This is a genomic window from Paenibacillus gyeongsangnamensis, assembly GCF_027533625.1.
Taxonomy (GTDB): Bacteria; Bacillota; Bacilli; order Paenibacillales; family NBRC-103111; genus Paenibacillus_G; species Paenibacillus_G gyeongsangnamensis.
On sequence record NZ_JAQAGZ010000018.1, the window covers coordinates 57,532 to 115,202 of the forward strand.

The window sequence follows — 57,671 nt, forward strand, 5'->3', positions numbered from 1 at the left end:
TTCTCCGCAAGCTTGATGATCGAGCGCCGGAACGTCGCTTCATCCTTGGACAGCTCACGTTCCTTGTTCACGAACGTGACGACCATCAGCTCGCCGTTCAGCCGTTTGGCGATTTGCTGTCCTCTGCGGACATAGATGGAGCCGTTCCAATGGTACTGGGCCGACACGAGAATGCGTTCGGTCGCTCCGGACGGGCCGACCAGACCGAGCTCTTCCCGGTACTTATCCAGCGATTCGTTCACGCCCTCCGCCATCAAGCGCAGCGATAGCTCACGCAGCACGGCAAGATTCCCGTGCTTGAAGAAGGTGCTGCCCCTCCTAAGCCGGACATGTCCCTCCGCAGCCCGACTCAAGAGCATCTCCGGCGTCGCATCGATCAACACGACCTCGTCCGCCGCCTCGAGCGTATTGTCCGGCACGGTCTCGCCGACCTCGACGCCGGTCAGCTTCTTGGCCAGCTCCTTCACGCCTTCGAGCTCATATACATTGACTGTCGTAATGATACTGATCCCGCGGTTCAACAGAAACCGGATGTCCTCCATCCGTGTAGGGAATTTCGCCTCCTTGCGGTTCCTGTGAGCAAGACCGTCCACCAGCACCACCTCGGGATTGCGCTCCAAGAGGGCATCCAGGTTCAAATCCTTTTTCTCCGCGCCGTCCTTCATCCAGTGAATGCTCGGTATCCGCTCCAGATCGCCCACCTGCTCTACCGTCTCGGGACGCTGCATCGTGGATACCGCGCACATGACGACATCGATGCCCTGCTCCTTCAGACTCCTTCCTTCGCGCAGCATATGATAAGTCTTGCCCGACCCGCTTACGGCCCCGATATAAATCTTCAACCGGCCGAGATGCAGCTTCGAGATCGACAGCAGCAGCTCTTCCGGCGTTTTCCGCTTAAAGCTCTCCATATCCCATCTCCCGCCCGCGGTTGTTCGAGCCCGAAGCGTCGGCTTTATAATCGATACTGGATACCCTGCCTTGAAAATGCTTAGGGTCGTCAAATTTTTGCCCGATTAACGAAGAACCGATCACTTGTCCTTTAGCGTCGGTAATCAAGCTTCCGTTCGCTCTTCCCGGCATAATCACTTGAGCAATCCCCGTGCATACGAGCGGATAAATGATGCCGCACAGCGCGATAAACACGACGCTTGCCCGAATCGCGATCCCGAGGGAAGCGCGGGCCGTTTCCACTCCTGCATTCACCGGAATGTTTTATCCGACCAGGGTCTGGATTAAAAATTTCACATCATCGCTGTTCGTATGAATAACGTAGGTCGCTCCAAGCGACTTGTAGATCAATCTCGGATGATTCGATTTCGTAATGACATAGACCGGCTGCTCCGTCCAACTCCTGCAGATCCGGATGTAGCGGCAGCATAAATTCATACTCGTTTCAAACAAATACACTTTGCCGATCGGACCGTCCGGCTGCAGCCAAGTGGACTCTTCGGTAGTATCTACCATAATGATCCGTTTTACGCCTAGCTTCTCCATATCGGCCCGCTCGGCCTTGTTGTTCACAATCGCCGCAAAGGGCAGCCCCTCTCTTATGAGCCCCCGGACGAAGGTTTCCCCCGCTTTGGTCGCAGCCGATACGAGAATGAGTTCATGCTGGTTATCCATCCTGCTTATCCTCCTATCAAAATAGAAGGCAACAAAAAAGAAGCCGGCGGTCAGAGAAGAACTCCGCTCGCGGCTTCTTAAAAGACACAGTAAAACACACGTGTCCCGAGCACGAAATCGTTGCCTCTCTTCATACGCTTACGAGGTTAGCTGCCGGATTCGGGCGTGAGAGTCGCCCTACCCGGTGCATGCAGGGCATGCACCAAGATTCACCCCATGGCGCTATGAATCGTCATAGCGTCCGTCGGTTCCCCCGTTCCTTTTCCATTCAAGGATTCAGCGAAAATAAATGATATTTGAGCCTATTTTCCATTTCTTTTCACAAAAAACCACAGAGGCCTAAGCTCTGCGGTCGATCTTTCCGATCACAAGCTTCATCATCCTCTCTCCTAAGCATGGCCGCTGCGGGTACCGGTTCCGGCGCAGGGCTTCTGCCGTTCAACGCTGACGAGGTTAGCTGACGGATTCGGGCGGTGAGAGTCGCCCTACTCGGTGCATGCGCAGCATGCATCAAGACTCACCCCAAGCGATGTCAGCGGACGGCTCTCACACCGCCGCTTCATGCTCTTGTTGGTTCCCCCGTTTTCCTTGCAGATGCAAGGAAATTAAGCGATTTTAGAACTTGGAAACTTCGTTTGATTCATGAGTTGTATCATACGCCGGGCCGCTCCCGATGTAAATCATCTCCAACAATCAAAACTCGTACTTACGGACATTGTTATCCTCTAAATCCGAAACGATCTCTCCCATACTCCATGATCCTCTCTATTTCTCCGAATTTCATGAAAATAACGAATTACGAAGCATACTGAAGCATTTACGGCGATAATAAAAATCCGTACCATATGAATCCGTTTCCATCAGCCGAAAATGTCGAAAACTTCGGAATAACCGGCGGATTCGCGTTTTACAACTCCAAGCCTCCGGCGTATGATACACTTCAATTAAACCGGATATGTCCATATCATACGCTGAATTCCCTGAGGGGAAACGGGGGAACCGACCGAAGCCGGGCTGAAGCAGCCCCGGCTTCCCGGGGTGAATCCTTCATGCATGCTCTGCATGCACTGGGTAGGGCGCTCTCAAGCCCGAATCCGACAGCTAACCTCGTAAGCGCACTGAGAGAGGAAGCACACCGGCCCGCAGCCTAATCCTGCGCAGGTTGCCCGGGAGTAGAGTTTCTCTGCTCTCCGGGCTTTTTTTGCGCTTTCTCTACTAAAAATTTGAACAAAAAGGAGAGTCATTTTCATGCAGAAATGTTCCGATCCCCTGCCCGAATTCCGTCAGGAAGCATACTTGAACCAGCGAATAGGCCACATTGAAATATTCCAAAACGATTGCGCTCTGATCGATGCTGCAGTCGGTGACAGCTGCAAGGGGTGCAGCTGCGGGATGCTTAAGATTTCAAGCCGCGGTCTCTGCGGCTGGGGTGAATATGTGCTTCCCGGTGTGGAGAAGCCGCTTGACCTCGTTCGCTGGGCTTCTGTTCTAATGCAGCTGAAGGGTCTTACCGTAGAGGCTGGCCTCCGCTACGTCGGCGGCAAGCGCGAAGCTTGGGGAAGCGTCCGGGCCGAGCTCGCCGAGTCGGCGCTGCTGGACCTTGCGCAGCGTTTGTCCGAACCGCCTGAGCTTAAGCTCAGCCCTCCGAGCCGTTCGCTGGAGCGCCCTTCCTTGATCGACCGTTCTCAGGCTTATTTTTCTTGCTGAGGGCTGGAAATGACTCGTCTTCCCTCTGCTTTTGCTTTATAATGAGGTCGATCCTTATATAAGAAACGGGAGTGGAGCTAAGGGATGTACAAGATGCTGGCGATCGATATCGACGACACGCTGATTAACGATGAGAAACAGATTACACCGGGGACGGCCCAAGCCTTGGCGGATGCCCTGGCCCATGGAGTTATCGTCACGCTGGCGACGGGCCGGATGTATGCGTCTGCGCGGCAGCTGGCTTCCCAGCTGAAGCTGAACGTACCGCTGATCACGTACCAGGGCGCCTTGGTCAAAAACGCGCTCGACGGACGCGTCCTCTATGAACGGACCGTTCCGCAATCCGCCGCGCGCAAGTTATTCGAATATTGCGAGCGTTACGGACTTCATTTGCAAACCTATCTGGACGACGTGCTATACGTGAAGGAAAGTAACGAGAAGGCGAAGGATTACGCGGCGCTGTCGAACATTCCATTCACCGTCTATCCTGCATTTCATGAGCTCGCCGACAAGGCCCCGACCAAGCTGCTGATCATCGACGAACCGGCAAAGCTGGACGATATCGCGCTGGAGCTGCGCGAGCTGCTGGGCCAGGAGGTCCATATCACCAAGTCGAAGCCGCATTTCCTTGAGATCATGCACAGAGAAGGCACGAAGGGCCATGCGCTTTCCCACTTGGCGGACCATTTCGGCGTCGAGCTGTCCCAGGTGATCGCCATCGGCGACAGCTGGAACGACCGTGAGATGCTGGAGGTTGCCGGACTTGGCGTAGCGATGGACAACGCCGTGCCGGCCTTGAAGGAAATCGCCGACTACGTCACGCGAAGCAATAACGAAGACGGCATTCAGCATGTCGTCGAGAAGTTTATTTTCCAAACCGTATAGCTGCGGCTTGAACCCCAAGAGACCGCAGGAAGCCTGAACGTTCGGGCTTTCTGCGGTTTTTTAGTTGATAAGAATTTATAAGTTTTCGTAACTTATAGCTTCGCATCAACCTTGGTAAACGCGCTGGTCCTTGTAAGACAAGGACGGCGTAGCCGGCTATCCTGGTTGGATATGCCGGCCTATTCGACATGCGCCTGTTCCCCTTGCGACAATTTCCCGGGAAATTCCATTCGTCCGCGGTTGTTCGGGACTTTTGGAGACAAGTTGATTAAATTGCCGAATGATAGGTTAATAGTAAGCAGTCGGGCAGTACACTATCATACACCCAAAGGAGTTGAATCGTATGTCGTTCTTATGGTCTTTAATCATAGGTGGTATTATCGGTTGGCTGGCTGGCATAATTATGGGAAGAGATATTCCCGGCGGTATCATCGGGAACATCATCGCAGGCTTTGTCGGCGCATGGCTGGGCGGGCTGCTGCTTGGGAACTGGGGTCCGGAGACCGGCGGATTCTACTTCATACCGGCGCTCATCGGCGCAGTCTTGCTGATCTTCATCGTCAGTCTGATTCTCCGCTCGACGGGACGCCGTAACGCGTAACCCCGAAGAAACTGGGCTCATAACTTGATTCCTTCGCAAAAAAAAGGATCGTCAGAGGAAGCTCGACGATCCTTTTTGCATGATCGGTGGCAGGGATAACAGCCGCTGCTACGTTTGGGCTTATCGGCACGGTTCCAACTAGGGGCGCACAGATGCAAAATGCCGCATGAACGCCTATTTCTCACTCTTCCCCATACCGCTTGCCTCCACGCCGGTAGCTGTTTTAATGCCGGGTAAAAATGTAAATGATCAGAGCGATAAGTCCGGCGGAAATGGCGACAATATACTGCATCGACAGACCGAGCCAGTAGGTCTTCGTTTTTTTGTCGTATTCGGGATTGCCTTCTGTATTCTTCTTGGAATATCCTATAACCATCGTCGCTCCCGCCGCGAACAGCATGATCAGCAAAAATAGCGTATAGTATACATATAAACTCATATCCATTCACTTCCCCTTCCTAATTGTAAGAAGCTGTGTCAAATCAATCGTACGTCACCATTGTAGGAGGTGAGGCTCGCCTTGTTAACATCCACTTCGAAGGCGGAAGGCTCATCCACTCGGGCGGCAGCCCGCCCAAGCTTAAGGGAGATAGACTTATGAAATGGACACCGGTCAAAGGCGCCGGCCGGGCGCCGGTCTATAAACAAATCGCCGCGTATATCGAATCGCAAATCGCGGACGGCGCGTACCCCGAAGGCAGCGTTCTTCCTTCCGAGCGGGAGCTGGCCAAGGAGCTTGGCGTGAACCGCAGCACCGTCGTCGCGGCGTACGACGAGCTGAAATCGTACGGCCTTGTCAGCCGCGTCCGCGGCAGCGGAACGATCGTGGGCTTCCGGGACACCGAGGAGGCGCGCCCAGCGCCGTCTTGGGAGTCATTTCTCCGCGGTGGGGTGCTCGCTCCCAACAACCGGACCTTTCAGACCATCCTAACGGAAGTGCGCTCCAGTCAGGAGCATATCAATTTTGCCATGGGAGAGCTGCACCCGGAGCTCTCTCCCAAGGAATGGATCGGAAGCCTTCTCGCTTCGGGAACCTTGGGGTACGATCTGGGCTATGAGCCTACGCTGGGAAACGAGGAGCTCCGGGAAAGCATCTGCGCGCATCTCGGGCGCTTCCGCGACATCCGTTCGACGCCTTCCTCGATTCTGGTCACCTCCGGTGCCCAGCAGGCGCTCCATCTGATTGTCCAATGCTTGCTAAAACCGGGCGATGCAGTCGCCATCGAGGATCCTTCATACGCTTACTCGCTGCCGTTGTTTCATTCCTCCGGGCTGCGAACGATCCTGCTTCCCTCCGGTCCCTCCGGCGTGGATCCGGAGGAGGTCGCCCAAGCCTATTTGCGGTACGGTATTAAGATGGTCTTTCTGAATCCGAATTATCAGAATCCGACGGGCTCCCTGATGAACGTCGACAACCGCCGCAGCCTGCTCGATTTGTCGAGCCGGTACGGCTTCGCCATTGTCGAAGACGACCCCTACAGCCTGATCGGCTTTGGCGACAAGCCTGCCGTCACGTTAAAGTCGATGGATGCGGCGGGGTCCGTGCTGTACATCAGCTCGCTGTCCAAGATCGTCGCTTCGGGCCTACGAATCGGTTGGATCTCCGGGCCCCGCGCGATTGTCGAACGGCTGGCCGATGCGAAGCAGCAGCTTGATTTTGGCCAATCGACTTTGCCGCAGCAGCTGGCTGCCCGGATTCTATCCTCTGACGCGCTGCAAGATCACCTGGACCGGCTGCGCATCTCCCTGCAGTTCCGCCGGGATGTGCTGGCGGATGCGCTGCGCGGACAGTTCAAGGACCGGGTGGAGCTTCGGCTGCCGGAAGGCGGAATTCATCTGTGGTGCGGACTGGAGGAGGAGAAAAACAGCCAGCGTCTTTTTGTCGAATCGCTGCGCCGCGGCGTTATTTACACCCCCGGCAGCCTGCTCGGGACAAGCCACCGGCATGTGCGGCTTACGTTCAGCCGTCCCGATCTCCACAGCATAGAAGAAGGCGTAAGACGGTTCTATGAGGCGTACATGGCCACGTAACCCCGCCGGCTCTATTGCCCGGCTGCCGTAGTCCCTGCGGTCCCGCCCGAGGACGGCTTGCCGGACCAATAAGCGAGGCCCATGGCTGCCAGCATCAGGAGTCCCGTCACCCAGAAGACGCTGTGGACGGAGAAGACGCCGCTGATCGCGCCCCCGACGAGCGGCCCCAGCATGCCGCCGAGCTGGTTCGCCGTCTGGTTGAGTCCGAAGGCCCGCCCCCGGAAATCGCTTGCGGTGGAACGGACGACAAGCCCGTTCAGCGCCGGGAATACCGCGCAGAAGAAAGCGCCGTAAACAAACCGGACGATGGAGAAGCCCCAAATGCTGTGGAACGGAATTTGCGCCAGATTGCCCAGACCGCCGACCAGCAGCCCGATAAGCAGCACCTTGTGGAAGCCGATGCGGTCCGCGAGCTTGCCCCACCGGGGCGCGAACAAAATCGCAGAGATGCCGACAAGCGAGAACACGACCCCGGCAAGCAGGGACGCATCCTTGACGGAGCCGCCGAGCTGGACGATATAGAGCGGCAGAACCGGCTCGATGGTCATCACGGAGAACTGCGTGAGCAGCGAGAGGCACAAGATCATCCGGAAAGGCCCGTTCGCCGCCGCGTCCTTCCATGAGCCGAAGATGGACGGGCGTTCCTTGGCCGGCACGAATTTTTCTTCCTTCACCCACAGCAGCACCAGCAGCGTTGAGAACAGCACGAATACTCCCGCACTTGCAAAAGCTACCCGATTGTCGAACACGTTTGCAATAACACCGCCGAGCAGCGGCCCCACAATGCTTCCCGTCGCCGTCGAGGTCGACATCATGGACAGGGCGTAGCCCACCTTCTGCTCCGGCGTATTCGTGCCTACGAGGGCGATCGAGCCTGGGATGAAGCCGGACAGCAGTCCCTGGAGCAGCCGAAGCGCCAGCAGCTCGTACGGATTGGTGACGAGCGACGTCAGCAGGTAAATGACCACGAGTACGAAGCCGGCCCGAACGATCATCGGCTTCCGGCCGTACTTGTCCCCCATGGCTCCCCAGAACGGCGAAGAGATCGCCCCCGCCAGAAAGGCTGAGCTGAACAAAAGTCCGGACCACAGCTCGGTATGCGTTGTTACGCCGATATGGATAAGAAACAGCGGCAAGAAAGGCACCACCATCGAGAAGCTGGCTGAGGTGACGAAGCATCCGACCCATAACAGCCATAAATTGCGTTTCCACGTTTCCATCCGTTGTTCCACTCCCCTACGGTATCCTGCCTAATTCGCAGAAGCGCCGAATACGGCTTACCGTTTCCTAAATGCGCATTTCCTTGCACACGTTTTCACTTTACATTTAACGTAATGGTAGCACTGACGTACGGTTCTGTAAACCTGTAAAACGACCCGTTCCGTCCTCGCCTCTTCCCGTCCTCCCGCTTCCCGTGTATAGTTAGGAAGAATGCTCGTCCAGTATCATTTATTTATCCGGGAGGTACCTGCACCATGTCCGTCTTAGAAAGCTTACAAAAGCGCCGAGCCGTCCGAAATTACTTGCCCCGGGAGGTAGAAACCGAGAAGATCAAAGCCCTGCTCGAAGCCGCCGTCCTGGCGCCGAACGACCGGCTTCGGGAGCCCTGGCATTTCTATGTCGTTCGAGGCGAAGCGAAGAAACGATACGAAGATTTGGCGAAGCAATACCTTGAAGAGCGCTTCCCTACAAAGCCCCATCTCGTTGCCGAATCGATTAAGGTGCTCGAAAATACGCCGCTCGCGATCGTAGTAACGTCCGACCTCGTACCGGGCGATGCGGAGGCTTCGGAGGATAACGAGTATGCCACCGCTTGCGCTATCCATTCGATGTGGCTGGCCGCTTCCGATCTCGGGCTCGGCCTGGTCTGGCGGACAAGGGGAGTCGGCCTTGCCCGTGACCCGCGCATGTTCGAGTTCATCGGCTCTCCCGAGAACCGAAGAATCATCGGCACCTTATTCGTAGGCTATCCGGCCGCCGAAACTCCGGTCACCCCGCGCACTTCAGCTTCCGAGAAGACAACCTGGCTCTAGATTCCAGGATTCTGTAACGTTCAAAAAAAGGGACCCGCGGCAACGGGCCGCGAGTCCAAAGGTTTTATATTAAAAAGGGGGTCAAGGATTAGTATAGGCTAATTTCGTTAAAGTCAGATGAAAAACAGATTTCATTTCTGTTACAAATTGTACGAACCTTGTCGAATCCATTCCTAAACCGCTCTTATACCGTTCCGTGTTCCGTTTTGCACCGGCTGTCCTTTTTCAGAGGGGCAGGCCGGTTTTTGATGTTTCCGGCTACCGATCGTTTTGGTTCATGCTTTTTACTTTCCGGATTAGAAGGAATACCAAGTGCCGGGTGTGATCGAGATGTATCGATTGGAGCAGGTACATTGGAGGATCGGACGCAGGAAGCGCAGGCCAACTATACATATGATTTCGCCGTCGAAGCGGATGAAAAGGCATTGGCTTGTCTCCGGGAGCTGCTGGATGCCCACAAGGGGGATGAGCAGAAGTCCTTCGTCCGGACAACGATTCAATATAATTCCGCGGATCACGATGAAGCCATGGATGCATACAATGACGGAATGCTGAAGCTATACTCTTATATCTACGAGCTAAGTGTGCCAGAAACCCGCAGTTAAATGGATGATTCTGAGCAATCTGCGTCATCCGGATTATAATCATCCCGGCTATCAACGAAGTTAATGCTTCATCGTTAAAATCAGTAATGAGATTAATTGTTAATAGGCAGTAGGGAACATCCATATTGAAGTCGGCAATTTCCGGGGTCACATACGCGAAGAGGAGATTGGCATTTTGTTGGCACGAGTGATCGCTAGTGACTAGAGGCGCGCTCCCTCGGGGCTCTGCCTTTGCCGCGCGGGGTTGTTGTGAGCCTGGGTTCAGTAGTAGTGAGCTTAGGTTCATTATAGGTTCTTATATAAGCGTTCGGATGCGTGTAATGAACTCCGGTTCTCTACAAATGAACCAGTGATCGCTATAAGTGCCCTGACGTTCATTACGGGGCTTTACATCGGCTGCGGCACGGTTATAGTGACCCTAGGTTCCTTAGTAGTGAATTTAGGTTTATTACAAATTGCCATCCACGGAACGGGTTGCTCGTGGCCTAGCCCCTACCCCACCTGCGTATAAGAATAGAGCCGCCCCGCAAAGATCATGGGACATGGCCTCTTTTTTTATAGGAAAAACCGGAGTGCATCTACATATATTTGTACTGTTTATATGCTCATATACCGGTGAAGCTTGTTTTCACACCGATATGAAGAGGAGAGGTACAATATGGCATATCCGTTTTATGATCATTCTCAGAGAGGCCTGTTTCCCGGCATTCCAGGGGGGATCCCCGGCGGAATGCCCGGCGGAATGCCCGGCGGAATGCCCGGCGGAATGCCCGGCGGAATGCCCGGCGAAATGCCCGGCGGAATGCCTGGCGGAATGCCTGGCGGAATGCCTGGCGGAATGCCCGGCGGAATGCCCGGCGGAATGCCCGGCGGAATGCCCGGCGGAATGCCCGGCGGAATGCCCGGCGGAATGCCTGGCGGATTGCCTGGCGGAATGCCTGGCGGAATGCCCGGCGGAATGCCCGGCGGAATGCCCGGCGGAATGCCTGGCGGAATGCCTGGCGGAATGCCTGGCGGAATGCCTGGCGGAATGCCTGGCGGAATGCCTGGCGGAATGCCTGGCGGAATGCCCGGCGGAATGCCTGGCGGAATGCCTGGCGGAATGCCTGGCGGAATGCCTGGCGGAATGCCCGGCGGAATGCCTGGCGGAATGCCTGGCGGAATGCCTGGCGGAATGCCCGGCGGAATGCCTGGCGGAATGCCCGGCGGAATGCCTGGCGGAATGCCCGGCGGAATGCCTGGCGGAATGCCTGGCGGAATGCCCGGCGGAATGCCTGGCGGAATGCCTGGCGGAATGCCTGGCGGAATGCCTGGCGGAATGCCTGGCGGAATGCCTGGCGGAATGCCTGGCGGAATGCCTGGCTTTCCAGGAGGGTTCCCCGGTGAAACAGGCGGGATGCCAGGCACTTCAGGAGGGTTCCCAGGCGGACCAGGCATGCCTCCAGGGGGGACCGGCGGGTCCGGCAGGCCTCCTGAAGGGCCCGGGAGCTTCCCCGATGGGACCAGCGAGTCTCCTGAAGGACCAAGGGCCTTCCCCGGTGGACCCGGCGGTTTCCCCGGTGGACCTGGCGGCTTCCCGGGCGGACCCGGCGGTTTCCCAGGCGGACCCGGCGGTTTCCCAGGCGGACCCGGCGGTTTCCCAGGCGGACCCGGCGGTTTCCCCGGCGGACCCGGCGGGCCCCCAGGAGGCCCAGGCGGGCCGGGAGGAGCGGCAGGCGCCCCATCATCCCCGCCCCCGTCCTTCACGCCTGCGAAGACGCCCCAGCTGAAAGCGGTCGATCCTGGCAGCATCCGGGGATGCTTGTTCCGTTACGTTTATATTTGGCAGACGAACGGCGAAGCATACTGGATGTATCTCACCCATGTGGGGCGAACCTCGATTGCCGGCTTCCGTTGGTATGGTACCGGTCCGTTCGGTTTCTGGATTTATTTCGGGCTCGACCTCCGGCGCATCGATTCGTTCGTCTGCTACTAAGCAAAAGAAGAAAGCTCCGGATGCGGCAATCCGGAGCTTTCTTTCTATCTTTTGCGGCTATGCTCTTCCGACACGGGAATAGCTTTTGAAATAAAGGGCCCCCGCCAGCAGCACCGTCACAACGCAAAGCAGCAGCAAGTTGCTGTACATCCAGGCTGAAGCGTCGCTCACCCAGGGATTCACCTTGAAGCTGAACAGCTTCTGATCGAGCACGCGAGCTACAATGGCGGTTCCGACGGCCCCGGAGATGAAGCCGACCAGGTTGAACAAGCCCATGCCTACGCCGGTCTCGTGAAGCTCCAGCGTCTGCGATACACTGTTCGCAATCGCCGTCTGAACGAACGAGAACCCGATATACGTAAGCACCATCGCGGCAGCGATCATCCAAGAAGAGAATCCGATCCATGTCGAGACAAGCAGCAGGCTGATGACGAGCAGGCCAATGCCCAGCAGCACGACGAAGCGATTCCCCCGGCGGTCCGCCAGATTCCCTCCGATCGGACCGAACAGGACGGCACTGATGGCGCCGGGAAATAGCACCCAACCGATGCTCTTGGTATCCAGCCCCATCACCCCGCTCAGCATGAGCGGAACGACGAACATGATACCCATAACGGTGCAGAACAGGATGAAGCCGACGATCAGACCGCTGCGGAACAGGCGGTTGCCGAACAGCGACGGCTCGATGAACGGCTGCTCCGTTCTGCGGATGTGCACGACGAACCAAGCGATCAAAGCGGCGCCCGTAACGAGGAAATACCACCTGGGTTCCGTGAAGAACAGGATCAAGCCCGCGGTGCCGAGCCCGATGAGGAATGCGCCGGGCACGTCGACTTTTCCTTGTCGCATGCCTTCCTCTGGCAGGACGCGGCGGAAGAACGGGATCGAGATCAGCGTAAACAGCGGAATAAGGAACAGGTACGTCCAATGATACGTTGCCGAGATGAAGCCGCCCACGACCGGTCCCACGCCAACGGCAAAGGCTACAGTTGAGTTCAAAATGCCGAACACTTTGCCACGGTCCTCCACGGAGAAGTAGCGCGCGATGACGACCATGATCAAGGCCGGAATCGCCGAAGCGCCGGCCCCTTGAACGGCGCGGCATACGATGACGAGCGGGTACGAAGCTTGGCAAAGGAAGCCGAGAATCGAACCGGCATTGTAAATGACAATTCCGATCACAATGAGCCGCTTCAAGCTGTAAATGTCCGACAGCTTCCCGTAAATGACGGACCCGATCCCGAAGAAAATAATAAAAGTCGTCAGCACCCAGCTCACGCCCGAAGGCGATAAACCATACTGTGCGGCAATGCCAGGCGTCGATACGTTAAATACGGTCTCGTTAAGCACACCGAAAAAAATCAGAAACATAATCCATGGCGCCGTCTTCCGGACATCCAGGGATGCGGCAGCAGGCGCCGCGGCTCCTGTTGAAGCGTCAAGCATAGTTCAAGCTCCCTTCTCACTTCTCCGAATTTCTTTTTCTCGCTAAGCTGTACCATCGTACCACACGAGAGTGCTCCCGGCAGGGGAAAGCATCCTTATAACCATTCCCTCCCAACGTCCATTAGACTACCACGAAACCCCGACAGCTATTGTCATAGTCAATATACAGAAAAAAACAGCCCTTTCCTGATGCGGAAAAGGACTGCCGTATAATTCGGTCCGGGCTTAGAGCGCCCGGGCCGTGAATAGAAAGCTCCAAGAGGCTTCGCCGGGAACGCGGCCGGCACGCAATCGAAGCCGGTGCACCGTAAGCGGGTGCGAGCCGTGGTCCAGGCTTTCAATGACCTCGGCTTCAGCCGAGAAGGTATCCGCATCATACGTCAGCTTCACTTCGCCTGTTTGCCCGCGCCACGTAACGCTGCCGGGTGACAGAATCGGCCGCTGCAGACTGATGAAGAACTCCTCGACCCCGTTCACCGCTTCCGCAAAGGTAAAGCTGTCGTTCACCCGAAGATGAGCCTCCTCCCGTTCGGCCTGACCGCTCCACTCGAAGGTCCGGATATAAGAGCGCAGCCCCGAATTCTTCGGGTACGCGCCGGTCAAATCCAGGCTGTAGACAAGCCTTGAATCCGGAGCGACCTCCTGCTTCAGCACGGCGGCTTCATGCTCCCGGTCCGCGGCTTGGGGCAGACCGTTGATCAGCGGCACCGAGTGTCCCTCGGATGCGTTATGCAAATACGTATATCTTCCTTCCCGGAAATAATCCCGCGTATACACCCCCGCGCCCAGATCGGACAGCAGCGTTTCACCGGCCGCATGCAGGATGAAGTGACCCAGGTCGTTATGATTGTGAGGCTCGTCGTTATGCCCGCCCTTCGCGGCGAACGCGAACAAGCCCCCGGCCAGGCGGTGCTTGTCTATTATCCACGCGGTGTCCGGGAATGTAAAAGTCCCCTCGGCCGCAGGCTGATGCAGCAGCGAAGCATCGGTCCACAGCAAATTCCGCACCGTATGCGGAAACCGGTAGCAATGATCCGCATGCAGGGACGGCACCGCGGTCATTTCCGGAACCGGCTGCCCGAGCCGGCGATGCAGTCTGCTGACCAGCCCGGTATTCGGAACGTAGGTTTCGCTGCAGTCGGAGAAATTCACATAGAGCGGCGCCGTCAAAGCGACGGCAGCCGGGAACGATGCGATCCGGCGGATTTTGTCCCCCTGCAGCAGATTCAGCTTGCCATTCGTAAATTCGTACAGCATCTCCGCAAAATAGACGTAATACCCGAAGCCGTAATTCCAGTAACCGACGCCCTCGGCGCAGCAGCCGTCGTCCTCGTAGCCTTCGAGGAAGCTGCCCATCGCCCGGATCACCCGGTCCGTCATGCCGGCCAGACGCTCGCGGTCATCGACCAGCAGCAGCGCCGCCATCCCGACCGCGCCGCCGCAGACGGCCGACCAGTTGTTCGTGGAGGATTCCCATGGGAACGTATTAGGGGTATCGAACATCGGGCGAAAAATACGGCGTTCGATCTCCTCCCTCACCCGGTGAACGACCCAGGGGTTAAGCCGGCCTTCCAGCAGATAGAGCGTCTCCGCCAGCGCATGCGCGGTTTCGGAGGCGAACAGATCCACCACCTCAGGCATCGTAACGCGGGAAGAAGCGACGCCCTCCAAGGTATAAGGCAGATGAGCCGGAAGGGCCCAGGAATATTCATTGCACAGCATCCATATCTCATTCTGAAGCGCATCCAGATCCTTCTGTTCCGGATGGAGCCAAGCCTCCAGAGCCAACGCCAGAAGCCTACCTCTTCGTTCAAAATACGGCTTCTCATATTCTATCCGCGTGCCTTGAGCCGCAAACAGGTGAAAGTCGGTGAAGCTCAGCTCAGGAGCGGGCTCGCGCCTGGCCCGTTCCGCTTCCGCTTGAATTTCCGACAATAGGGCGCGAAAGTGCGGCGCTTCGGCAATCGATGCGCGCAGCACATCCGTTTCATGAATGCCCAGCAGCTGCCTTCGGTGATCCTTCGCTTTCAGAATCGACGAACGAACGCGGTTAAAGGTGATCATGACGATAGGTCGCCTCCCGATATATTCAACTATAATTGAAACGTTTAAATAACCTTTATATAAACTTCTACATGAATCGCCCGATTCCTGTTTGCATAACAAAAAATCTCCGTGCATCACGGAGATTTCATTCCTTTGCCATGAGGGGAGATGCGGTTGATCCCATCAATCTTCCACGGCGCATCGGGGCCCGCTCTTCTCATCAGGAAGGTGAATACCTGCTTTTCCGGCCTCATACCCGACCGGTGCAGCGTCAGCTCCACAGGAACATCCGCGGACAACAGACCGTCCCAGGACGCCGGCTTTCTTTTATCTTTCGAGGCGGCTATGCGAATCGCTTTGATTTCCTTCATCTCGCCGAGAAAAGCAACCAGCTGCGGATGATCCATCCTGGCGAAGCCGTGCTTCAGCAGCTCCGGGTCGTGCTGGTTGACAGCCACAAGGAAGCTTTCGATGATGTCCCCCGGGGAAGCGGCGGCAAAGGTCTCATCCCAGCGTCCGGCCGCTTTGCGAATCATCCATTGATGGTCGGGATCGGTGTTCCCCGAGCCATGGGTCGTGCTGCCGTGAAAATGGATGCAAAAATGGCCGGAGAAGCCGTTATCCGGTATACCGTCCCCGCCGTGCGGCATGCCGTGCATCGAGCCGGCGAACCGGTGTCCCTCGTATTCCACCAGAACGGCGCGGCGCCGCCAGCTCCATTCCCCTCCATAGATCTCCTTCATGACTTCCGTATCCGCCTTCGTGAGCGGCTGCATGTCGGCGTGCTTGCTGCCTGCCCGCCGCTGCACTCGGAAGCTGAGCCCGGTCTCCAGATCCTTCACCGTACTGACGGACTTCAGCGGCAGCTTCCGCTTGACATCGCTCCAAGGCGTCATTTCTCCATAATGCTGCTTACGGGCCTGAAGCCTCAGGCGGTGCAGTTCCCCTTGAACCTCCGGGGGCAAATCCAACGCGGCCCCTTCGCCATTCCTCAAGCCGCCCTGACTGTCCACCGAAAATTCGGTCTCGGCGGTATCCTTTCGTTTCAGAATGAGAAACGTATCGGTTAAGGGCATCGATACATCTTGACGGGACGGGCGATTCTTCCGCTGGATCGCCTTCAGCAGTTCAGCGGAGTCGACCGGCAGCTCCGTCCGGTAACCCGAATCGGAGGAAGCCTTCACGACCAGCACCGCTGCGGGTTCTGCCGCCCCTAAAGCGTCATAGGAGCCCAAGGTCAGCAGGCAAAGGATTCCCGTCAGCCCTAACGCCACGATCCTTCTCATGATGAAGCTCCTCCTCCTCCGTACATGGAATCGGTCCTTGCTTAGGGTACGGTAAGCGTATGGGACGCATGCATGGCAATAAAAGGCTGCCTTCGTATTGAACATATTATCCCGCAACCCGGATCATCCTAAAGGATACAACTGCCATGCAGGAGGTTAAAATAATGCTCAGACCGACGCTATGTACTCTGGTCTTGGCTTGCAGCCTGTTCCTGACGAACGGCACAGGAGCTGCGCAAGCGGGCTGGCCCCGCTTGCCCGAGCATGAAGACACTTGGACTTCCCCGGGTAAAGGCAGAGCCTATTACGAAGCCCGGGGCGAAATCGTATGGGAGGTAGCCACCGAGGAGAAAGTCATCGCCCTTACTTTTGACGACGGTCCCGATCCGGAGGATACGCCGCAAATTCTGGACCTTCTTCGCCAATACGGCGCAAAGGCTACCTTCTTCGCGGTAGGCAACAAAGTGGAACGGTTCCCGGATCTGCTCCGCCGGGAAGTGGCGGAGGGACATGAAATCGCGAACCATACTTACAGTCACAAATATTTCGGCAAGAAGGTCTCTTCCGAACAAATCCGCAGCGAAATCCAGCGGGCCGAAAAGGTCATCTATGCGGCTTCCGGGAGAACGTGCCACTTGTTCCGCCCGCCCGGAGGATTTTATAACGAACGGCTTGTGCAAACCGTGACCGATGACGGCTATACCGTCGTCCTGTGGTCTTGGCATCAGGACACGCAGGATTGGAATACCCCGGGAGTCCGCCGCATCGTGAACAAGGTGGTGAAGAATGCTCGAAACGGGGACATCGTATTGTTCCATGACTATGTGGAAGGCAAGTCGCAAACCGTGGAGGCGCTGAAAGAAATATTGCCGGAGCTAAAGAAGCGGGGGTTCCAATTCGTCACAGTCTCCGAGCTGCTCGCTTACGGCAGACCGGTACGGAAATAGCGGCCGCGGACGACCACCGGATATTTTCCGATTGATGATCCAAACCCATCTCTTCCCCCCACATAAGATAAATAAACCGGATTTATCTTTGGGGAGGAATGCAGACATGAATTATTTGGATATGATTACGAAGCTCGGTGTCGGAAGCGCCCATCCCGGGGGCTTTGAGGCGACGCTGGAGCAGCTGCGCCGTTTCCCGCTGCCGCAGGGCTGCCGGGTACTGGAGGTAGGCTGCGGCACAGGGAGGACCGCCTGTCATTTGGCCGGGCTCGGTTATGACATTACAGGCATGGACCTGCGGCCCGAAATGCTGGCCAAGGCGCGCCGGCGGGCGGAGAAGGAAGAGCTTACGGTAAATTTCGTCCAAGGGGACATCACGTCGATGCCTTTTGCCGACGAGTCGTTCGACGTAGTCTTGGCCGAATCCGTAACCAACTTCGCTTCGATCGCGGCCGCGTTGTCCGAATACAGCCGCGTGCTTGCCCCTGGAGGTGTACTATACGATAGGGAGGTTATGCAGCTGAAGCCGATCCCGGAGCCCTCGTACGGAGCGCTGATGTCCTTCTTCGGCTTCGGAGGGCTGCTGACCGCCGACGGCTGGCAGGAGCAGCTTCAAGCCAATGGCTTTAGTGAAGTGCAGATCTGGAACCCGTCGGAGTTCGGAAGCAATTTGACGGAGGATCAAACCCTTCACCCCGACGAGCTGCAGATGATCGACCGGAATGCATTTCTTGATCCGCTTGTTTGGCAGACGACGATCGAGCACGACGACCTGATTCAATCCAACCGCGGTATGCTGGGGTATGCGCTCTTCATCGGCAAAAAATAAGAGAACCTCCTTAATGTCGTCCTCGCAGCTTGCGGTTCAATTATGGATCTCATAAAAATCGATTCCGGCCAATGCAAACCAAGGCAGCGGATTCCGCATAAGCTGTATCATCCTCTATAGATGGGCGTGATCGACTTATGCGTGTGTCTGCTTATGAAGCGGCTACAAAATTTGTGGACCAATTCTTTCCCTCCTGCGAGGGTGCGATTCTGGCCGGAAGCGTCGTGATCGGCCGGGCGACAGCCTCGTCGGACCTCGACCTCATCGTCTTCGACGAGAGCGCCGGCATGCCCTCCAGACGCACCTTCCGGGAGTATGGCTGGGTTGTGGAAGCTTTCGTGCTGACCCGGGACACTTACCGGCATTTCTTCGACCAAGGAGTGGATTCCGCCATCCCTTCCCTGCAGCGGATGTGCGCGAACGGCTTATTGCTGCGCGGGCAGGGCGTCATTGAAGATATCGTGGAGGAAGCACGGGAAGAGCTGCTCGCCGGTCCGCCCACCTGGTCGGCGGAGGACATCGACAAAGCGAGATATGAGATTACCGAAGCTTTGGATGATTTGGAGGGCAGTTCGGACCGCGGCGAAAGACACTTCATCGTACACAAGCTGCAGAAAGTACTGTGCGAGTTTATACTGCGCGTGAACGGGCATTGGCTTGGGGACGGCAAGTGGGTCTATCGCGGACTCGCCGCATGGAACGCCTCCTGGGCGAAGCGGCTGACGGATGCCTTGGACAGTTACTACGGCCGGGACGATCCGGATGCACTGCGTCTCCTCGCGTTGGAATCGCTTGCTCCTTACGGCGGATTGCTTATGGAAGGCTATGCCGAGGGCTTCGAGCCGGCCGGCAGGACCGGCGGCGCCGCGGAGGATGAAACCGACAGTGCATTTGAAGACCTGTTAAACCGTCTCCTTACCGATCGGGAGTAAAATCTCGATCACCGTTCCAACGCCGACCTCGCTGGAAATCTTCACCTTGCCATTGTGGTCCTCGATAATTTTATAGCTGACCATCATCCCAAGCCCGTTGCCTTCTTCCTTTGTCGTAAAAAACGGCTGACCGATGCGGGCCAGCTTCTCGGGCGGGATGCCGCAGCCTTGGTCGGCGATGACCACCTTAACCGCGTCGTGGGCGTGCCGTCTTACTTCTACGGACAGCCGGCCGCCCTGAGTCATCGCTTCGATGCCGTTTTTCATAAAATTAATGAACACCTGCTTCAACCGGTTCATGTCGCATTCGATCGCAGGCAGGTTCGGCTCGCAGTCGAAGACGATCTCGATATTGTTCATGATGGCCTGTGAATCGATCAGCGTCGTCACGTTCTCCAGCAGCGTCTTGAGATCCTCCGGCTTGTACTGCGCTGCCGTAGGCTTCGCCAGGACAAGCAGCTCGTTTAAGATTTGCTCGATGCGTTCAATCTCCGAGGTGACAATGTCCCAATAGCTTCGCTTATTTCCGCTTACCGTTTGCAGCAGCTTTATAAATCCCTTGATCGCCGTCAGCGGATTTCGGATTTCATGGGCGATGCCCGCAGCCATCTGCCCGACCATGGTCAGCTTCTCCGAATGCTGGAGCAGCTCACGGGTCTTCTGGGATTCGCTTACGTCCCGGAACAGCACATAGATGGAGGGTTCCCCCTCGTAGCTCATCAAGAGGGAATGAACCTCCACGTCCAGCGGTTCGCCGGAGGCGGTCATGAACTGCTGCCTGCGAACAGGGACTTTCTCCCCTTGCCGCAGAAGCTGGATGCGATCCTCTACATCCCGCTTATAGGCAGGGACAATGATATCGTAAATGCTGCGGTTCAGCAGCTCCTCCTTGTTCTTGACGCCCAGCAGCCGGCACCCCGTTTCATTCAAATACCGGATGCGCTCGTTGGAATGCACGAGGATGCCGTCCGGCAAATCCTCGATCAGCCTGCGGTACTTCCATTCGCTGAACTGCAGCGCTTTCTCCGCCTGCTTGCGCCGGGTAATGTCCCGTGCTACCGAAAGCACATGTTGAACGCGGCCGTCTTCGTCCCGCAGCAGCTTCGCACTGCTCTCGAACCAGACGATCGACCCGTCCTTGTGCAGAATCCGGTAAGTATGCATCGATTCATCGGTTCCGGGGGCCGCATAATGCGACCAAATCTTCTCTATATCTTCTTTCATGAGAAGGGAGAAGTAATTCCGGCCAACCAGCTCTTCCGTCTGATATCCGGTCAGCTTCGTAATGGCCGGGGAGATATATTCCACGATGCCGTCCGGACGGGAAAGCACAATGACGTCTTGGGCATTCACCGATATCAGCTCGCAAAGCCTCTTGCTCTCCTGAAGCTCCTGAAGCAGCCTTTTCTGAGTCGTAACATCTTTGCAGACGCCGTACAAGTAGGTAACCCGGCCTTCCACGACAACGGGGATGTAAGTCAGGCTGATGTCCAGCGTTTCTCCCTGCCGGTTATAGCATTGCATGTCAAAATGCTGTGTACGGCCCTTGGCTGCTTCGAGAAAATAATCCTTGGCCTTCTCCAGCTCGTGCGGAGTGGACAGAACCGTGTAATCGGGCCAGAACTCCCGAAGGTCGTCCCGGGTATACCCGAACAGCTGCTCGAAGGCGGGATTCACTTCAATATAAAAACCATCCAAGTCAATGGAGAAGATGGCATCCGAATGGTATTCAAATAAAGACTGGTAACGCAGCTCGCTCTCCATCAGCATGGATTCGACTTTACCGGACTGAAGCTCGTCCGCCGATTCCGTCCGCTTGCCGTACGCGAACTCGATTTCTTCCGTGGGAGTCAGGTGGAGCACAAATATCCTTTGCTGCTCCGCCGCAAAGGCACTCACATTCAAACGAACGCTCTCTCCGCCCCGAGTCCGGAAAGATAGCGCTTTACCTTGTACAAAGAAGGAGGATAAATCCATGCGTGAGCTCCAGGAGCCCCGGTCCAGCAGCTCGTCAAACCGGATGCCTTGAAGCTCCTCTTCTTGATAACCGAGCATGCGGCACAGCACAGGGTTAGCCATCAGGACATGGTAATCCGCCGACAGGACAGCCATGGCTATGGGCGCAAGGCGAAACGTTTGGAGAAATAGGGAATCTGCTACAAGACATGAGCTACTCATATGTGCCTCCATGACGACGAAACCGGATGATTGACTAGACGTTACAATGGTGTTTCTCACATCAAATGTTAGCGTTCTCATTTAATTACTTTCATTATATCACCTGCCGGTGAGTAATCGTCAATTACAAAAAAAACAAAAAGAGCCAAAATCGGCTCCTTTGTTTATTTTCTAAAACTAATTTTAACGTTTCGACGGATCGTACGGCTCCCCCAGCGCAGATGGCGCTACGGCGCGGCCTACGGCGCCTGCCAGCACCAGGATGGTCAGAATGTACGGCAGCATGTACAGAAATTCCATCGGAATGTTCTTGGAGAAATCGAACAGCTGCACGAAGTTGCGGATTGCCTGGGCAAGTCCGAAGAATACTGCCGCGCCCAAGGCTCCGAACGGATGCCATTTGCCGAAGATCATGGCCGCCAGGGCGATGAAGCCCTGGCCCGAGATCGTATTATGCGAGAAGTTGCTCGTCGTGGTAAGCGTAATCGTCGCACCGCCAAGACCGGCCATGGCGCCGCTGATCAGCACGCCGATGTACCGGTACCTCGCCACCCGGATGCCCATCGTATCGGCCGCGCCGGGATGCTCGCCTACCGACCTCAGCCGAAGTCCGAAAGGCGTGTGGAACAGAACGTAATACGTGACAACGACGAGAATGAGCGCCAGATAAGTCGTCGGATAAGCTTTGAACAAGGCCTCCCCGAGAAAAGGGATCGACGACAGCACCGGAATCGAAACCTTGGAAAAGACGGCGTTAAGCGTCTCGGTTTGTCCCGCTCCGTCGAATAACAGCTTGACGAGATAGACAGTCAGCCCCGCCGCCAGGAAGTTGATAACGACTCCGCTGACCACTTGATCGGCCTTGAACGTCACGGTGGCAACCGCGTGGATCAGCGAGAACAACACCCCGAAGATCACAGCCGCAACCAGCCCGATCCAGGGGGCGCTCCCGCTCATGCCGGCTTGCTCCGCCGCATGCGCGGCAACGGCGGACGCGAAGGCTCCGGAGATCATAAGCCCTTCGAGACCGATATTGACGACGCCCGACCGTTCGGAGAAGATACCGCCCATGGCGGCGAAGATCAGGGCGGTGGAGAAGACCAGCGTCGTGTTGACGAGCTCTCCCATGATTTGCAGCACATTCATCTAAGCCGCCTCCCCTTTCTTGCGTTTGCCGTATATCGGACGCAGCACCCAGCGGACAATGCCGTGAGCCGCTATGAAGAAGATGACCGAACCGATGACGACGCGAATGATTTCCGGCGGGACGTCCGCTCCGAAGCTCATCCCCGCGGAGCCGTAGGTCAGCGAGCCGAAGAGAATCGCAGCCAGCACAACGCCTAGCGGGTTATTGCCTCCGAGCAGGGCTACGGCGATGCCGTCGAAGCCGTAGCCCGGATGGGACGCGGCGACGACCTGGTAATGAAATACTCCGAGAACCTCGAACGTTCCGGCGAGGCCGGCGAAGATGCCGCCGATGAACATCGCCTTCACGATGCTGCGGCTCACATTCATCCCGGCATACTGAGCCGCATTCGGATTCAGACCGACGGCACGCAGCTCGAAGCCCTGCTTCGTCCGCCACAAGAGGATATAGAACACAACGGCCGCGATCAGCGCCAGCAGCGTGCCCCAATGCATGCGGGCATTGCCCATCAGCTCGGACAGCCAGCCGATCGACAGGGATGCGGAGTCATGAATCGGATAAGAGCGCTGCTGGCCCGGCTGGAGCAGGAATGCGTTTAAGATATAATTCGATAAGAACAGTGCGATCCAGTTCAGCATGATGGTCGTAATGACTTCGTTCACGCCCCGCTTCGCCTTCAAGTAGCCTGCAATCGCTCCCCAAAGGCCGCCCAGCACGGCGCCGACCACGATGGCGAGCGGCGCATGAATAAACCAAGGCAGCTGCAGCTTGACGCCGATCAGCGTGGCTCCGGTCATCCCCATGATGAACTGGCCTTCCGCGCCAATGTTGAACAGCCCTGTCCGGAATGCGAAGGCAACCGACAGACCGGTCAGAATGAGCGGCGTAATTTCGCGAATCGTTTCGCCGAAATCATAAGGGTTCCCGAACACCTTGCTGACCAGCGAACCGTAAGCCGTTACGGGATTATAACCGCCCGCCAGCATCACGACGGCTCCGAAGAGCAGACCCATGACGATAGCGGCCAGCGGCATCAACGCGGATTCCTTGGTGAATATTTTAATGAGCTTGTCCATGCCCCGCTCCTCCTTTCCCTTGGCCCGCCATGTACAGACCCAGCTCTTCTTCATTCGTCGTTTCCGGCTCGACCTCGCCCACGATCCGGCCTTCATAAATGACGGCAATCCGGTCGGACACGCTGCGGATCTCGTCCAGCTCGAATGAGATGAGCAGCACGGCCTTGCCTTGATCCCGGGCTTCGACGAGCTTCTTGTGAACGAATTCGATGGCGCCCACGTCCAGCCCTCGCGTCGGCTGCGCCGCGATCAAGAGATCCGGGTTCTTATCAAGCTCCCGGGCGATAATGGCCTTCTGCTGATTTCCTCCGGAAAGCGACCTGGCGCTGTTATGGATGCTCGGCGTCCGGACGTCGAATTCGCGGATCAGCTTCTCCGCGTGGGCGTCGATAGCCGCCTCGTTCAAGAACGGACCTCGGCTGAAACGCTTGTCGTAATACGTTTCGAGCACCATATTCTCGCTCATCGTGAAGTCAAGCACCAGCCCGTGCTTATGCCGATCCTCCGGAATGTGGGACAAGCCGGCCTCCGAGATTTCCCTTGGCGAGAAGTTCGTGATCGGTTTCCCTTTCAACACCACCTCGCCCGCATCGACCTTGCGAAGCCCCGTAAGCGCTTCAATCAGCTCGCTCTGGCCATTGCCGTCGACACCGGCAATACCCAGAATCTCGCCTTCCCGCACCTCGAACGAGATCCCGTCCAGCGTAGACGCTCCCCGGCTGCCGACGGCGCGTACGCCTTGAACCGAAAGCACCGCTTTCCCCGGTGTCGCTTTCTCCTTCGCGACCTCGAACGATATGCTCCGGCCCACCATCTTCTCGGCCAGCTGCTGGGGATTCGTCTCGGCCACGGCAACGGTATCGATCGCCCGTCCCCGGCGTATAATCGTGCATGTATCGGCGATCGCCATAATTTCTTTCAGCTTGTGCGTGATCAGAATAATCGACTTTCCTTCAGCCGCCAGCCGCTTCATGATCTCGATCAGCTCCACAATTTCCTGGGGTGTCAGAACGGCAGTCGGCTCGTCAAAAATAAGGATGTCCGCGCCGCGGTACAGCGTCTTCAAAATTTCCACCCGCTGCTGCATGCCGACCGAGATGTCTTCGATCCGCGCGCGCGGGTCCACTTTCAGCCCGTACTGCTCCGACAGCCGGCCTACCTTCGCCTGAGCCGCCTTCAGATCGATGGACGCTCCCTTGCGGGGCTCGCTGCCGAGGATAATGTTCTCCGTCACCGTGAACGGCTGAACCAGCTTGAAATGCTGGTGTACCATGCCGATGCCGTGCTCGATCGCCTGCGTCGGACTGCCGATCGAAACCGGCCTCCCTTGAATGAGAATCTCCCCCTCATCCGGCTGATACAGGCCGAACAGGATATTCATCAGCGTCGATTTGCCTGCCCCGTTCTCTCCCAGCAGCGCGTGAATCTCGCCCTTCTTCAGCTGGAAGCTGATCGCATCGTTCGCCACGATTCCCGGGAAACGCTTGGTAATGCCCCTCAGCTCCACAACGGTTTCTGCCGTACGCATCGTCTTCACCTCTATCGTTCTATTCTTCAGCTCGAAATCAAACGACAAGGCCGGTGAGTCACCAGCCTTGTCGGGTCCCGCTTCCTATGTTCGAACTTATGCTACAGTCGATTCTTACTTCTCCGGCACCTTGATCTCGCCTTTGATGATCTTCTGCTTGTATTCTTCCACCTTCTGCAGCACTTCCGGCTTCACGTTCTTCTTGGACGTGTCCGGCAGGCCTACGCCGTTATCCTTCAGACCGAGAACGACGTTCTTGCCGCCTTGGAATTTACCGTCGATCAGGTCATTGGATACGCGAACGACCGCTTGGTCGACGCGCTTCAGCATGGAAGTGAGCGTAACGTCGTCGCCGAATTCCAGCGATTGGTCCTTATCCACGCCGATGACCCATACTTTCTTGCCGGATTTCAGACGGTCCTTCGCTTCGTTGAACACGCCGTTGCCCGTTGCGCCCGCGGCATGGAAAATAATGTCCGCGCCGTCGTTGAAAATCGTGGCCGCCGCCGCTTTGCCGAGGTCCGGCTTGTCGAACGCGCCGGTATAGTTGATGGTGACCTTCGCGTTCGGATTGACCGCCGCTACGCCGGCTTTGAAGCCTGCCTCGAAGCGCTTGATCACCGGAATGTCGATGCCGCCGACAAAGCCGATTTTGTTCGTAGTCGTCGTCAGACCCGCCACCACGCCGGTCAGGAAGGCGCCTTCATTCTCCGCAAACGTGACGGACTCTACGTTAGGAGCTTCCACCACGTTGTCGATAATGGCCATCTGAGCCTTCGGATTCTGGGTTGCTACGGTTTTTACCGCATCGCCCATAAGGAAGCCGATCCCCCAAGTCAGGTTATAGCCGTCTTTTACAAATTGGTTAAGATTTGGTACGTAGTCCGCGTCGCTCTTGCTTTGCAGGTTTTTGATCTGGGCGCCGGTTTCGTTCTTCAACTGGTTAAGGCCTTCCCAAGCGCTTTGGTTAAACGACTTGTCGTTTACGCCGCCGATATCGGTAACCATTGCGATCTTGAACTTCTCGCCCTTCTTGCTGGAGCCGCCTCCGGTTGCGCTGTTCTCTGCCGGCTTGGAGCCGCCTGCCGCGCTGCTGTTGTCGGCCGGTTTGCTGCCGCAGCCGGAAAGCACCAGCGATGCGGCCAGCATAAGGCCGGCTGTCGTTTTGATCCAATGTTTCATGAATCTTCTCCCCTTTTTGTGTGAACTTTCAGTACATGTCGTGTAACTCTTAAGTTATGTATTTTAGCAGATTTATTATACTGTTTTTTTTGACCGCAGTCTAGTTAAAAATCAATCAAAACGCCCTATGTTTCAGGGATCGGCAGCAAAAAGGCGCAAGGACAGAAAATCCTTGCGCCTGAGGCGTTTATTTGATAACCAGAACCGGAATTTTGGCATGCTGCACGACATTATGGCTGACGCTTCCCAGCATCAGCTCTCCCCATCCGCTCAGCCCCCGGCTTCCGATAACAATCAGATCGGAACCCGTTTCCTCGGCGTGCTCCAGGATGAGCTTGGCCGCCGGCCCCTGCAGGGTCGTCACCTTGGCCCCGGGGAGTCCCGCGGTCTTGAGCTTCGCTTTTTCGACCAGCGCATTGGAGCGTTCGTACTCCTCCTCGCTTACCTCAGGCGGCGCTGTAACGAACGCTTCACCCACGACAATCGTAGGGAGTTGAAATACATGAAGCACTTCCAGCTTCGTGTCCGGATTCAGACGGGCCAGCTGAACGGCGGAATCGAGCGCTTTCTCGGAGGCCTTCGAGCCGTCGTATGCAACAAGCACGTTAGTATAAGGCATAACCATTCACCTCTTCTTTTAAGATATAGGCTGTGAACCATGTAGGATCATTATGCCCGGAAACGGCGGGAAAAGCTGTGAATTGAATCACGCTCCCTGTGTGCTATATAATGATAATATGAAATCTTACGCATTGCCAGGAGGGATGCTCCATGCTCCATATGGGCTCAATCAATATGCAAACTGCCACGACCTTCGGCACCCTGATGATGGCGCTGCTCGCCATCTTCGTACGCTCGAAGGCCAGCAATAAACCGGCCACCGCGGCCAAAATCATCATGCCGCCCGTCGGCATGAGCACCGGATTTCTCATGTTCGCCGTTCCGGCCACGCACATTCCCCCGGGATGGGGCTTGACCGCATTTCTGGCAGGGGCGTTACTATTCTCTTACCCATTAATCCGCAGTTCCAAACTGGAAGTATCCGGCGGCGAGATTTATGTCCAGAAATCGAAGCAGTTCATCTTCGTGCTGCTCGGTCTGCTGGCGATTCGCCTGGCGCTGCACAGCTATATCGAACAATTCGTATCGATTCCGCAAACTGGCGCACTGTTCTTTCTCTTAGCCTTCGGCATGCTCCTGCCCTGGAGGATCGCCATGTTCGTGCGTTTCCGCAAGCTGCAGTCCGAGCTTCTTCGGACCCCGTAGACTACAAACGCCGTCTCCTCCGGGAGACGGCGCTCTTCCAATAAAAACAGCGGTGCACCCGGAAAACCGGACACCGCTGTTTTTTGCTTACAGCTTAATGATTCTGCCGGTCGCCTGGGACTCGAACGCCGCCAGAATGACCTTAAGCGAGCGAAGCCCTTCCTCACCGGAGATGCTCGGAGGCGTTCCGTTCACGATCGACTCGACGAAGGCGTCGATTACACCGCTCGGCACCTGTTTTTCGTTCGTCGCCATGGCGCCCACCTTGTATGTCTCAACGGTTCCGTTGCGAAGCTCGACGATCACCTCGTCGCCTCTGTTCGTGCCAATCTTCATAACCCCGTTCTCGCACCACAGCACCGTGCTGTTATCGCCGCTTTTGTACTGGGTCCAGCTGGCAACGAGCGTACCGACCGCGCCGCTCTTCATGCGGAGAATGCACGTCGCATTATCGTCGACGTCCGTGCCCTCCTTATGGATCGTCCCGATGAAGCCGGCAACTTCGGATACTTCGTCATTCAGTAAATGACGGATAAAGTCGGATTTATGTACGCCGAGATCTCCCATGGCGCCCATGATCGCTTCTTCCTTGCGGAAAAACCAGCTGCCGCGCCCGTCGACGCTCCAGCCCTCCGGACCCGAATGGCCGAACGAGGTACGGAAGGTGAGCACCTTGCCCAGCTTGCCGGAATCCAGCAGCTCCTTCGCCTTCACATGCGGAGGCATCAGCCGCTGGTTATGTCCGACCATCAGGAACACGCCGTTCTTGCGGGCCGCCTCGATCATTTGCTCTCCTTCTTCTGCCGTAACCGCCATCGGCTTCTCGACCAGCACGTGCGCGCCGGCGTTCGCGGCCGCTATTGTTACAGACGCATGCAGATAGTTCGGCGTGCAGACGCTGACGGCATCCACTTTCTCTTGCTTCAGCAGCTCCTCATAGCTTGCATAAGCTTTGCCGCCGTAGGTGTCCGCCATCTTCTCCGCGCGCTCCGTCACCGGATCGGCAAAGGCAACGAGTTCCACGTTCGGATTGGCGGCATATTCCGGAATATGTCTGCGCTGCGCGATAGCTCCGCAGCCTACTACAGCTACTTTGATTTTGCTCATTGGTAGGCTCCCCTTTTACTGGGCATATTAAAATTGGTTAAGATAATTCCGCTTCAGCCAGCCTAGGCTGTTCGTTACGCTCTCGAGCGGCGGGTTCTGACAATGGTCCTGCTCGACGATAAGCCATTCCACGCCCGCTTCCGAGGAGGCCTGAAGGACGCCCGGCAGATTCACCGAGCCCTGGCCCAGCTCCAGCGTCTGCATGCCGCCTTCCGCACTCTTGCTGAAATCCTTCAGATGGAGCAGAGGCAAGCGCCCGGCATATTTCGGAATGTAAGCGAGCGGATCCTGACCCGCGAACTGCACCCAGCATACGTCCATCTCCACTTGAACGGCTTCCGGCGTCGTCGCGGCATACAGCGCATCGAAGACGAAAGCGTCGTCCACCCGGTCCTCGAATTCAAAGGCATGATTGTGGTAGCCGAAGATCAGCCCCTGCTTGCGGGCTTCGGCGCCTACCTCCTCCAGGTAAGCGAACAAGCGCTTCCAATCCTCGGCGCTGCTGCGGTCCTCCGCCGCCACATAAGGGCACATCATATATTTCGCGCCGATCGTTTTCAAATAATCGATTTCCTTCTGCAAATCCGCGCGCAGCGCCGCAAGTCCCACGTGACTGCCGATCGCCTGCAGATTAAGCTCCTGAAGCAGCGCTTTCATTTCATCCGCCGGAATGCCTCCGTAGCCGGCGAACTCTACGCCTTCATAGCCCAGCTCCGCCACCTTGCGCAGCGTGCCTATGAAATCTTGTGCCGTTTCATTCCGAAGCGTGTACATTTGCAGTCCGATGCCCATTCTTCTCATTAGAGCGCACCTCGTTTAATCATATTGTTTGTACTGCTCGATTTGATTTCATCATACACGAAAATAAGCTAAAATGAACATAAACGATATACGCATTATATGAACTATTTGGCTACTTTTCTTGGACGGAGGGAACGTATGAGGGAAGCGGAACTGCTCAGCTGCGGATATTCCTATCACACGCAGCGCTTCTATAACAGCCACCGGAACGGACTTACGACGTACTTGTTCCGGCTACAGACGGAAGGCACCTGTGAGGCGCTGTGCCGCGGCACCCATTATCGTCTGCAAAGCGGGGACCTGCTTCTCTTGAAACCGGGGGACGAATATGAGCTCCGGATCGGAGATACGGATGAGGAAGGCAGAATATCGAGCGGAGACTATTTCCTGTTCTGCGAGGGAACCTGGCTCGACGAGTGGTGGAACCGCCGGAGCCGTACGGCCGTGAACCGGATCGGCACCGACGATAAGCTGCTCGGCCTGTGGCGGCAGCTGCTGCTGGAGAAGCGCCGCGGACCCAAGGAGGAGAGCACCGAGCTCATCGGCTACTTGCTGAGAGGGCTCTGCTTGTACCTGGACCGGGCCATCTCCGAGACGGCTCCGGCCGACCGCTCCGCCTTCACGGCGCTGCGGCTGAAGCGGTTCATTGAGGAACACGCCACGGTGACCTTCAAGCTGGAGGAGGCAGCCGAGCACGTCGGTCTCAGCCTGTCCCGGGCCGTTCACCTGTTCAAGGCCTGCTACGGCAAAACCATGATTCAATACGCCCTGGAAATCCGGCTCAACACGGCCGTGGAGCGCATCAAGTACAGCTCCATGACGCTCGACCAGATCGCGGAAACGTGCGGCTTTGCGAGCTACTCTTACTTTCACCGGGTGTTCCGCGCGAGATACGGCACCTCTCCTGCGCGCTTCCGCGCCGCGGAAACCGGAGCAGAGCAGCACGGAGCACCCTAATGCATTGAATTTCGGGCACCAGGATAAACGGCTACGCCGTCCTTGTCTTACAAGGACCAGCGCGTTTACCAAGGTTGATGCGAAGCTATAAGTTACGAATACTTATAAATTCTTATCAACTAAAAAAAGTCTCTCTAGTCTAGTAGAGAGACAACGCAAGCGAATCCGTTTCGTTGTACGAGTGCAGAATGGCTTCGCACCCGACGACTTCTATGCTAATGAGCGACTGCAAGCACTTCTGAACCGCCCGGCGCCCGGTTTGCACCTTCTTGTCCAACGCGTTCTTGAGCAGCGTCAGCGTCTTCTTATTCAAATTTTCGGCAAATACGGGGATTTGCTTATTTTGAAAGGTCACGAATACTTTCATCCTGCACACCGTCCCTATGAAATGATCATTTTGAAAATAGTATAAATTACGATGATTAAAACAAGCTTAAAAAAATATTACAATTTAAGGACAGTTTCGGACGCGGCCGTTTCGGGCCCCGTACCCGGGCTTTCCGTTCAAGATTTGTACACATTCGGCACCGTGATGCGAAAATGCGACCCGATGCCGACCTCGCTTTCCAACTCGATCGTCCCGTCATGCGCCTCCGCCAGCGCTTTGGCGATGCTGAGACCGAGGCCTACGCCTCCGCTGAAGCGCGATCTGGATTTGTCCGCCCGGTACAGCCGGTTGAATACGTAGGGCAAATCCTGCGGCCCGATGCCGATCCCGGTATCATGACAATAGATGATGGTCGTCTCCGGCCGCCAATCGACGCCAAGGGTAATCATTCCACCCGGATTCGTATATTTTACCGCGTTGGAGACGATGTTGGAGACGACCTGCACCATCTTGTCCCGGTCGACCTCCGCGTAGCAGGGCACATTCGGATTCATGAAGCGCAGCTTGATGTCCTTCGACTTGGCCATGGGCAGAAAATTCCGGTACACCTGCTCCGCCAGGTTGATCATATTTACCCGCTTGATATGGACGGTGAATCGCGCCGCCTCGGCTTCGGACAGTTTTTCCATATCGGTCATGAGCCGGCTCAGCCGGATCAGCTCGTCATAGATTTGCTGCAGCCATTGAATATCCACCTCGTAAATGCCATCGATCATGGCTTCCAGCTGCGACAGCATGGAGGTCATCGGCGTCCTGAGCTCATGCGTCAAATCCTCCATCAAATGATGGCGCCAGTCCTCCTGCTTCTTCAGCTCGGCCGACAGGTCGTTCAGCGTCACCGCCAGCTGCCGCACCTCTTCCGGGCCGCGGATCGGCACGCGCACATCCCGGTCCCCTGCGCGGATCTGTCCGGCCGTCTCCTTCAGCCGGTTCCAATTCTCGGACAGCTGCCGCGAGATGAAGTAGCTGACCGCGATCGACAGCAGCGCCGCGATGCCGAAGAGCAGCGCCGAGCGTCGATCCATCATGCTCTGGTACGCCAAGAAGCTCGGGTCAAGCTTGTCCATCTGCTTGAAATAAGCCACCTGCAGTAAGCCCCGGTTCGTGCCTTTGGCCACGACGGGGTATTCCTGGATCGCAGCCACCTTCGGATTCTCAATGCGGGAGAACATGTCGAACCATATCGTCTGCCGGTCGCTGCCGTAGCGGATCAATACGCCGTACAGCGTCGCGCGGCGGTTCAGCCAAGCCTTCTGTTCGTCCGTAAACGGCCCCGTCAGCAGCTCCTCGTTCCGGATGTCGTCAATCATCTTAAACGCATTGACCTTGACCTGATCCTCTTGATAACGTTCGAACACATCCTGCCAATTGTAGCTGTACCCGTAGGCGATAATCGTCAGGATGACCAGAAAGCAGCCCTGCAGCGTGATGAACAAGATCACATTCGTTCTGCGAAAATAAGCCCACATGCCCGTCTATTCCTTCTGATCCGCTGCCGCGGCGAATTTATACCCCGCCCCCACCATCGTGAGAATATACAGCGGTTCCTTCGTGTCTTCCTCGATTTTCTTACGCAGGTTCTTCACGTGCGTATCGATGGAGCGGCTGTCGCCGTGAAAGCGGTATCCAAGAACCTGATGGGAAAGATCGGTCCTGCTGAATATTTTGCCCGGCTTATCGGCGAACACCGTCATCAGCTTGAACTCCGTACTCGTGAGATTCGCATGCTGACCGCGCACGAGCAGCGTCTTGCCCTCCAGGTCCAGCACCAGCCGCCCCCGGTCGAACGTCAGCACGGACGGCTTCTGCGGCTCCGGCACATAAGCCTTCATCCGTCGGAGGAGCGCATGGATACGCGCGATGACCTCCTTCACCCGGAACGGCTTCGCAATATAGTCGTCCGCGCCCAGCTTGAGCCCTGCGATCGTATCGTTCTCCCGCGATTTGGCCGTCAGCATCACGATCGGCACGATCGACGACTCGCGGATGCGCCGGCACACTTCCTCGCCATGAAGCCCCTCCAGCATCAAATCGAGCAAGACGAGGCCGTACTCCCGCTGGCTGAACCAATCGAGCGCTTCCTGCCCGTTGGCGGTATAATCGACCTCCCAGCCCTCGTTACGCAAATAAGCGATCAGCACTTCACGAATCTTGGGCTCGTCCTCTACCACTAACACACGCATGCCTGCCACCCCCGGGCTATTTCCTTCTGTGAGTTCCGCCTGCAAGTAATGCCCATATAATTCCATGATACTTGATAAGGAAGCGATTGCTCAAGTGCTGATTTTGGGAAAATGCGAAGGAATCGCTCCAAGACGGCTTGGGAGGCAGCAAAAAAAAGAAGAGGCCGCGCTGCGGCCTCAGAATGTTGAGAAAGTCGTTTTTGACAAGAATAGAGATACATATGGAGGCAGGGTATCTACCCTAAAGGGGATACCCCGCCTACTTCCTTTTGCATTTTATTAAGGAGCCAGCAGCTTGATTCCAGCTAGAATAATGCCGATCAGGAAGCCGCACACCGCGCCGTTCACGCGAATCCACTGCAGGTCGGCGCCGATCTTGTCCTCGAGCATCTCGATCAGCGTCTCGTTGTCGAACTTGTCCACATTCTCTCGGATCAAGGTCCCAATCTTGTGGTGATGCGTCTCGATCAGCTGCGCGGCCTGGTCCTGAACGAATGCCTCCGCGCGTTCGGTAAAGCCTTCTTGCGAACGGGCTTTCTGCAGAAGCTCCCTCAGAAGCGGAATCGCTGTATGCTCCGCGAAGCCCTCCGCGTGGACGGCTTCCGTCAGCCGCCCCCGAAGGCGATCCAGGAACCCTGCAATGATGGCCGCCAGGTCGTACCGCCCGCCCAGCGAACGCAGCCACTCCATTGCCTGCTCCTCTACGTCCGGCCGGTCCGGCAGGCTTTGCAGCTGTCGCCGCACCTCGCGAAGCAGGGACATCCGGTTGTGTTCTAATGGCATCCTCAGCGATTCCAGAGACGATAGAATAAAACGCTGAATCATCGAACCGAGCCGATCCTCCGTCATGAATCCGGCGAAGGCGTTCAGCGCAAAGCTCATAAAGCCGCTCGTCTGCAGCTCCCCGATCGCCCTCGACGCCATCGCGCCCATCGTCTGCACCGTGCTTTCCCGAAGCACCCACCGCTCGGCGACGTCAAGTGCGTAATCGAACGCCTTCTCCTCCATGCCCCGCTCCAGCACGGCGTCGATCAGCACCGTCAACGCCTTGCGCACATCCGCCGCATCCAGCTGCTTCAGCAGCTCCTTCTCCAGCAGGACGGCGGCCTTGTCCCACGGAACGGCCGCAATCGCATAGTCAGCCAGCCCAACAATCGTCAGCTTCGCTTGCTCCGAGCCGAGCTGCCGCTCCGTCGCATCCAGCAGCAGCGGAACGATATGCATGCCCGCCAGCTTGTTCTTAAGGCTCTCCTTGCTGAGCAAATCCTGCTCAACCGATGAAACGAGCGCTTGCGTCACCCGCTCCCGGTTTTTCGGCAGCAGCGCCGTATGAGGTATCGGTATCCCCAAGGGATGCCGGAATAAGGCCGTTACCGCAAACCAGTCGGCCAGTCCCCCGACGAGACCCGCCTCGAAACCATTCTGTAGAAACCGTACCCAAGGCTCGCCGGACCATGGCAGGGTGGCTGCGAAGCCTGCGGCCATGACGCCGAGCGATAAAGCGGCTGTCGATTTGGTGTTTTTTCCGCTCACCTGGGAACCCCCCTTTCGTTACCATCACGGTTAGAACAAGAAAAAAGTCAGGATACACCTTATCTTATCCAGACTCTTCTATCATGACCAATTTCTCATTATAATTCAATAACCGTTTTTGGAAAGGGCTATGCTCCCGGCTTGACCCCTCAGGGGCCTTCTACGAAGAAAGATGCTTGTCCCGGTATTCCTGCGGCGTGAGCCCGGTGTGCTTCTTGAACACATGGATAAAAGAATGCGCCCGCTGGTACCCGATCCGCGCGGCGATTTCGTAAATTTTCTCCTGGCTGTTTAGGAGCAGCTGCGCCGCCTTGTCCATCCGGACCCGGTAAACGTAATCGCTCAAATTCTCGCCGGTTTCGAGCTTGTAAATCTTCGATACGTACACCGGATGCAGATAGACGTGGCTCGCGATCGCCTGCAGCGACACGTCCTCGGCCAGATGCTGCTCCACGAACTGGTGCACCTGCTGGATGATCCGCTTGCGGGAATCCTGCGCCTCCTCCTCGCTGCTTCGCTGCAGACGGCCGAGCAGGTCGGCCGTCCATTCCTGCAGCTGCTGGAACGAGCGGTACGGCGTGCCCTGCAGCAGCTTTTCGTAGCCGCCGCCCGCCAGCTCCGACAGCCGGCGGCCGTTCTTGTGCGCGAGCTGCGCCGCGGCGGACGAGACTGTGAAGAACACCTCGAGCAGGTGTTCCTCGGACTCGGTCCCGACGCACCGCAGCTCCTCGAAGATGCGGGCAGTCCGCTCCCCGAGCGCGGACCACTGCCCGGCCTCCAGGAGCTGCGCCAGCGTCGGCAGCTCGTACAGGCTTGCGATAGGCGGCACGCATGTCAGAGGCTCCGCTTCGCCGTGCACGGTCAGCAGCAGCTCCGGCTCGCTGCCGATCCGCTGCCGCAGCGCCGTCAGCGTGCTGTCGTACACCGGCAGCAGCTCGTCCGGGAACGTGCCCCAGCGGCTGAGCAGGATGGTGACCGTGCCCTTCAAATACGTGCGAATCGCCTGCTGCAGCTGCGCCGCCATCCGCTCCAGCTGGCGCAGCGCCTCCGGCTCGCCGCCTTCCCCATGCGAATCGGCCGCCTTCATCACGAACACCAGATAGCCGTGCGCGTCGCGCCCCGGCCACAGCTCGAACTGCGGCGCGAACAGCTCTTCAGCCATGTTCGCGATCGCGTACTCGAGCAGCGCCAGGCTGTGCGCGTCGTAGCTCGGGAACGGGTCCTCCATGCGCACGAGGAGGAGCGTGAACGGCTCGCCGAGCAGCGCCGGGAGCTCGAGCATGCGCAGCCGGTTCGCCAGCCCTTCCCGGGCGTAGCGCCGGCCCTGCAGCAGCTCCGTGAGCAGGGTGCCCCGCAGCTGCGGGAGGTTCTCCCGCAGCATGCGAAGCGCCCGCTCCTGCGAGAGCACCTGAGCCCACTCCGCCTGGAGCCTCTGCAGCACGCGTTCCACCGCAGCCAGCAGCTCCTCGTCCTTCACCGGCTTCAGCAAATAATCGGCCGTGCCGCGCACCATCGCTTCCTTGGCATACTCGAACTCGGCGAAGCCCGACAGCAGGATGCACCGGGTCTTCGGCCAAGCCGCCTGCAGCCGCTCCGCCAGCTCCAATCCCGTCATGCCCGGCATCCGGATATCGCTGAGCACGATATCCACCGGATGCTCGGCGAGCAGCTCCAGCGCCTCGTAGGCCGACTGCGCCGTATGCACGCGCCCGATGCCGATCGACGCCCACGGCACGAGATTTGCCAGCCGCTGCACCACATGCGATTCATCGTCTACGATCAGCAGCTCCGCCATCCGAATCGTCTCCTCCCGCTGTCTTCTTCTTGTCCGGTGCAGACACCGCTTCGTCTTCCGGCCGAGTCCTTGCGCCGGAGCCGTTGTCTGCCCTGACCTGCGCTTCCGATCTTCCCTCGGCCTCCGCCTTTCCCGCGATTTCCGCTTCTCCCGAGGCTTCCTCCTCCGGTTCCGCCTTGAGATCGGCCTCCGCCTTTTCCGCTGCTTCCGTTTCTCCCGCTTCCGCAAGCGCCTTGCGCTCCTTGCCCTCCTCCGGGTTCCACTCCAGCATCACGCGAAGGCCGCCGAGCTCGGAAGGCTCCAGCGTCAGCCCGGCGGTTCCGCCGAACGCGTACTGCAGCCGCTGGTGCACGTTCCAGACGCCGCAGCCCATGCCGCGGTCCATCGGCAGCCGCAGCTTGCCGCGCAGCTCCTGCAGGGCCCCGGAGGCAAGCCCCGCGCCGTTGTCCTCCACCGTCAGCCGGCATATTCCGCCGTCCATGCTCCCGCGAATACGGATTACGCCGTCGCCGGGGATATGCTCGATCCCATGGACGATCGCGTTCTCCACCAGCGGCTGCAGCAAGAGCCGCGGCAGCGTCAGCTCCTGCATCGCCTCAGGCACTTCAATATCGTAGTACAGCCGCTGCAGACGCAAATTGTGGATGGCGAGGTAGCTTTCGACGAGCTGAAGCTCCTCCCGGAGCGGCACATACTGCTCTTCCATCCGGGTCGTATACCGGTAATATTCCGCCAGATTCTGCGCCATCGCCACGACGGACTCCTGATCGCCGAGCTTGGCCGTATTGATGATGAAGAATAGGCTGTTATACAGAAAATGCGGATTGATCTGCGCCTGCAGCTGCTTCAGAGTCGCTTCGCGGCGGCGGATTTTCTCCTCGTAGACGTCCTCGACCAGCTCCTGAATTTGCTCCGCCATGCCGTTGAACCGGGCGAACAGAAAGTCGAATTCGTTGTCGGCGCGGGCGTGAATCCGGGCGGACAAGTCCCCTTTGCGCATCTGCTGCACACCCTGGAGCAGCTTCCGGATCGGGTACTGCACATGGCGGTACAGCAGGAAAGCCATCGCGAGTCCGAGCAGCAGCAGCAGTCCGAAGCTGACGTAGAAGAGCACGCTCGACGTCGTAATCGGCTTCAGAATAGCGTCTACCGGCAAATAATCGACCAAATACCAGCCCAGCTGGTCGGATTGGACGAAATTGACCGAATATTGCCGTCCGCCGAGAACGACGACCCGGTGTCCGATCGGAGGCAGCGGCTCCGGCCCCAGAACGCCGAGCAGCTGATGAATCCGCACACTGTCGGACGATCCGTTCATAATCGGCTCCGTCCCCGCTTGATACAGGAAGGGATCGCCCTTGCCCCCGGCCTTCACCTGGTCCAGCATCGTCACGATATTATCCACCGGAAAAGCGACCTGCAGCATCGCATTCACCTGCTCCGGCGTTTTGGCGTTGGCAGGTTCGGCATATTGCCGCACGAAGTGATCGGCCTCGGCCGAGCCGACGAAAATTTTCTCGTAGCTCCACCGTTGTAACGGCAGGTGGTTTTTGACATAGTCTGCGTCATACGTTTTGAAAATATTGGTCGAGATGACCTTCTTTTCCTGCGGTAGAAAGACGGACAGCTCATTGGTCCATGGGCTCGATACGCTCTGCAGGCTGATCTTCTCCGAAATCCGCGACTGCTCCTTCAGCGTATCAAAAACAAAGCCGCCCCTATGCTCGATAAACGCTCGAACATAAGGGTCGAAGCCGAGTATGACCGGGAACAGCGAGAGCTGCTCCACGGTGGAATCGAATTGCCTTAAGAAGAAGGACAGCTGGCTCAGGCTCGAGCTCTGGATTTCATCCTTCACTACGTTCACGCTGACTTTATTGGAATAGCCGTATAGTATCAGGGTCGGCACCAGCAGCAGTATAATCGCCGCCACGGCTTTGCGAAACAAGGTCGTCCGCGCCATCGATTTCCCATCCCTTCGCGTGATGCGCCCTGCCGTACGGACCGGATTAACCCTTCACCGCACCCGCAGCAAGTCCGCTGACGATGTATCGCTGGGCGAGCAGCGCGATGATCAGCACCGGCAGCGTAATGATGCAGGCGGCGGCCATCAGTGCGCCCCAGTTGATTTCGGAGTAGGACATGAAGTTGAATACGGCGATCGGCAGCGTCTTTGTTTTGTCTCCTGCCAGTATAATGGAAAACATGAAGTTGTTCCAAGAAAAAATGAACGATAAGAGCGACGACGTGATGACGCCGGGACCCGAGATCGGCAGAATGATCCGCAGGAACACCTGCGATTTCGTGCAGCCGTCGATCAGGCCGGCTTCCTCGATCTCGGTCGGCAGCCCCTCGAAGAACGAGATCATGACCCAGATGATGAACGGCAGACCGACCAGCATATGGCTCAGAATAAGCGAAGCGTACGTGTCGATGAGGCCCATTTTGCTGAAAATGATAAACCACGGAATGAGGAACGTAATCCCCGGAATGATCCGCGCTACCAGAATGACGAGGCCAAGTCCCTGCAGCTTATAGCGGGCGATCGCGTACGCCGCCGGCAGGCCGAGAAGGAGCGAGCCCAAGGTCGAGCCGACCGCCACGATGAAGCTGTTGATGATGAACTTCATGAAGGCATACTGGTTGAACACATTGACGTAGTTTTTGCCCGTTGGCGCGAAGAACAGGAAGTTCTTGGTCGACATGATCTGCGCCTGCGTCTTGAAGGAGGCGAGCAGCATCCACAGGAACGGGAAGGCGAAGGAGAAGAGCACGATGACGGTTAACACGGAATACAGGACGTTCAGCCGCCGTTGTTTCTTTTTCACCGATATGGCCGTCATGCCGACACCTCCAGTCGTTTGCGCACCCAGATCAGAAGCAGCGTAAGGCCCATGACGAGTGCGAAGAAAATGACGAGCAGCGACGAAGCCATGCCTAATTTAAAGTATTGGAAGCCCTGTACGTATCCATACAGATTGAGCGTCTCGGAGGCAAGGTTCGGTCCCCCCTGCGTCGTCGAATAGATGATGTCGAACGTCTTCAGCACGTCGATCAGGCGCAGCATGACCGCTACGATGATCGTCGGGCGCAAGAGAGGCAGCGTGATGTAAGCGAACTTCTGCCAGCCCGTTGCGCCGTCTACGTCGGCGGCCTCGTACGGATCGGAGGGCAGCGTGGACAAGCCCGCCATGACGATCAGCGCGATCATCGGCGTCCACTCCCATACGTCGATCAGCACGAGCGACGGAATGACCTGCGTCGGCGAAGCCAGCCACAGCTGGGCCGGGAGGCCGAGTGATTTCAGCAGCAGGTTGGCCACCCCGATGGACGGCTCATAGATGAGGAGCCAAACGAGGCCCATCGCGACGGGCGTAGCGACCATGGGAAGCAGGAATAGCGTTTTGACGAGGTTTTTGCCCATGAATTCACGGTTCAGAAGAACGGCGATCGCAACGCCGAGCACCGTTTGCAGCACGATCGCAAACAGCGTGAACTGGAACGTCGAGGATACGGCGTGCCAGAAGCGCTCGTCCTTGAACAATGCCAGATAATTCGTAAGCCCTACCCATTTCGGCGGCGTGGTCGCCGACATGCTCCACTCATAGAAACTGATTCTCACCGTATACGCAATGGGAAACACCATCATGAGCAGAACGAACAGCAGGGCGGGCAAGGTGTAAATCCATTTGAGGTTGCGGTCGAACCAGTTGGTCGGCATCCTTTTCCATCCCCTTTCGGTTTGCTTTAAATATCGGTAAGGCCGTCCGGGAAGAGAAAAGTGCCCCCTCGGTTTCGCACAAGGCTTGCCGCGAAGACACTTTCCTGTTCGTTCCCTTTAGCGCCGTTTTATTTCGATTTGTCTTTATCGATGATCGCCTGCAGCTCTTTGTTCGCCTGCTCGGCGGCCGCTTTAATATCTTCGCCTGTCATCGCCTTCAGTACGATGGCGCCTACCGCGTCGCGGGCTTCGCCTACGCTGATGACGGTCGGACGGTCATGGTCGACGCCGCCCTTGGACGATTCCTTGATGACCGGTACGAGGTCGGCCGGGAAGCCGGTCGTGCCTTCCGGTTTATCCCATACGGACATCCGGGCGCCCGGGTTTCCTTTTTGCTGCGTCTGAAGCACGATTTCTTTGCTTGTCGCCCACTTAATGAACTCCCAAGCCGCGTCTTTGTTCGCGGACTTCGAATTCATCGCAAGACCCCAGGAAGTGATGTTGTACGGCTTGGAGCCGGCGGAACCGCTAGGGAATACCGCGAAGCCCACTTTGTCGGCGATCGTCGATTTCGACGGATCGGTCGCATTCTGATAGATCGAGTTCGCATCGGTGTAGAACGCTACTTTGCCTTGAGCGAAGATGCCGATCGCCTGCGGCCAGGACATGTTGAGCACGCCCGGAGGGCCGTAGTTTTTGAGCAGATCGGCGTAGGTCGAGAACGCCTTGATCGCTTCCGGCGTGTTGACCGTCGCTTTGCCGTCCTTCATGAAGTCCGCGCCTTCCGAGTAGAGGAACGACGAGACCTGCGTGATGAGCGGTGAACGCTGACCGCGGGCCACGAAGCCGTACATTTCGTTCTTCGGATCATGCAGCTTCTTGACGGCGGCGACGAGTTCGTCCATTGTTTTCGGAACGGCGATGCCGGCTTTTTGCAGCAGATCCTTGCGGTAATAAAGAATTTCCTGCTCCGTGATGATCGGAACGCCGGCCAGCTTCTTGTCTACGGTTGTAGAGCTGACCGCCGCCTTGGTGAAATCGCCGAAATCATAGCTCGGGTCCTTCGATACGTAGTCGTCGAGCGGTTGAACCCAGCCGTTCTTGTAAAAGAGCTGGCCCTCCTGCAGCGGGCGGTACATGAACACGTCCGGGGTCGTCGATCCGGTCGTAAACTGGACGGTCAGCTTCTGTGTCAGCTGGTCCTCGAAGAAGCTCTGCACTTCCACCTTCATGCCCGTCTGCTCTTCAAACTTCGGCAGCAGCGGCTTGATCGCTTCGCCCCACGGATGGTTGGCGGTCACGAGCGTTAACGTCTTGCCTTGAAACGGTTTGGCGGCTGGAGCGCCTTGTCCCTGCGCGCCTCCGGACGGTGCATTGTTTCCGCCGCCGCAGGCTGCCAGCATGCCGGTTGCCATCACAGTCGTAAGCCCTACGCCGAGTAAGCGCTTTACGGATGTTTTCATCTTCGTTATCCTCCCTTAAGCTGTTGGCCGAGCTGCCTTCGTTCGGCCTGCCCCCTGTTTTGCGTTGTTTTTGTTGATAGACTAAGCTTAAGCGATCTTAGCGTTCGAAGAAATAACGGAGATTAAACATCGATAACGCGAAATGAATGAAAACGTACCTCGTACATAAACATGAGTATTCACGCTATTTCAGGTACGGTGGGGAGGTTAGCGAAAGCGATGCGGGAGGAACGGAAGCGGAAGGATGGGCAGGCGGCTGAAGGTTCTCCGCCGGAAGGGGAAGCCCGGAGCAGGACTGCGGGGATGGAGAAACAAAGTTCAGGAGGGACGGGTCGGACGGATGAGACGGCGGCGAATGGACGAGGCTTTCCCCGTGCTGCTCCGCTGCTGCTTCAAGCGCGTGAAGCGATGGAACGACTCGTTCGCGAGCTGCTGGAGCGGCAGGCGGGTGACGGATCGTGGCGGTATTGCTTTGAGATGGGGTCGATGACGGACGCCTTCATGATCATCGCAAGCCGGGCGCTTGGGTTTGAAGACGATGCGTTGATCGGGCGGCTTTGCCAGCGGATCCTGCGGAAGCAAAGCCCCGGAGGCGGCTGGAAGCTGTTCGCGGATGATGAAGCGGAGGGAAATTTGGACGCTTCCGCCGAAGCTTACTGCGCTTTAAGCCTGTCCGGCTGCGTTCCTGCGAGCAGTGAAGCAATGCAACGGGCCGAGCGGTTTATCCGGAAGAAGGGCGGGCTGAGACAGGTAAGAAGCCTGCTGACCAAGCTGATGCTCGCTGTGGTCGGCGCTTCCCGCTGGCCGGAGGCGGCGCCCGTGCCGATCGAGCTGCTTCTGCTGCCTCCTTCCTTCCCGCTCAGCTTGTATGACTTCTCCGGGTTTGGCCGCGTTCATTTGGTTCCGGCACTGATCTTGGCGGACCGCCGGTTTGTTGTGCCGCTGCCCGGCCTGCCGGACTGGTCGCCCGTTCAGAGCGCGGAAGGGGTCCGGTCCGTTTCCGATCCTTGGAGCGAACTTCAGCTTAGCCGGCACCGGTCCCTCCTTCAGCTACTGCAGCAGCATGGGCCGAAGCTGGCGGAAACTCAGGAGCAGCTGCACGCGAAGGCGGTGCAAGCTGCGGAAAGGTTCATGCTGGAGCGCATCGAGCCCGACGGGATGCTGTACAGCTATGCAAGCGCAACGTTTCTTATGATCTTCGCGCTGCTGGCTCTCGGCTATGACAAGCAGGATGCCGTACTGCGAAACGCATGGGAAGGCATGCGCCGGTGGGCCTGCTACGGGGACGGCGAGGCCCACATCCAGAACTCGGGCTGCACCGTCTGGGATACGGCGCTGATCGCGCATGCCTTGCAGGAGGCGGGTGTGGCAAGCGATCATCCTGCCATCCGGCAAGCCTCCTCGTACTTGCTGTCCCGGCAGCATACCCGGTTCGGGGACTGGAAGCTGCACGCCCCGTCCGGCACACAGCCGGGGGGCTGGGGCTTCTCCGACGGAAACACCCGCTTCCCGGATGTGGACGATACGACCGCGGCGCTGCGGGCGCTGAAGCCTTCGGCGGCGGGGCAAGATGCCTGGAACCGGGGGCTGCAGTGGGTGGTCGCGATGCAAAACGCCGATGGGGGCTGGCCCGCGTTTGAGCGGGCTACGGACCTTGAGCTTTTGTCCTGGCTGCCTATCGACGGCGCGGAATTCGCTGCCGTCGACCCTTCCTCGGCCGATCTTACGGGCCGGGCTTTACAGTTCCTTGGGACCTTTGCCGGCCTACGCCGCAATCTTTCTATCATACGCCGCGGCACGGAGTGGCTCTTGCAGCATCAGGAGCCGGACGGCTCCTGGTACGGACGCTGGGGCATCTGCTACCTGTACGGAACGTGGGCGGCACTGACAGGTTTAGCCGCAGCCGGACTGCCGCCGGAGCACGAGGCGATCGCCAAAGCCGCCGATTGGCTGCGCAAGACGCAAAACGCCGACGGCAGCTGGGGTGAATCGTGCCGCAGCGACCGTCAGCGCCGGTATGTTCCTCTTGGCTCGGGCACGCTGTCCCAAACGGCTTGGGCCGTCGATGCCCTGATCTCGGTAAGCGTGAAGTCTTCACCCGAGCTGGAGCGTGGCGTCCGCTGGCTGTCCGAAGCCCGCCTCCGGCCGCCGCACTGGACGGACAGCTATCCTACGGGCTCCGGATTGCCGGGTACCTTTTACATTCGTTATCACAGCTATAACACGATTTGGCCGCTTCTTGCATTGGCCCATTATATCCGTAAATTCGGGTAGATGCGGAGGGCGGTCGGACTTATTCGCTAGGGCTTGTTCGGCTCCCGCTCCATCTGCTTGTATACCTTCAGCAGCTTCGCGACGGGGATGCCGTCGATCGTCATCCCCTCCGAACGGCAGTGGCGCAGCGCCACCCCGCTCGTCGATCGTCATCCCCTCCGAACGGCAGTGGCGCAGCGCCACCCCGCTTAAGTCGCAATCCGCGAACACGGCGCCCGGAAACGCGCAATTCAAGAACCTGAGCGGCTTCGGCCGCTGCCCCTCGCGGTAATCCGGATGCCAGTCCGGAGGCATTGTTGATCTCCTGGTACCCTCCCTAAAACGAAAAAACCGGACCGAAGTCCGGTTTCCTCTGCCGTACGACAACCGCGTTCATGCGGCTCCGAATGCTGCTACTCCACCAATCCCGTGCGCTCTACGCCTTCCACGAACCAACGCTGCGCGAAGGTGTAGACGACCAGCACCGGCATGATGATGAGGAACGAAGCCGCCATCTTGATCGGCTCCGCAAAGATGCTCGGGCCGGATTGCTCCGCCTCCGCGGACATCGCCGCCGCCAATCGGGATAACGAAATGGAGAGCGGCACCTCCTTAGCTCCGAACATGTACATCGACGGGTAATAGAAATCGTTCCAGTTCCACACGAACGAGAACAGGAAAACGACGATGATCGCCGAGGTCGAAATCGGCAGCATCACGCGGAAAAATACGCGGAACACGCTGGCGCCGTCAATCTTGGCCGCTTCCTCCAGCTCCTTCGGCAGCGTCGAGAAGAACTGTCGGAAGATGATGACGAACAGTGCGCCCTTCAGTCCGTGGCCGAAGATGCCGGGAATGATCATCGGCAGGTACGTGTTGATCCAGCCCAGCTGCTTGAACAGTAGGATCGACGGAAGAATCGTCACCTGCGGCGGCATCACGAAGGTAAAGATCAAGCAAACGAACCAAAACTTCTTCAAAGGAAAATCCAGCCTTGCAAACGCATAGCCCGCAATCGCGCAGGAGACGACCTGCAGCACCGCCACCGATAGGGATACCGTCATGCTGATCGTAAACCCGCTAGGGTACTTCAGCAGCCGGAACGCTTCCTGCAGATGTCCCCAGAACAGGGAACGCGGCACCCAAATGACGGCCGGGTCCAGCAAATTGCCGGCATCCTTGACCATGGTTGTAGCCATATAAATGATCGGCTTGATGTAAATAAACGCGGTATCGACGAGAATCAGATACATGAACAGCCGGAAGATCAGCCCTTTATCCGCTTCCTTCCCTAGCAGCACATTCCGGGTGGACAGCAAGAGCTTGCGGGAATTGAGTCCCGAAGCGGACAAGCGCCGGTTCCGGATAATATCGATCATTCGCTCCATGCGTACTTCCTCCTTTCTATCGGCCTCCGCCGGAAGCCTTGGCAAATCGGCTGAAGATCAGAATCGCTATTCCCATGAATATGAGAACGATGACAAAGTAGATCCACGCCAAAGCGCTTGAAAGCCCGTAGTTGGATGTATTGACCTTGCTGATGATCGGATTCGACGGATAGGTGAACAAGTCCACTACCGTATAGATCAGGTTAAGGAAGATGAATGGCGCGAGGCCCGGCAGCGTGATCTTCCAGAAGGTCTCCCAAGGGTCCGCCCCGTCGATGCGCGCCGCTTCGTATACCGAAGCGGAGATCGTCTGGCGTCCCGCCAGGAAGATCAGAATCTGTACGCCGGAATACCACAGCACGATGACGAAGGAGTTGATGATCGCCATGATCGGCTTGGACCAAGTGGTCGGCAAATACGTATTCAAGAAAGAGCCCACATCGAAATCTTGAATGAAAGCGAGGGTGCCTTCTCCCTGGGTTATAAACTCCTGAATGATTTGACCGGACGAGAAAATGACAGGCAAGAAGAAAATGACCCGGAAAAAGCCCCGCCCCAGAAATTTCTGGTTCAGCAAAATCGCCACCAGGAGCGAGAACACGACGATGACCGGAATCATCATGAGCGCCTGTTTCAGGAACGGGAGCAAATCGTTGTAAAGCAATCCCCCGTCCGCCAACAAAATTTCACGGTAATATTGGAAGCCGACCGGCGTGTATTCGATCCCGCTGGCCGTAATTTTGACCCGTTGGAAGCTCATATAGAACGAGTAGCCCAGAGGGAAAGCGATGAACGCCAGGAAACCGAACACCCAAGGGGCGATGAACAGAGACCCTTCGAGCTGCCGAAGGGCGACGGCGTTCAATCGGAATTTGCGATTCATGGTGTCTTCCCTCCCGTCACGACGATGAAATCTTGCCCCGGCACTTTCAGGTTGCCGTTCGTATAAGTTTCCGCATTATAGTTGATGACGATCCGTTTGCCGCCCTCATACACGACTTCCTTCACATTCGGCGCGAGCGTACGGTGACCGACGATCGCCTTGTTCTGCACGTCGCCGAGCGCCTGATTGAACCGCTGGTACTCTTCGACGGCTTTCGCTTCCCAATCCCGGTAGTTCATGCTGTAATACCAGATGCCGTAGGCTCCCTTCATCGCACCGGACGGAGCGTTCGTGAATACGAAGGACGGATACGCGCCGTATTCGATCGCTCTCAGGAATTCGGACTGATATTGATCCCGCAGATTGGCCCAGTTGGACGTATACGTGATCAGGCCGTGAAGCGCGATTTGCGTGAAAGGAATACTTTCGTCTACGAACAAATCGTAGGAGAAATCCTCGGGCAAACGGTGCAGATGGGTTACATTGGACAGCGTGTAGAAGTTCGGTCTCTCTATGCTGACGCCTCCCAGCGTATCCAGCGTTTCTTTGAGCATCGCGTTCTGGGTCTTCATCTCTTCGGTCCGGCTCGCCTTGTAACGGTCATTGAAATCGGTATCGAGGTAGCGGCCGACACCGTCCTCGAAATAAATGCCGTCCACGCCGAGCCCTTTATACTGCTTCAAATCATTGCTGAGCACGGAAGCCGCGAATTTCGTACTCATCAGCGTGATCGTATCGCGGTTATTGAAGTTCTCGAATGTCAGCAGGCGGCCCGCCAGATTGCGCATGCCGTCGTATCGGGGGCTGAAGCCGTTGCCTTGCGTATTGTTCAGCGTATAGTTGGCCGTCAGGAATACCGGTATTTTGAGCGAATGAGCGAACTGGATGAACTGCTTCATCCCGTCGCCTCCCCCAATCCGCGAATCGACCGGGAATACTTGGCCGTAAGAGCTGTAGCCGTCCTTTTGCCAGCCGGAATACTGAATGGACATATTCTCAATCCCCAGGCCGTACAGCCGCTTGACCATTTCCATGGCCTCGGAGGTCGTAGTCCCTTTCAAATATGCGTCCCAAAGCAGCCCTTGCTTGCGGTCCGCGCCGACGATATCGAGGTAGAAGGGAACCTTCGGACTGTCTGCTTTGACCGGTTTTAGCCCCTTCTCTTTCATCAAATAATCGCGGTATTTCAAGGCCATGCCTACGTAATCGTTCTTCCCCTGCTCGAGCGGATAATAGCGCATCGCACGCTGGGGCACCTTAAACATCTCTTTACTGTAGGTGTAAAAGCCCGCATTGCCCTTCTGGCTCGTATTCTGGAAAAATTTGATCCGGTACTGCCACTCCGAAGTGATCCAGTTCGAACCGCCGAAAGCGCCGGAAGGCGATGCGAAAAGCTTGGAGTATTCTTCGCCGCCGGTCATGACCGCAACGAACGCCGAGCTGCCGGATTTCATGCCGAATACAGGCATGGTGACCTTCTGACGCTGCGTTCTTTCGTTAAAATAAGAAATATCGCTGCCGTACAGATTTTCCCGGTATACCGACTTGTCGTTGCTGCGGTTCACCTTGAAGTGGATAAGCGCTCCCGATCCGTCGGGAAGCACGATATATCCGTCTTGGCCCGAGGACGGCTCCGCGCCGAACATCGGATAAAGCTTCAAGTTCAGGAGGCTGAACTTCCCTTCCTTGATCCCGTCGTCGATAATTTTAGTTTCTACATATTCGGCGGCCAGCTTGACTTCAACCGGAATTTTGAACTGCGTTCCGCCGAAGCTGAACGTAACCTTGAACCCGTCCTGCGTTTTCTGAAAGCCCTCCAGCGTGCCTTTATCCTCAAGCCAGCTGATGATCTTCGGCTGCGACTTGAAATTCGCCATGTCGATGTATTCGATCATGATCGGCGAACGCAGGTTGTTCCTCCACGTGCCGGTGATCGTTTCCTTCGGCCAATAGTCCGGGTCCGGAAAGGAGCGGTATACCTGTCCGCTGCGTTTGTCCTCCAGCTTGAAGTGAGCCGTCGTGCTGTCGACCAGGAGCCTTAGACTCGCATTCTCGGCAGCCAAAGTGAACTTGCCGTCATCCGGCAGCTCGTTCCTCGCGTTCGCCGGCGGTGCCGCGGCTTGCTGCGGCGCGGGCTGGGCATCAGCCGGCGCAGCCGGCTGCTGACCTGCCGCAGGCTGCTGCGCGGTCTGACCCGCCGCCGGCTGCTGCTGCCCTGCGGCTGGCTGCGGCGCGGCTTGGCCTGCCGCCGGAGCGTTGTTATCGGCCGCACGGAGCAGCGGAACCGCTTGGAAGGTGAGTAGCGATGCGCAGAGCACGGAAGCTGCAGTGATGACGGTCAGCTTCGTTTTTTTGCTTATGCGGCTCATCGGATCGTCACCTCCTGGTAAATGGAATAGAAGAAGTCTTTCAATTCGTTGCTCAACCCGAAGGTGATGAAGATCAGTACGCCGAGCATCGTCATGGTAAGCAGGGATAAGAAGATATTCATGGCGGATTCCCCGACGCTGTAGTTTTGCATCGCCTGCACCTTCCAGAAAATCAGAGCGGCCACCCATACCATGAGGCCCGTGCTCAGGAAGTTATAGATCGACTGCTCGCTGAGTGTCATCACATTGGAAATCAGCGTGAGCGGCAGACCTACGATGACGAACGGGAACAGCGCATACGTGCTGCCGTAAACGACATCGCGGAACCGCCCTTCCCCGCGGTAAATCGTACTGATCAAATAGTTGGAAATGACCCATCCGACCCAGACGACCAGGAACTGCACGATCACCGTGAACAGATTCAGGTCAAGCACAACGGACGGATTAAAGGTAAAGCTGGTACCTGCCCGCATGACAGCGAAGGAGGCGATAGCCAGTACGAGCATGATCAAGCTGCTCCATAAGCTGCCCTTGCCTTCATAGCGGATGGCGGTAAAGCCGTCGATCGGATGCTTCAAAATATAAAACGCATGCTTAAGCTGCACGACCATCGGAATTTTCGAGCGCTCCCGCTCGCGCCAGCGTCTCCGCCATTCCGTCTTCTTCGTCAGCCGGTTCAACAGGTACAGCCCAATGCCGCCGATCAGAACGATGTTCATCAGCGTGCCGAAATGTTGCTGGAACCAGCGCAGCCGGATTTGCCAGTAAGCGTCGGAGTAGCCCTGGGCGAAGCCCGCTTCAAGGAACAGCTTCTCGGCGCGTTCATAATCGCCCTTCTTGTAAGCCGCCTTGGCAAGCCCGAGAACCGCCGGAGTATAGAAGGAGTTCAAGCGGAGCACCTCCTCCCACGGCTTCTCGCTCTCCTCGTACTTGCCTTCCTGCGTCAGCTGGTTCGCCTTATGCACCATGGCGCCGAATTCCGACAGCCGGAACATCTGAACCGCGTTGTTCTCTTCGTCCAGAATGAACAGCTCGTTCTTCGAATTCGCAGCAATCGCGGATGGGGTCTTCACCACACCCAGCTTCGACGTCGACGCCGCCACGTCGCCTCCCCAGTAGAAGAGCAGATTGCCGCTCGCGTCATACTGGTTCACATATTTCAGCGTGGCGTCCACAGCCGTAATATTGCCGTCGCCGTCGACCGTCAAATCGTTCAGTTGAGGCTTGGCGTTCTTATCTTTCGGAGGGAACCGGATCTCGCCGTAGTTTTTGGTTTCGACCTTATCGGTGTATTCGTCTTTGGCTGCGAGCAGGTCCTTGCCCGCCATATTCAGTTTCTTGATCTGCCCCTTAGGAATATCCTTAGTCACCGTATAGATCAGGCCGTTCTTATCGATCGTCACGCTCGCTACCGAGCCCGGAAGCTTGCTGATTTCCCGCAAATACATTTCCCGCGTATACAGCACGCGCTTGATCGCATCCATGACGGAAAAGTCCGTCTTGTTGGCGCCGAAGAAGCTCTGGAAGTTCCCTTCCGGATCCAGCTGCAGCAGCCCCTGATAGCCGCCGAGCGTGGCGATGTAGAGGAAACCCCGCTTGTCGACCACAAGTTTAATCGGATCGTACTTGAACGATTCCGGGAGGAACTTCGAGTCCGGACGCTTGAACTCCTTGATCAGCTTGCCGTTCTTGTCGAGCCGGACAACGCGCTTGTTGCCGGTATCAGCTACATAAATGTCGCCTTTGCCGTCGATGAACAGCCCTTCCGGTTTCTTGAGCGGGCTTTCCTTGACGTCCATGATCCGGATCAAATTGCCCGCCGGGTCAAGCTGCACGATCCGGTTGTTGCCGGTATCGGCGATGAAAATTTCATCCTTGTCGTTGATGAACAAGTCCTTCGGTTGGACGAGCGGCGAGAACACCTGCTTCGACGGGTCCTTCGGATCGGGAATGTAAATCTCCCTTCCGAGCACATCAACCGGATTGTAAGCGGACTGGGTCCAAACGAGGCGTCCGTAGTTATCCTTATAATTCGTATCATATGGCACGAAAGCCCATGCGCCGGCCGGAGCCAAAGCTAGCAACAGTACGAAGGTGGCCAGCGCGAGGAGGAACGGCTTGTGCAGTTTCTTTGAGCGCAACGGTTCTTCCTCCCCTCTTATTTAATCCCGGAGTGAGCCATGGTGGCGATCACTTTACCCTGGAAGAATAAGAATATGATCAGATTGGGCACGAACATGACCATCGCCGCAGCCGCAGCCGCCCCTTGACGGGCTACGCTGTTGGCCAGGTTGTTCGTAAGCGTCGACAGAAAGAACGGGAAATTCTTCATTTGGTCGTCCTGCATGAACAGCGTCGACGTTTCGGTATTCCCCCAGGAATGCTGGAAGGTAAGGATGGCTACGGTAGCCACTGCGGGCAAGCAGATCGGAATGACGATGCGCAGGAAAATAAGTAGCTCGCCCGCTCCGTCGATCCGCGCCGCCTCCAGCAGCTCGTTCGGCAGTTGGTCGATGAACTGCTTGAGCAGGAATACCCCGACCGGCATGGCCACGAGCGGCAGAATATGGCCGAAATACGTATTCATGATGCCGAGATGGCTGACTACGAGGTAACGCGGAATCTGGACGGCCTCGGGGGCGAACATCAGCGTAAGAATGATCGTTGCAAATACGATTTTATGTCCCGGAAACCGGTGCTTGGAAATCGGATAAGCGCACAGTGCGCTTACGATGGTTACGCAAACGACGGCGCCTCCGGAGATGATAAAGCTGTTGAACAAGTACCGCGTAACCGGAACCGTGGACGTCGAAGCGACGAGGAACAGCTCCGTGAAGTTCTGCAGCGACGGCTCCCGGACGAAGAAGTTCGGCGGATACACGAACAGCTCGCTGTAGGGCTTCAGCGCATGGTTGAAAATATAAACGAGCGGCAGCAGCATGAAGGCCGATAGGATGACGAGCAGAACGAGCAGAAACTTCTGAAAGCCGTCCATTTGCTTCAGCTTGGATTTCTTCTTCCATGGAAGCCATCGTTTCATTGAAGCCATCTGACTCTGCATCATTCATCCTCCTTCGAGCCGAACAAGCCCCAGCAAAATTTGTTGGATAAATACATGAGCAGCAGCAGGAATACGGAAATCGCCGCCGCATACCCCATCTCGAACCGGATAAAGCCGTAGTCGTCGATATGGTTGATGATGAGGTGTCCGGAATACTGCGGCGTCGGGTTCTGGCCCGAGAGCTCCACCCCGATCGCCCCCGCCTTAAAGGTGGATACGATTGCCATGACCGCGCCGAACAGCATCTGCGGCTTCATCGAAGGAATGGTAATGTACCAAATCTCCTGAAGCCGGCTCTTCATGCCGTCGATTCGTCCGGCTTCATACAGCTCCGGATTCACGTTCAGAATACCTGCCAGCATCGCGAGGAAGCCGACGCCCATGCTCGACCACAGCGTGACGGCAATCATGGAATTCATCAGGTAAGCCTTGTCCGTGACCCACAGCTTCGGCTCGTCGATGAAGCCCAGCTGAAGCAGTATACTGTTCAGGTAACCGATCCGGTCCCCGGTAAGGAGAGGGAGCCATACGATCGACATCGCGATCCCCATCGTAAGCGACGGGGTGTACATGGCGAGCGCGAACCATTTGCGGGCCGAAGCCGGCAGCTGGGTGATGAGCCAGGCGAGCAGGAAGGCGGCGATGTAGCCGCCCGGCCCGACGATAATGGCGAATTTGAACGTATTCGGCAGTGCGTATTTCAAGAACGTCAAATCCTGCGAGATCAGGTACTGAAAGTTGGTCCAGCCGATGAACCGAGGCGGCTCGATCGCATTGAAGTAGGTGAAGCTGAGTCCGACCGCGGCGAGCACCGGGATGACGATAAAGGCCAGAAAGCAGAGCATGAACGGCGCAATAAACAGGTAAGAAATCCGGTAAGCCCAAATGTCGGACAGGAGTTGCCTCAGCTTCTCCGATAAGGACGGCTTGACTGTGGCGGTATCCCGCTGCGCCAAACTTCCTGCGGTATTCGCTTGATTACTTAACATACGGCTTCACTCCTTCCCACGGCTTGTTCACGACCGGCAAATCCATCGTCTTGATCGAATTTCCGTCCGCATCGACGAAGCCGAATTCCTGCTGCTTGCGCCGCAGCTCGCGGTTGATCTCCATCTGGGCCAGCTCCAGCGAATTGCGGTAATTCATGCCGTCCACAACGGTCCGGTTCCACGCATTGCTTATTTCCCGCGGAACGAAATAGCCGCCCGGCAGGTTCGGCATGTCTTTATACCAGGCCCACTGCTGCAGAATGACGTTCGCATCCTCGCGCTTCCACGGCAGCTTGGTGAAGGCCTCCAGATTGGACGTGTTCCAGCGGAACGAAATGCCGTTGAACGCTTCGAGATCCGAGCCGTAGCGCTCCTGCACGTCGGCGGAATTCCACCACTTCAGGAATTGCCAGGCTTCCTGCTGCTTCTTCGACGCTTTGAAAATAACGCCGCTCGACTGGCCCCCGCCCGCCCACCTGGCGACGGTGCCGTCCGGCTGCTTCGTCCCCGGAATCGGAGCGATGCCCCAGCGTCCGTTCAGCTCGGGAGCCGCGGCGGACAGCTGGATGTACATGTTGTAATCGGAAATGCCGATCGGCATTTCCCCCTTGCGGAAGTGCTGGTAGAAGCTCGGCACTTCCCGTTCCAGCGCATAAATGTTGAACATATCGGTCCATTGGCGGAACGCCTTGAAGCTTTCCGGTGAATCCAGCATCGTCTTGGAGCCTTCTTTGTTAAAGAAATCCGCTTGGTTCTGATAGAAAAACATCATGTATTCCTTCGGATTCACATAGAAGTTCATATAATTCTGCTGCAGCGTCGGCAGCATATCGTACACGTCCTGCCAAGTATCCGGAAGGCTGAGTCCCATGCGGCTTAAAATATCTTTCCGGTAAAACAATACCTGGAACGATTGCGTTTCCGGGATAGCGTAGTATCCCTTGTTATAATAGAAAGGAAGCCAGGAGCCCGGGCTGTACCGGTTGTAGATATCCTTGAAGTCCGGGAATTTCGACAAGTCCAGTACGGAGTTCCGGATTGCATAGTCAACCGGCAAATCCTGCGATAAGCCGAGCGCGACATCAGGCTGGATGCCTGCCGCATTGGACAAAACGAGCAGCTGCGTATTGGGGAGCAGATTGACCTTGACCTTGATCCCGGTTTCCGGCGTAAACTGCGCATCCGCCAGCTCCTGCAGCTGGGTCACATAGTCGCGTCCGCGGTGCACCCATACATTAAGCTCCGTATCCTTCATCTTGCCAAGGCTATCCTTGGTCCGGAAGGTGTAAAAGAAATTCATGATCATGCCTTTGACCTTGGCTGGGAACGAAGCCGTCATATCCGGAAACTTCTTCTCCACCGGCGCTACATAAATCTCATCCAGCTGCAGCGGCTGCTGAATCAGTTGTTCGATAAATCCGCTGACCTTGGTCTGTATGGACGCGATCTGGTCGCCATGATACGGAATATCATCTACCTTGCTAAGCAGCTTCTGAATGTCCTGAGCCGACGAAATGAACCCTTGACTGATATTGTCGGTCCGTCCGTTGGCCTTCTCCGTCTGCTCCGCCAGCTTCATCAACACGGCGGCTGCATCGTTTAGACGCTTCGGCAGGTCAGGCAAATCCTGCTGTATCTTCCAGGTACGGTTCTTGTCATCGACGCCGCCCGTAAGCGACTTCAGGTCCTGGACCACCGTTTCGAGCAAATCGGTCAGCTGCTCGATGCCGAGAATCATCGGCTTGTATGGCGCATGCGTGACGGTCATCGTTAGCGAGTGCTTGCCCTTCTCCAAATAAAACTCGTAAGGCTTGCCCGACGGGTCGGCCACTTCAATGCCGGCCCACGCCGTGTCATATCCGAAGCGGTACGTAAGCAGTTCCTGGAACGGCACTTTGCCGTCAATGCGGATCGTCCGATAGGATGCCTTCTGCGAAATGAAGTTTTGCAGCGCCCGCATGCCCAGCTTATATTTGCCGCTCTCCGGCACCTCGAAGTTCCAAGTCAGCGCCTGATTCTGGTTCCACCACTTCTTGCCGCCGATCGTATTGAAAGTAATGTACCCATTCGCCTGCGGTACGGTGCGTTGGTCGGAATCCGACACCATCTGGATGGCGGAATCGCTCTTGATCGCCGGCTCTTCCGCCTGAATCGTAAGCGAACCGGCCTGTACCGGCTTGGATGCCGGATAAGTCCCCGCCACCTCGCTGTAAGGCTTCAGCTTCTGCGGCGCCTGGAGCCGGATCGATTCGATCGCCACGGGCTCGTACCCTTCCAGGCGCAGCGTATGCGTCCCCTTCGTAAGAAACCACTGCAGCGGCTCCGCATAAGCGCCGCCCGAATCGAAGAGCGGCTGGACCGTCCAGGACGTAATCTCCTCCGATTTCGGCCGGATATCGTCGCCGTCCTGGTCCTTCTTGATCGGACGGGCATCCCGCCATTGCCGGTACAGCGTAATGGAAGAGGACTCGCGGAACGGCCGCTTGCCGTCCAGCATCATGTTCCAAACGATCGGCCGGCGAAGCCCCTTGCCTGTCACCGGCCGGTACGATACCTGCATTTCGTACAATCCGTCCGCAGGCACGTCCACTTTGTACTCAACGTAGCCGTTCGAGCTTCCGTTCCAAACCAGAACATTGTCCTTCCCTTCATAGCTGCCCGGGCGAATATCGGCGCCGCTCGACACGGCAGCGGGATTCGCTCCGGCTATCGTAATCGGGGCTTCCGCAGGCTTCGCCCCTTTATCCAGCCAGCCCTTCAGCACATCCGCGTAGTAGGGCTCCGTATCCGCCGCCTGGATCAGCTTGCGGTTGGATGAAGGCGACGAGCCTGGCGCCGGCGCTGACGCTGCCTTCTGCGGCTGCGCTGCCGGCGCGGATGCGGCATCTTTCTTCGTATCGTCCGCCGCCGAGGCCGAGTTCAAGCCTCCGGGCGGAACCAGACAAGCCGTTCCCAGCAAGCCGGCCATCAACAAAGACAGTAAGCGCTTCCAAGGTTTATGGGTGTTAACGGACAACAAAAGGTTCACTCCTTCCTTCCGGTTCTTTTCGCTTAATCCATAAACCGTTCGCCGGTTTCGCTATGGAAGAACAGCGCTTTGGACATATCGATCGCGACTTTGATTTTGTCTTCTTCGGCATAATGATAACGGGGATTCACGCGGGCCACCAGCATCCGTTCCTGACCGATATCCAAATGCAGGAACCGGTCTGCGCCCATCAGCTCGCTGATTTTGAACACACCCGGCACGACGGCGTTCGGGAACGCCTGGAACACGATCTCTTCCAGACTGACGTTCTCCGGACGGATTCCCAGCGTTACCGTGCGGTTCACCTGCTTGTTCTTCACTAGGCAATGGGCTTTGCCCTCAGGGATCTCGATGGCGAAGCGCGGGGTATGGAATTCCAGCTTGCCCGGCACGTTCTCCAGAATTCGCCCGTCGATGAAATTCATCGGAGGAGAGCCGATAAAGCTGGCCACGAACGTATTGTTCGGCTGCGTATAGATCGTCTCCGGCGTATCGACCTGCTGGATAATGCCATCCTTCATGACCACGATCCGGTCGCCCATCGTCATCGCCTCGATCTGATCGTGCGTTACATAGATCATGGTGACGCCCAGCTTCTTATGCAGTCCGATAATTTCCGTCCGCATCTGTACGCGCAGCTTCGCGTCAAGGTTGGAGAGCGGTTCGTCCATCAGGAACACCTGAGGATTGCGCACGATGGCACGTCCGAGCGCGACGCGCTGGCGCTGGCCGCCGGACAGCTGGCGCGGCTTGCGGTCCAGGTACTGCTCGATCTCAAGCACCCGGGCCGCCCGTTTCACGGCGAGATCGATCTCATGCTTCGGCAGCTTGCGAAGTCGGAGTCCGAAGGCGATATTCTCATAGACGCTCATGTTCGGGTACAGCGCGTAGTTCTGGAACACCATCGCGATATCGCGGTCCTTCGGTGGCAATTCGTTCACCAGCGTATCGCCGATATAGATCTCGCCTTCCGAAATATCCTCAAGCCCGGCAATCATCCGCAAGGTCGTCGATTTGCCGCAGCCGGACGGTCCGACGAAGACAAGAAACTCCTTGTCTTTAATTTCCAGATGGAAATCCTTAACGACCGGATGTTTATCCTTACCGTATCGTTTATATAGGTGATTGATCAATATTTTGGCCATGTAATCGCCTCCACGCGCAATATACACTATCTTAAGGGTAGTCTAGCGGAATTCTTGTGAAGATAGTGTGAAGGTTTTTCCATAGCATAATAGTCCATGTTAATTGATCGAATCGTTCATTTCGCCTCCGGCAACTTTGTGTTAATTTGGTAAAAGTTTCATTACAAAAGATACTGTCCTGGTTTTCCTGAAGGAGGGAATTGGATTTGGAAATTCAAGCTGCACCCCCCGTCGCTTCCGGGATGAAAACAGCTTCGAAGGCGGATAAGAAGCAGCTGTTCAAACGCTATCTCGCATTCTTGAAGCCCTACCGGATGACGCTGCTGGGCATTCTTGCGCTCGGCATATTGCAGTTCGCAACCCCCATGACCACCCCCTGGATGACAAAAATACTCATCGACGAGGTGCTGCCGGGCAAAGAGAGCTATTGGACGCTCGGAAAAGTCACGACCGTGCTGGGGGCCGTGTACTTGTTCGGCATATGGATTAATTTTGCACGGGGGTCGATTACGTTCCGGCTCGGGAACCGGATGGTGTACGACATCCGCCAGCAGCTGTACCGGCACATGCAGCAGCTGTCCCAGCGCTTCTACGATAACCGTCAGGTGGGCAGCATCGTCACCCGGATCATCAATGACGTGAACGGCGCCCAAAATCTCGTGAACGGCGGCATGATCGGCCTTTTCTTCGACATGTTCCTCGTGCTGTTCGCCGGCTTTATGCTGTTCAAGCTGCACTGGCAGCTCGCCGTGCTGTCTCTGTGGATGCTGCCGCTGTACTATCTGGTCTTCACCAACATGAATGTGCGCATCCGGCTCACATGGCGGACGGTGCACCGCCAGATGGAGCGGATTCAAGGCGTGCTGGTGGAGCGGATCGGCGGCATGAAGGTCGTGCAGTCGTTCAATCAAGAGGATCAGGAGATGAAACGGTTTGAGAAGCAGGCCAAGCATCACATCGGCTTTGCGAACCGGGCCAACCTGCTTTCCAATTCGCTCGGGCGCATCAGCCAAACGTTCACCCAGGCCGGCACGCTGCTGATCTGGTTCGCCGGAGGACTGCTCGTGTTGAAGGGCCATTTAAAAATCGGGGAGCTGGTAGCTTTCCAGGCCTACCTCGGCCAGCTCTACGGTCCCATTCAACGCTTCGCCGAAGCGAACGTGACGATCCAGAACTCGCTCAGCAACATCGAGCGGATTTTCGAGGTATTCGACATTGAGCCCGAGGTGACGATCAAGGAGAACGCCGTACGGATCGCCGCCTGCCACGGCTCCATCGTGT

Annotated in this window: 49 protein-coding genes and 3 riboswitches (2 of these 52 only partly in view); of the genes, 15 read left to right on the top strand and 34 right to left on the bottom strand. The window is 57.0% G+C overall.

Annotation, left to right across the window (positions count from 1 at the left end; all coding sequences use genetic code 11):
- The 3 genes in view from O9H85_RS24725 to O9H85_RS24735 are tightly spaced (at most 9 nt apart) and all read right to left on the bottom strand, a layout consistent with a single transcriptional unit that may run on beyond the window.
- On the bottom strand, positions 1-911 hold the start of the coding sequence (locus tag O9H85_RS24725) for a universal stress protein (RefSeq protein ID WP_269884085.1). Its footprint begins 1,441 nt before the window's first position; the window shows 911 of its 2,352 coding nt (coding positions 1-911); its start codon is at positions 909-911; the stop codon falls past the left edge of the window.
- Positions 898-1,206, bottom strand: coding sequence for a potassium-transporting ATPase subunit C (locus O9H85_RS24730; RefSeq protein ID WP_409348194.1), 309 nt, complete (start codon positions 1,204-1,206; stop codon positions 898-900). The genes O9H85_RS24725 and O9H85_RS24730 overlap by 14 nt, the downstream gene beginning before the upstream one ends.
- Positions 1,207-1,215: 9 nt before the next feature.
- A complete protein-coding gene (locus tag O9H85_RS24735; protein ID WP_269884086.1) occupies positions 1,216-1,626 on the bottom strand; it encodes a hypothetical protein in 411 nt (136 codons plus the stop codon).
- 119 nt (positions 1,627-1,745) lie between these two features.
- A riboswitch (cyclic di-AMP (ydaO/yuaA leader) is annotated at positions 1,746-1,918 on the bottom strand.
- A 135-nt stretch (positions 1,919-2,053) separates the two neighbouring features.
- Positions 2,054-2,248: riboswitch (cyclic di-AMP (ydaO/yuaA leader) on the bottom strand.
- A gap of 337 nt (positions 2,249-2,585) precedes the next feature.
- A riboswitch (cyclic di-AMP (ydaO/yuaA leader) is annotated at positions 2,586-2,758 on the top strand.
- A 116-nt stretch (positions 2,759-2,874) separates the two neighbouring features.
- Between O9H85_RS24735 and O9H85_RS24740 the strand changes: the two genes are divergently transcribed.
- The 3 genes from O9H85_RS24740 to O9H85_RS24750 all read left to right on the top strand — a co-directional run bounded on the left by O9H85_RS24740 (position 2,875) and on the right by O9H85_RS24750 (position 4,819).
- Positions 2,875-3,333, top strand: coding sequence for a hypothetical protein (locus O9H85_RS24740; RefSeq protein ID WP_269884087.1), 459 nt, complete (start codon positions 2,875-2,877; stop codon positions 3,331-3,333).
- 84 nt (positions 3,334-3,417) lie between these two features.
- Entirely contained in the window at positions 3,418-4,218 is an 801-nt protein-coding gene (locus O9H85_RS24745) for a Cof-type HAD-IIB family hydrolase (protein WP_269884088.1), read from the top strand.
- Between the two features lie 343 nt (positions 4,219-4,561).
- Complete coding sequence (locus tag O9H85_RS24750) at positions 4,562-4,819, top strand: GlsB/YeaQ/YmgE family stress response membrane protein (RefSeq protein ID WP_269884089.1); 258 nt, start codon at positions 4,562-4,564, stop codon at positions 4,817-4,819.
- A gap of 223 nt (positions 4,820-5,042) precedes the next feature.
- Here O9H85_RS24750 and O9H85_RS24755 read toward each other — a convergent pair whose 3' ends face one another.
- Positions 5,043-5,258: a hypothetical protein gene (locus tag O9H85_RS24755; RefSeq protein ID WP_269884090.1), complete on the bottom strand. Its 216-nt coding sequence runs from the start codon at positions 5,256-5,258 to the stop codon at positions 5,043-5,045.
- A gap of 158 nt (positions 5,259-5,416) precedes the next feature.
- Between O9H85_RS24755 and O9H85_RS24760 the strand changes: the two genes are divergently transcribed.
- Positions 5,417-6,850, top strand: a complete 1,434-nt coding sequence (locus O9H85_RS24760) for an aminotransferase-like domain-containing protein (protein WP_269884091.1) — start codon at positions 5,417-5,419, stop codon at positions 6,848-6,850.
- Between the two features lie 11 nt (positions 6,851-6,861).
- On the opposite strand, the gene O9H85_RS24765 is transcribed toward O9H85_RS24760, so the two are convergent.
- Positions 6,862-8,070 carry an MFS transporter gene (locus O9H85_RS24765; protein WP_269884092.1) on the bottom strand — a complete coding sequence of 403 codons (1,209 nt, stop codon included), beginning with the start codon at positions 8,068-8,070 and terminating at the stop codon, positions 6,862-6,864.
- 255 nt (positions 8,071-8,325) lie between these two features.
- Here O9H85_RS24765 and O9H85_RS24770 point away from each other — a divergent pair, with 255 nt between their 5' ends.
- Positions 8,326-8,883, top strand: coding sequence for a nitroreductase family protein (locus O9H85_RS24770; RefSeq protein WP_269884093.1), 558 nt, complete (start codon positions 8,326-8,328; stop codon positions 8,881-8,883).
- A 353-nt stretch (positions 8,884-9,236) separates the two neighbouring features.
- Positions 9,237-9,488: a hypothetical protein gene (locus O9H85_RS24775; protein WP_269884094.1), complete on the top strand. Its 252-nt coding sequence runs from the start codon at positions 9,237-9,239 to the stop codon at positions 9,486-9,488.
- A gap of 684 nt (positions 9,489-10,172) precedes the next feature.
- Here the strand turns inward: O9H85_RS24775 and O9H85_RS24780 are convergent.
- Positions 10,173-10,925 (bottom strand): hypothetical protein, encoded by a 753-nt coding sequence (locus O9H85_RS24780; protein ID WP_269884095.1) that lies wholly within the window; start codon positions 10,923-10,925, stop codon positions 10,173-10,175.
- 59 nt (positions 10,926-10,984) lie between these two features.
- Between O9H85_RS24780 and O9H85_RS24785 the strand changes: the two genes are divergently transcribed.
- Together O9H85_RS24785 and O9H85_RS24790 are read left to right on the top strand one after the other, a co-directional pair.
- A complete protein-coding gene (locus O9H85_RS24785; RefSeq protein ID WP_269884096.1) occupies positions 10,985-11,257 on the top strand; it encodes a hypothetical protein in 273 nt (90 codons plus the stop codon).
- Between the two features lie 32 nt (positions 11,258-11,289).
- Positions 11,290-11,463, top strand: coding sequence for a transporter (locus O9H85_RS24790; protein ID WP_269884097.1), 174 nt, complete (start codon positions 11,290-11,292; stop codon positions 11,461-11,463).
- Positions 11,464-11,520: 57 nt separating this feature from the next.
- Here the strand turns inward: O9H85_RS24790 and O9H85_RS24795 are convergent, their stop codons facing one another.
- The 3 genes from O9H85_RS24795 to O9H85_RS24805 all read right to left on the bottom strand — a co-directional run bounded on the left by O9H85_RS24795 (position 11,521) and on the right by O9H85_RS24805 (position 16,241).
- Complete coding sequence (locus O9H85_RS24795) at positions 11,521-12,909, bottom strand: MFS transporter (RefSeq protein ID WP_269884098.1); 1,389 nt, start codon at positions 12,907-12,909, stop codon at positions 11,521-11,523.
- Between the two features lie 225 nt (positions 12,910-13,134).
- A complete protein-coding gene (locus O9H85_RS24800; RefSeq protein WP_269884099.1) occupies positions 13,135-14,973 on the bottom strand; it encodes a heparinase II/III family protein in 1,839 nt (612 codons plus the stop codon).
- Between the two features lie 116 nt (positions 14,974-15,089).
- Positions 15,090-16,241 carry a hypothetical protein gene (locus O9H85_RS24805; RefSeq protein ID WP_269884100.1) on the bottom strand — a complete coding sequence of 384 codons (1,152 nt, stop codon included), beginning with the start codon at positions 16,239-16,241 and terminating at the stop codon, positions 15,090-15,092.
- A 164-nt stretch (positions 16,242-16,405) separates the two neighbouring features.
- Here O9H85_RS24805 and O9H85_RS24810 point away from each other — a divergent pair, with 164 nt between their 5' ends.
- The 3 genes from O9H85_RS24810 to O9H85_RS24820 all read left to right on the top strand — a co-directional run bounded on the left by O9H85_RS24810 (position 16,406) and on the right by O9H85_RS24820 (position 18,949).
- Positions 16,406-17,188 carry a polysaccharide deacetylase family protein gene (locus tag O9H85_RS24810; RefSeq protein WP_269884101.1) on the top strand — a complete coding sequence of 261 codons (783 nt, stop codon included), beginning with the start codon at positions 16,406-16,408 and terminating at the stop codon, positions 17,186-17,188.
- Between the two features lie 106 nt (positions 17,189-17,294).
- The gene (locus tag O9H85_RS24815; protein ID WP_269884102.1) at positions 17,295-18,017 is read left to right on the top strand and encodes a class I SAM-dependent methyltransferase; all 723 of its coding nucleotides are present in this window, start codon (positions 17,295-17,297) and stop codon (positions 18,015-18,017) included.
- A 137-nt stretch (positions 18,018-18,154) separates the two neighbouring features.
- On the top strand, positions 18,155-18,949 hold the full coding sequence (locus tag O9H85_RS24820; RefSeq protein WP_269884103.1) for a nucleotidyltransferase family protein: 795 nt from the start codon (positions 18,155-18,157) through the stop codon (positions 18,947-18,949).
- Here the strand turns inward: O9H85_RS24820 and O9H85_RS24825 are convergent.
- The 6 genes from O9H85_RS24825 to O9H85_RS24850 form a co-directional block, all read right to left on the bottom strand.
- The gene (locus tag O9H85_RS24825) at positions 18,920-21,127 is read right to left on the bottom strand and encodes a PAS domain S-box protein (protein ID WP_269884104.1); all 2,208 of its coding nucleotides are present in this window, start codon (positions 21,125-21,127) and stop codon (positions 18,920-18,922) included. The two genes, O9H85_RS24820 and O9H85_RS24825, sit on opposite strands and share 30 nt — an antisense overlap.
- Positions 21,128-21,310: 183 nt before the next feature.
- Positions 21,311-22,273 carry an ABC transporter permease gene (locus tag O9H85_RS24830; RefSeq protein ID WP_269884105.1) on the bottom strand — a complete coding sequence of 321 codons (963 nt, stop codon included), beginning with the start codon at positions 22,271-22,273 and terminating at the stop codon, positions 21,311-21,313.
- Positions 22,274-23,350 carry an ABC transporter permease gene (locus tag O9H85_RS24835; RefSeq protein ID WP_269884106.1) on the bottom strand — a complete coding sequence of 359 codons (1,077 nt, stop codon included), beginning with the start codon at positions 23,348-23,350 and terminating at the stop codon, positions 22,274-22,276. It abuts the gene before it with no gap.
- The gene (locus O9H85_RS24840; protein ID WP_269884193.1) at positions 23,334-24,878 is read right to left on the bottom strand and encodes an ABC transporter ATP-binding protein; all 1,545 of its coding nucleotides are present in this window, start codon (positions 24,876-24,878) and stop codon (positions 23,334-23,336) included. The genes O9H85_RS24835 and O9H85_RS24840 overlap by 17 nt, the downstream gene beginning before the upstream one ends.
- 114 nt (positions 24,879-24,992) lie before the next feature.
- Entirely contained in the window at positions 24,993-26,060 is a 1,068-nt protein-coding gene (locus O9H85_RS24845; protein WP_269884107.1) for a BMP family lipoprotein, read from the bottom strand.
- Between the two features lie 187 nt (positions 26,061-26,247).
- A complete protein-coding gene (locus tag O9H85_RS24850) occupies positions 26,248-26,679 on the bottom strand; it encodes a universal stress protein (protein WP_269884109.1) in 432 nt (143 codons plus the stop codon).
- Positions 26,680-26,831: 152 nt separating this feature from the next.
- On the opposite strand from O9H85_RS24850, the gene O9H85_RS24855 reads away from it, so the two are divergent.
- A complete protein-coding gene (locus tag O9H85_RS24855) occupies positions 26,832-27,326 on the top strand; it encodes a CcdC family protein (RefSeq protein WP_269884110.1) in 495 nt (164 codons plus the stop codon).
- 87 nt (positions 27,327-27,413) lie between these two features.
- On the opposite strand, the gene O9H85_RS24860 is transcribed toward O9H85_RS24855, so the two are convergent.
- Together O9H85_RS24860 and O9H85_RS24865 are read right to left on the bottom strand one after the other, a co-directional pair.
- Complete coding sequence (locus O9H85_RS24860; protein WP_269884111.1) at positions 27,414-28,433, bottom strand: Gfo/Idh/MocA family protein; 1,020 nt, start codon at positions 28,431-28,433, stop codon at positions 27,414-27,416.
- Between the two features lie 27 nt (positions 28,434-28,460).
- Positions 28,461-29,234 carry a sugar phosphate isomerase/epimerase family protein gene (locus O9H85_RS24865; protein ID WP_269884112.1) on the bottom strand — a complete coding sequence of 258 codons (774 nt, stop codon included), beginning with the start codon at positions 29,232-29,234 and terminating at the stop codon, positions 28,461-28,463.
- A gap of 138 nt (positions 29,235-29,372) precedes the next feature.
- On the opposite strand from O9H85_RS24865, the gene O9H85_RS24870 reads away from it, so the two are divergent.
- Complete coding sequence (locus tag O9H85_RS24870; protein ID WP_269884113.1) at positions 29,373-30,191, top strand: AraC family transcriptional regulator; 819 nt, start codon at positions 29,373-29,375, stop codon at positions 30,189-30,191.
- 139 nt (positions 30,192-30,330) lie between these two features.
- Here O9H85_RS24870 and O9H85_RS24875 read toward each other — a convergent pair whose 3' ends face one another.
- The 9 genes from O9H85_RS24875 to O9H85_RS24915 all read right to left on the bottom strand — a co-directional run bounded on the left by O9H85_RS24875 (position 30,331) and on the right by O9H85_RS24915 (position 41,274).
- A complete protein-coding gene (locus O9H85_RS24875) occupies positions 30,331-30,558 on the bottom strand; it encodes a 3-dehydroquinate dehydratase (protein ID WP_269884114.1) in 228 nt (75 codons plus the stop codon).
- 137 nt (positions 30,559-30,695) lie between these two features.
- Positions 30,696-32,048, bottom strand: a complete 1,353-nt coding sequence (locus O9H85_RS24880; protein WP_269884115.1) for a sensor histidine kinase — start codon at positions 32,046-32,048, stop codon at positions 30,696-30,698.
- A 6-nt stretch (positions 32,049-32,054) separates the two neighbouring features.
- Positions 32,055-32,762, bottom strand: coding sequence for a response regulator transcription factor (locus O9H85_RS24885; protein WP_269884116.1), 708 nt, complete (start codon positions 32,760-32,762; stop codon positions 32,055-32,057).
- 279 nt (positions 32,763-33,041) lie between these two features.
- Positions 33,042-34,295 (bottom strand): DUF445 domain-containing protein, encoded by a 1,254-nt coding sequence (locus O9H85_RS24890; RefSeq protein WP_269884117.1) that lies wholly within the window; start codon positions 34,293-34,295, stop codon positions 33,042-33,044.
- Between the two features lie 160 nt (positions 34,296-34,455).
- Complete coding sequence (locus tag O9H85_RS24895) at positions 34,456-36,090, bottom strand: response regulator transcription factor (protein WP_269884194.1); 1,635 nt, start codon at positions 36,088-36,090, stop codon at positions 34,456-34,458.
- Positions 36,062-38,053 (bottom strand): sensor histidine kinase, encoded by a 1,992-nt coding sequence (locus O9H85_RS24900; protein WP_269884118.1) that lies wholly within the window; start codon positions 38,051-38,053, stop codon positions 36,062-36,064. Before O9H85_RS24900 ends, O9H85_RS24895 begins: the two co-directional genes overlap by 29 nt.
- Positions 38,054-38,099: 46 nt before the next feature.
- Positions 38,100-38,933: a carbohydrate ABC transporter permease gene (locus O9H85_RS24905; protein ID WP_269884119.1), complete on the bottom strand. Its 834-nt coding sequence runs from the start codon at positions 38,931-38,933 to the stop codon at positions 38,100-38,102.
- A complete protein-coding gene (locus tag O9H85_RS24910) occupies positions 38,930-39,811 on the bottom strand; it encodes a carbohydrate ABC transporter permease (RefSeq protein ID WP_269884120.1) in 882 nt (293 codons plus the stop codon). The genes O9H85_RS24905 and O9H85_RS24910 overlap by 4 nt, the downstream gene beginning before the upstream one ends.
- 128 nt (positions 39,812-39,939) lie before the next feature.
- Positions 39,940-41,274 carry an ABC transporter substrate-binding protein gene (locus O9H85_RS24915; RefSeq protein WP_269884121.1) on the bottom strand — a complete coding sequence of 445 codons (1,335 nt, stop codon included), beginning with the start codon at positions 41,272-41,274 and terminating at the stop codon, positions 39,940-39,942.
- Between the two features lie 219 nt (positions 41,275-41,493).
- On the opposite strand from O9H85_RS24915, the gene shc reads away from it, so the two are divergent.
- Entirely contained in the window at positions 41,494-43,548 is a 2,055-nt protein-coding gene (gene shc, locus O9H85_RS24920) for a squalene--hopene cyclase (RefSeq protein ID WP_269884122.1), read from the top strand.
- Positions 43,549-43,940: 392 nt separating this feature from the next.
- Here shc and O9H85_RS24925 read toward each other — a convergent pair whose 3' ends face one another.
- Genes O9H85_RS24925 through O9H85_RS24960 form a run of 8 tightly spaced genes read right to left on the bottom strand, consistent with a single transcriptional unit; the run spans position 43,941 to position 56,390 of the window.
- Positions 43,941-44,906 carry a carbohydrate ABC transporter permease gene (locus O9H85_RS24925; RefSeq protein ID WP_409348203.1) on the bottom strand — a complete coding sequence of 322 codons (966 nt, stop codon included), beginning with the start codon at positions 44,904-44,906 and terminating at the stop codon, positions 43,941-43,943.
- A 25-nt stretch (positions 44,907-44,931) separates the two neighbouring features.
- On the bottom strand, positions 44,932-45,798 hold the full coding sequence (locus O9H85_RS24930; protein ID WP_269884124.1) for a carbohydrate ABC transporter permease: 867 nt from the start codon (positions 45,796-45,798) through the stop codon (positions 44,932-44,934).
- Positions 45,795-48,167 carry a DUF5696 domain-containing protein gene (locus tag O9H85_RS24935; RefSeq protein WP_269884125.1) on the bottom strand — a complete coding sequence of 791 codons (2,373 nt, stop codon included), beginning with the start codon at positions 48,165-48,167 and terminating at the stop codon, positions 45,795-45,797. Before O9H85_RS24935 ends, O9H85_RS24930 begins: the two co-directional genes overlap by 4 nt.
- Positions 48,164-50,308, bottom strand: coding sequence for an SMP-30/gluconolactonase/LRE family protein (locus O9H85_RS24940; protein WP_269884126.1), 2,145 nt, complete (start codon positions 50,306-50,308; stop codon positions 48,164-48,166). Before O9H85_RS24940 ends, O9H85_RS24935 begins: the two co-directional genes overlap by 4 nt.
- 17 nt (positions 50,309-50,325) lie before the next feature.
- Positions 50,326-51,231, bottom strand: a complete 906-nt coding sequence (locus tag O9H85_RS24945; RefSeq protein WP_409348195.1) for a carbohydrate ABC transporter permease — start codon at positions 51,229-51,231, stop codon at positions 50,326-50,328.
- Entirely contained in the window at positions 51,228-52,217 is a 990-nt protein-coding gene (locus O9H85_RS24950; RefSeq protein ID WP_269884128.1) for a carbohydrate ABC transporter permease, read from the bottom strand. Before O9H85_RS24950 ends, O9H85_RS24945 begins: the two co-directional genes overlap by 4 nt.
- The gene (locus tag O9H85_RS24955; RefSeq protein ID WP_409348196.1) at positions 52,207-55,245 is read right to left on the bottom strand and encodes an extracellular solute-binding protein; all 3,039 of its coding nucleotides are present in this window, start codon (positions 55,243-55,245) and stop codon (positions 52,207-52,209) included. Before O9H85_RS24955 ends, O9H85_RS24950 begins: the two co-directional genes overlap by 11 nt.
- Before the next feature lie 23 nt (positions 55,246-55,268).
- Positions 55,269-56,390, bottom strand: a complete 1,122-nt coding sequence (locus tag O9H85_RS24960) for an ABC transporter ATP-binding protein (protein WP_269884130.1) — start codon at positions 56,388-56,390, stop codon at positions 55,269-55,271.
- A gap of 206 nt (positions 56,391-56,596) precedes the next feature.
- Here O9H85_RS24960 and O9H85_RS24965 point away from each other — a divergent pair, with 206 nt between their 5' ends.
- On the top strand, positions 56,597-57,671 hold the 5' portion of the coding sequence (locus O9H85_RS24965) for an ABC transporter ATP-binding protein (RefSeq protein WP_409348197.1). Its footprint extends 920 nt past the window's final position; the window shows 1,075 of its 1,995 coding nt (coding positions 1-1,075); its start codon is at positions 56,597-56,599; its stop codon lies beyond the right edge, outside the window.

What these genes read in the sequence shown, in the direction of transcription:
- O9H85_RS24930 (WP_269884124.1), bottom strand. Translation starts at nt 45,798, where the DNA reads ATGAATCGCAAATTCCGATTGAACGCCGTCGCCCTTCGGCAGCTCGAA.
- O9H85_RS24745 (WP_269884088.1), top strand. Translation starts at nt 3,418, where the DNA reads ATGTACAAGATGCTGGCGATCGATATCGACGACACGCTGATTAACGAT.
- O9H85_RS24860 (WP_269884111.1), bottom strand. Translation starts at nt 28,433, where the DNA reads ATGAGCAAAATCAAAGTAGCTGTAGTAGGCTGCGGAGCTATCGCGCAG.
- O9H85_RS24820 (WP_269884103.1), top strand. Translation starts at nt 18,155, where the DNA reads ATGCGTGTGTCTGCTTATGAAGCGGCTACAAAATTTGTGGACCAATTC.
- O9H85_RS24830 (WP_269884105.1), bottom strand. Translation starts at nt 22,273, where the DNA reads ATGAATGTGCTGCAAATCATGGGAGAGCTCGTCAACACGACGCTGGTC.
- O9H85_RS24880 (WP_269884115.1), bottom strand. Translation starts at nt 32,048, where the DNA reads ATGTGGGCTTATTTTCGCAGAACGAATGTGATCTTGTTCATCACGCTG.
- O9H85_RS24925 (WP_409348203.1), bottom strand. Translation starts at nt 44,906, where the DNA reads ATGATCGATATTATCCGGAACCGGCGCTTGTCCGCTTCGGGACTCAAT.
- O9H85_RS24795 (WP_269884098.1), bottom strand. Translation starts at nt 12,909, where the DNA reads ATGCTTGACGCTTCAACAGGAGCCGCGGCGCCTGCTGCCGCATCCCTG.
- O9H85_RS24870 (WP_269884113.1), top strand. Translation starts at nt 29,373, where the DNA reads ATGAGGGAAGCGGAACTGCTCAGCTGCGGATATTCCTATCACACGCAG.
- O9H85_RS24785 (WP_269884096.1), top strand. Translation starts at nt 10,985, where the DNA reads ATGGGACCAGCGAGTCTCCTGAAGGACCAAGGGCCTTCCCCGGTGGAC.
- O9H85_RS24865 (WP_269884112.1), bottom strand. Translation starts at nt 29,234, where the DNA reads ATGAGAAGAATGGGCATCGGACTGCAAATGTACACGCTTCGGAATGAA.
- O9H85_RS24835 (WP_269884106.1), bottom strand. Translation starts at nt 23,350, where the DNA reads ATGGACAAGCTCATTAAAATATTCACCAAGGAATCCGCGTTGATGCCG.
- O9H85_RS24765 (WP_269884092.1), bottom strand. Translation starts at nt 8,070, where the DNA reads ATGGAAACGTGGAAACGCAATTTATGGCTGTTATGGGTCGGATGCTTC.
- O9H85_RS24760 (WP_269884091.1), top strand. Translation starts at nt 5,417, where the DNA reads ATGAAATGGACACCGGTCAAAGGCGCCGGCCGGGCGCCGGTCTATAAA.
- O9H85_RS24825 (WP_269884104.1), bottom strand. Translation starts at nt 21,127, where the DNA reads ATGAGTAGCTCATGTCTTGTAGCAGATTCCCTATTTCTCCAAACGTTT.
- O9H85_RS24905 (WP_269884119.1), bottom strand. Translation starts at nt 38,933, where the DNA reads ATGACGGCCATATCGGTGAAAAAGAAACAACGGCGGCTGAACGTCCTG.
- O9H85_RS24900 (WP_269884118.1), bottom strand. Translation starts at nt 38,053, where the DNA reads ATGGCGCGGACGACCTTGTTTCGCAAAGCCGTGGCGGCGATTATACTG.
- O9H85_RS24805 (WP_269884100.1), bottom strand. Translation starts at nt 16,241, where the DNA reads ATGAGAAGGATCGTGGCGTTAGGGCTGACGGGAATCCTTTGCCTGCTG.
- O9H85_RS24770 (WP_269884093.1), top strand. Translation starts at nt 8,326, where the DNA reads ATGTCCGTCTTAGAAAGCTTACAAAAGCGCCGAGCCGTCCGAAATTAC.
- O9H85_RS24740 (WP_269884087.1), top strand. Translation starts at nt 2,875, where the DNA reads ATGCAGAAATGTTCCGATCCCCTGCCCGAATTCCGTCAGGAAGCATAC.
- O9H85_RS24810 (WP_269884101.1), top strand. Translation starts at nt 16,406, where the DNA reads ATGCTCAGACCGACGCTATGTACTCTGGTCTTGGCTTGCAGCCTGTTC.
- O9H85_RS24935 (WP_269884125.1), bottom strand. Translation starts at nt 48,167, where the DNA reads ATGAGCCGCATAAGCAAAAAAACGAAGCTGACCGTCATCACTGCAGCT.
- O9H85_RS24850 (WP_269884109.1), bottom strand. Translation starts at nt 26,679, where the DNA reads ATGCCTTATACTAACGTGCTTGTTGCATACGACGGCTCGAAGGCCTCC.
- O9H85_RS24875 (WP_269884114.1), bottom strand. Translation starts at nt 30,558, where the DNA reads ATGAAAGTATTCGTGACCTTTCAAAATAAGCAAATCCCCGTATTTGCC.
- O9H85_RS24945 (WP_409348195.1), bottom strand. Translation starts at nt 51,231, where the DNA reads ATGATGCAGAGTCAGATGGCTTCAATGAAACGATGGCTTCCATGGAAG.
- O9H85_RS24800 (WP_269884099.1), bottom strand. Translation starts at nt 14,973, where the DNA reads ATGATCACCTTTAACCGCGTTCGTTCGTCGATTCTGAAAGCGAAGGAT.
- O9H85_RS24950 (WP_269884128.1), bottom strand. Translation starts at nt 52,217, where the DNA reads ATGTTAAGTAATCAAGCGAATACCGCAGGAAGTTTGGCGCAGCGGGAT.
- O9H85_RS24755 (WP_269884090.1), bottom strand. Translation starts at nt 5,258, where the DNA reads ATGAGTTTATATGTATACTATACGCTATTTTTGCTGATCATGCTGTTC.
- O9H85_RS24855 (WP_269884110.1), top strand. Translation starts at nt 26,832, where the DNA reads ATGCTCCATATGGGCTCAATCAATATGCAAACTGCCACGACCTTCGGC.
- O9H85_RS24960 (WP_269884130.1), bottom strand. Translation starts at nt 56,390, where the DNA reads ATGGCCAAAATATTGATCAATCACCTATATAAACGATACGGTAAGGAT.
- O9H85_RS24895 (WP_269884194.1), bottom strand. Translation starts at nt 36,090, where the DNA reads ATGGCGGAGCTGCTGATCGTAGACGATGAATCGCATGTGGTGCAGCGG.
- O9H85_RS24845 (WP_269884107.1), bottom strand. Translation starts at nt 26,060, where the DNA reads ATGAAACATTGGATCAAAACGACAGCCGGCCTTATGCTGGCCGCATCG.
- O9H85_RS24840 (WP_269884193.1), bottom strand. Translation starts at nt 24,878, where the DNA reads ATGCGTACGGCAGAAACCGTTGTGGAGCTGAGGGGCATTACCAAGCGT.
- O9H85_RS24815 (WP_269884102.1), top strand. Translation starts at nt 17,295, where the DNA reads ATGAATTATTTGGATATGATTACGAAGCTCGGTGTCGGAAGCGCCCAT.
- O9H85_RS24915 (WP_269884121.1), bottom strand. Translation starts at nt 41,274, where the DNA reads ATGAAAACATCCGTAAAGCGCTTACTCGGCGTAGGGCTTACGACTGTG.
- O9H85_RS24885 (WP_269884116.1), bottom strand. Translation starts at nt 32,762, where the DNA reads ATGCGTGTGTTAGTGGTAGAGGACGAGCCCAAGATTCGTGAAGTGCTG.
- O9H85_RS24780 (WP_269884095.1), bottom strand. Translation starts at nt 10,925, where the DNA reads ATGCCTGGTCCGCCTGGGAACCCTCCTGAAGTGCCTGGCATCCCGCCT.
- O9H85_RS24910 (WP_269884120.1), bottom strand. Translation starts at nt 39,811, where the DNA reads ATGCCGACCAACTGGTTCGACCGCAACCTCAAATGGATTTACACCTTG.
- O9H85_RS24750 (WP_269884089.1), top strand. Translation starts at nt 4,562, where the DNA reads ATGTCGTTCTTATGGTCTTTAATCATAGGTGGTATTATCGGTTGGCTG.
- O9H85_RS24735 (WP_269884086.1), bottom strand. Translation starts at nt 1,626, where the DNA reads ATGGATAACCAGCATGAACTCATTCTCGTATCGGCTGCGACCAAAGCG.
- shc (WP_269884122.1), top strand. Translation starts at nt 41,494, where the DNA reads ATGCGGGAGGAACGGAAGCGGAAGGATGGGCAGGCGGCTGAAGGTTCT.